The 57,671-nt window shown below is 38.2% G+C and carries 45 protein-coding genes and 2 tRNA genes (1 of these 47 running past the window's edge); 21 read left to right on the forward strand and 26 right to left on the reverse strand.

Annotated elements, in window-relative coordinates; all coding sequences use genetic code 11:
• Positions 1 to 225: 225 nt before the first annotated feature.
• The 8 genes from T429_RS0106550 to T429_RS0106600 form a co-directional block, all read right to left on the reverse strand.
• Positions 226 to 1,590, reverse strand: a complete 1,365-nt coding sequence (locus tag T429_RS0106550; RefSeq protein WP_005773081.1) for an MFS transporter — start codon at positions 1,588 to 1,590, stop codon at positions 226 to 228.
• A 434-nt stretch (positions 1,591 to 2,024) separates the two neighbouring features.
• Positions 2,025 to 2,717 carry an abortive infection family protein gene (locus tag T429_RS0106555; RefSeq protein WP_244925509.1) on the reverse strand — a complete coding sequence of 231 codons (693 nt, stop codon included), beginning with the start codon at positions 2,715 to 2,717 and terminating at the stop codon, positions 2,025 to 2,027.
• Between the two features lie 428 nt (positions 2,718 to 3,145).
• Positions 3,146 to 4,315, reverse strand: coding sequence for an MFS transporter (locus tag T429_RS0106560; RefSeq protein WP_005773083.1), 1,170 nt, complete (start codon positions 4,313 to 4,315; stop codon positions 3,146 to 3,148).
• Between the two features lie 468 nt (positions 4,316 to 4,783).
• On the reverse strand, positions 4,784 to 5,137 hold the full coding sequence (locus tag T429_RS0106565; protein ID WP_005775160.1) for a hypothetical protein: 354 nt from the start codon (positions 5,135 to 5,137) through the stop codon (positions 4,784 to 4,786).
• The gene (locus T429_RS0106570; protein ID WP_005775161.1) at positions 5,125 to 6,303 is read right to left on the reverse strand and encodes an MFS transporter; all 1,179 of its coding nucleotides are present in this window, start codon (positions 6,301 to 6,303) and stop codon (positions 5,125 to 5,127) included. The genes T429_RS0106565 and T429_RS0106570 overlap by 13 nt, the downstream gene beginning before the upstream one ends.
• A 799-nt stretch (positions 6,304 to 7,102) precedes the next feature.
• Positions 7,103 to 8,344 carry a DUF2087 domain-containing protein gene (locus T429_RS0106585; RefSeq protein ID WP_005775162.1) on the reverse strand — a complete coding sequence of 414 codons (1,242 nt, stop codon included), beginning with the start codon at positions 8,342 to 8,344 and terminating at the stop codon, positions 7,103 to 7,105.
• 278 nt (positions 8,345 to 8,622) lie between these two features.
• On the reverse strand, positions 8,623 to 9,816 hold the full coding sequence (locus T429_RS0106595) for an MFS transporter (protein WP_005775165.1): 1,194 nt from the start codon (positions 9,814 to 9,816) through the stop codon (positions 8,623 to 8,625).
• A 221-nt stretch (positions 9,817 to 10,037) separates the two neighbouring features.
• Complete coding sequence (locus T429_RS0106600; RefSeq protein WP_005773094.1) at positions 10,038 to 11,126, reverse strand: TIGR04086 family membrane protein; 1,089 nt, start codon at positions 11,124 to 11,126, stop codon at positions 10,038 to 10,040.
• Positions 11,127 to 12,044: 918 nt separating this feature from the next.
• Between T429_RS0106600 and T429_RS0106610 the strand changes: the two genes are divergently transcribed.
• From T429_RS0106610 to T429_RS0106630, 4 genes are all read left to right on the forward strand, one after another.
• Positions 12,045 to 13,241: a multidrug effflux MFS transporter gene (locus tag T429_RS0106610; RefSeq protein ID WP_005773097.1), complete on the forward strand. Its 1,197-nt coding sequence runs from the start codon at positions 12,045 to 12,047 to the stop codon at positions 13,239 to 13,241.
• A 267-nt stretch (positions 13,242 to 13,508) separates the two neighbouring features.
• Positions 13,509 to 14,240 (forward strand): alpha/beta hydrolase family protein, encoded by a 732-nt coding sequence (locus T429_RS0106620; protein WP_005773098.1) that lies wholly within the window; start codon positions 13,509 to 13,511, stop codon positions 14,238 to 14,240.
• Positions 14,241 to 14,358: 118 nt separating this feature from the next.
• Positions 14,359 to 14,526 (forward strand): hypothetical protein, encoded by a 168-nt coding sequence (locus T429_RS10630; protein WP_154645786.1) that lies wholly within the window; start codon positions 14,359 to 14,361, stop codon positions 14,524 to 14,526.
• Between the two features lie 948 nt (positions 14,527 to 15,474).
• Complete coding sequence (locus tag T429_RS0106630) at positions 15,475 to 16,278, forward strand: N-acetylmuramoyl-L-alanine amidase (protein ID WP_005773099.1); 804 nt, start codon at positions 15,475 to 15,477, stop codon at positions 16,276 to 16,278.
• Between the two features lie 1,307 nt (positions 16,279 to 17,585).
• Here T429_RS0106630 and T429_RS0106645 read toward each other — a convergent pair.
• Positions 17,586 to 18,800 carry a porin gene (locus T429_RS0106645; RefSeq protein WP_005775166.1) on the reverse strand — a complete coding sequence of 405 codons (1,215 nt, stop codon included), beginning with the start codon at positions 18,798 to 18,800 and terminating at the stop codon, positions 17,586 to 17,588.
• A 316-nt stretch (positions 18,801 to 19,116) separates the two neighbouring features.
• Between T429_RS0106645 and T429_RS0106650 the strand changes: the two genes are divergently transcribed.
• Positions 19,117 to 19,207 (forward strand) — tRNA-Ser (locus T429_RS0106650).
• A gap of 348 nt (positions 19,208 to 19,555) precedes the next feature.
• On the opposite strand, the gene T429_RS0106655 is transcribed toward T429_RS0106650, so the two are convergent.
• The gene (locus tag T429_RS0106655) at positions 19,556 to 20,776 is read right to left on the reverse strand and encodes an MFS transporter (RefSeq protein ID WP_005773101.1); all 1,221 of its coding nucleotides are present in this window, start codon (positions 20,774 to 20,776) and stop codon (positions 19,556 to 19,558) included.
• 979 nt (positions 20,777 to 21,755) lie between these two features.
• Here T429_RS0106655 and T429_RS0106660 point away from each other — a divergent pair.
• Complete coding sequence (locus T429_RS0106660; protein ID WP_005775167.1) at positions 21,756 to 22,346, forward strand: hypothetical protein; 591 nt, start codon at positions 21,756 to 21,758, stop codon at positions 22,344 to 22,346.
• A gap of 729 nt (positions 22,347 to 23,075) precedes the next feature.
• On the opposite strand, the gene T429_RS0106670 is transcribed toward T429_RS0106660, so the two are convergent.
• The 8 genes from T429_RS0106670 to rpmH form a co-directional block, all read right to left on the reverse strand.
• Positions 23,076 to 23,160: transfer RNA gene (locus T429_RS0106670), tRNA-Leu, on the reverse strand.
• Between the two features lie 114 nt (positions 23,161 to 23,274).
• Positions 23,275 to 23,895: a 2,3-bisphosphoglycerate-dependent phosphoglycerate mutase gene (locus T429_RS0106675; RefSeq protein WP_005773103.1), complete on the reverse strand. Its 621-nt coding sequence runs from the start codon at positions 23,893 to 23,895 to the stop codon at positions 23,275 to 23,277.
• 28 nt (positions 23,896 to 23,923) lie between these two features.
• Complete coding sequence (gene dapB / locus T429_RS0106680; RefSeq protein WP_005773104.1) at positions 23,924 to 24,736, reverse strand: 4-hydroxy-tetrahydrodipicolinate reductase; 813 nt, start codon at positions 24,734 to 24,736, stop codon at positions 23,924 to 23,926.
• Positions 24,737 to 25,826: 1,090 nt separating this feature from the next.
• Positions 25,827 to 26,519: a glutathione S-transferase family protein gene (locus T429_RS0106685; protein ID WP_005773105.1), complete on the reverse strand. Its 693-nt coding sequence runs from the start codon at positions 26,517 to 26,519 to the stop codon at positions 25,827 to 25,829.
• A gap of 140 nt (positions 26,520 to 26,659) precedes the next feature.
• The gene (gene yihA, locus T429_RS0106690) at positions 26,660 to 27,304 is read right to left on the reverse strand and encodes a ribosome biogenesis GTP-binding protein YihA/YsxC (protein WP_005773106.1); all 645 of its coding nucleotides are present in this window, start codon (positions 27,302 to 27,304) and stop codon (positions 26,660 to 26,662) included.
• Positions 27,301 to 29,145 carry a membrane protein insertase YidC gene (gene yidC / locus T429_RS0106695; RefSeq protein ID WP_005775169.1) on the reverse strand — a complete coding sequence of 615 codons (1,845 nt, stop codon included), beginning with the start codon at positions 29,143 to 29,145 and terminating at the stop codon, positions 27,301 to 27,303. Before yidC ends, yihA begins: the two co-directional genes overlap by 4 nt.
• Positions 29,135 to 29,527, reverse strand: a complete 393-nt coding sequence (rnpA, locus tag T429_RS0106700; RefSeq protein ID WP_005773109.1) for a ribonuclease P protein component — start codon at positions 29,525 to 29,527, stop codon at positions 29,135 to 29,137. Before rnpA ends, yidC begins: the two co-directional genes overlap by 11 nt.
• Positions 29,528 to 29,646: 119 nt before the next feature.
• Positions 29,647 to 29,781, reverse strand: a complete 135-nt coding sequence (gene rpmH / locus T429_RS0106705) for a 50S ribosomal protein L34 (RefSeq protein WP_005864709.1) — start codon at positions 29,779 to 29,781, stop codon at positions 29,647 to 29,649.
• Between the two features lie 592 nt (positions 29,782 to 30,373).
• Between rpmH and T429_RS0106710 the strand changes: the two genes are divergently transcribed.
• Positions 30,374 to 31,435, forward strand: a complete 1,062-nt coding sequence (locus T429_RS0106710) for an Mrp/NBP35 family ATP-binding protein (RefSeq protein WP_005773110.1) — start codon at positions 30,374 to 30,376, stop codon at positions 31,433 to 31,435.
• A gap of 364 nt (positions 31,436 to 31,799) precedes the next feature.
• Here T429_RS0106710 and T429_RS0106720 read toward each other — a convergent pair whose 3' ends face one another.
• The 5 genes from T429_RS0106720 to T429_RS0106740 all read right to left on the reverse strand — a co-directional run bounded on the left by T429_RS0106720 (position 31,800) and on the right by T429_RS0106740 (position 36,229).
• On the reverse strand, positions 31,800 to 32,591 hold the full coding sequence (locus T429_RS0106720; RefSeq protein ID WP_005773111.1) for a pyrroline-5-carboxylate reductase: 792 nt from the start codon (positions 32,589 to 32,591) through the stop codon (positions 31,800 to 31,802).
• Positions 32,592 to 32,646: 55 nt separating this feature from the next.
• A complete protein-coding gene (locus tag T429_RS0106725) occupies positions 32,647 to 32,892 on the reverse strand; it encodes a hypothetical protein (RefSeq protein WP_005773112.1) in 246 nt (81 codons plus the stop codon).
• 103 nt (positions 32,893 to 32,995) lie between these two features.
• Positions 32,996 to 33,364, reverse strand: a complete 369-nt coding sequence (locus tag T429_RS0106730) for a YraN family protein (RefSeq protein ID WP_195890865.1) — start codon at positions 33,362 to 33,364, stop codon at positions 32,996 to 32,998.
• Positions 33,365 to 33,380: 16 nt separating this feature from the next.
• Positions 33,381 to 34,271 carry a 16S rRNA (cytidine(1402)-2'-O)-methyltransferase gene (gene rsmI, locus T429_RS0106735; RefSeq protein WP_005773114.1) on the reverse strand — a complete coding sequence of 297 codons (891 nt, stop codon included), beginning with the start codon at positions 34,269 to 34,271 and terminating at the stop codon, positions 33,381 to 33,383.
• 296 nt (positions 34,272 to 34,567) lie between these two features.
• Positions 34,568 to 36,229 (reverse strand): electron transfer flavoprotein-ubiquinone oxidoreductase, encoded by a 1,662-nt coding sequence (locus T429_RS0106740; RefSeq protein WP_005773115.1) that lies wholly within the window; start codon positions 36,227 to 36,229, stop codon positions 34,568 to 34,570.
• On the opposite strand from T429_RS0106740, the gene T429_RS10635 reads away from it, so the two are divergent.
• Positions 36,228 to 36,398: a hypothetical protein gene (locus tag T429_RS10635; protein ID WP_154645787.1), complete on the forward strand. Its 171-nt coding sequence runs from the start codon at positions 36,228 to 36,230 to the stop codon at positions 36,396 to 36,398. The genes T429_RS0106740 and T429_RS10635 overlap by 2 nt on opposite strands.
• 1 nt (position 36,399) lies before the next feature.
• On the opposite strand, the gene T429_RS0106750 is transcribed toward T429_RS10635, so the two are convergent.
• Both T429_RS0106750 and T429_RS0106755 read right to left on the reverse strand, forming a co-directional pair.
• Positions 36,400 to 37,320 (reverse strand): electron transfer flavoprotein subunit alpha/FixB family protein, encoded by a 921-nt coding sequence (locus T429_RS0106750; RefSeq protein ID WP_005773116.1) that lies wholly within the window; start codon positions 37,318 to 37,320, stop codon positions 36,400 to 36,402.
• Positions 37,321 to 37,367: 47 nt separating this feature from the next.
• Positions 37,368 to 38,114 (reverse strand): electron transfer flavoprotein subunit beta/FixA family protein, encoded by a 747-nt coding sequence (locus T429_RS0106755; RefSeq protein ID WP_005773117.1) that lies wholly within the window; start codon positions 38,112 to 38,114, stop codon positions 37,368 to 37,370.
• A gap of 533 nt (positions 38,115 to 38,647) precedes the next feature.
• Between T429_RS0106755 and T429_RS0106760 the strand changes: the two genes are divergently transcribed.
• From T429_RS0106760 to T429_RS0106770, 3 genes are all read left to right on the forward strand, one after another.
• Positions 38,648 to 39,532: a hypothetical protein gene (locus tag T429_RS0106760; protein WP_005773118.1), complete on the forward strand. Its 885-nt coding sequence runs from the start codon at positions 38,648 to 38,650 to the stop codon at positions 39,530 to 39,532.
• Positions 39,533 to 39,711: 179 nt separating this feature from the next.
• Positions 39,712 to 40,638, forward strand: a complete 927-nt coding sequence (locus T429_RS0106765) for a sulfite exporter TauE/SafE family protein (RefSeq protein WP_026500922.1) — start codon at positions 39,712 to 39,714, stop codon at positions 40,636 to 40,638.
• Between the two features lie 2 nt (positions 40,639 to 40,640).
• Entirely contained in the window at positions 40,641 to 41,453 is an 813-nt protein-coding gene (locus T429_RS0106770) for a TIGR02186 family protein (protein ID WP_005773120.1), read from the forward strand.
• A gap of 25 nt (positions 41,454 to 41,478) precedes the next feature.
• On the opposite strand, the gene T429_RS11080 is transcribed toward T429_RS0106770, so the two are convergent.
• Positions 41,479 to 41,760 carry a DUF6460 domain-containing protein gene (locus T429_RS11080; protein WP_026500923.1) on the reverse strand — a complete coding sequence of 94 codons (282 nt, stop codon included), beginning with the start codon at positions 41,758 to 41,760 and terminating at the stop codon, positions 41,479 to 41,481.
• Between the two features lie 1,066 nt (positions 41,761 to 42,826).
• Between T429_RS11080 and T429_RS0106785 the strand changes: the two genes are divergently transcribed.
• From T429_RS0106785 to T429_RS0106850, 10 genes are all read left to right on the forward strand, one after another.
• Positions 42,827 to 44,452 carry an ABC transporter substrate-binding protein gene (locus T429_RS0106785; protein WP_026500925.1) on the forward strand — a complete coding sequence of 542 codons (1,626 nt, stop codon included), beginning with the start codon at positions 42,827 to 42,829 and terminating at the stop codon, positions 44,450 to 44,452.
• A 409-nt stretch (positions 44,453 to 44,861) separates the two neighbouring features.
• Positions 44,862 to 44,993: a hypothetical protein gene (locus T429_RS11180; RefSeq protein ID WP_280173541.1), complete on the forward strand. Its 132-nt coding sequence runs from the start codon at positions 44,862 to 44,864 to the stop codon at positions 44,991 to 44,993.
• 163 nt (positions 44,994 to 45,156) lie between these two features.
• Positions 45,157 to 46,788 (forward strand): ABC transporter substrate-binding protein, encoded by a 1,632-nt coding sequence (locus T429_RS0106800; RefSeq protein WP_005775172.1) that lies wholly within the window; start codon positions 45,157 to 45,159, stop codon positions 46,786 to 46,788.
• Between the two features lie 646 nt (positions 46,789 to 47,434).
• Positions 47,435 to 47,560 (forward strand): hypothetical protein, encoded by a 126-nt coding sequence (locus tag T429_RS11185; protein ID WP_280173542.1) that lies wholly within the window; start codon positions 47,435 to 47,437, stop codon positions 47,558 to 47,560.
• Positions 47,561 to 47,694: 134 nt separating this feature from the next.
• Entirely contained in the window at positions 47,695 to 49,326 is a 1,632-nt protein-coding gene (locus T429_RS0106820) for an ABC transporter substrate-binding protein (protein WP_005773124.1), read from the forward strand.
• A 399-nt stretch (positions 49,327 to 49,725) separates the two neighbouring features.
• Positions 49,726 to 51,156 carry an exodeoxyribonuclease VII large subunit gene (gene xseA / locus T429_RS0106830; RefSeq protein ID WP_005773125.1) on the forward strand — a complete coding sequence of 477 codons (1,431 nt, stop codon included), beginning with the start codon at positions 49,726 to 49,728 and terminating at the stop codon, positions 51,154 to 51,156.
• Positions 51,134 to 51,760 carry a DNA-3-methyladenine glycosylase I gene (locus T429_RS0106835; protein ID WP_005773126.1) on the forward strand — a complete coding sequence of 209 codons (627 nt, stop codon included), beginning with the start codon at positions 51,134 to 51,136 and terminating at the stop codon, positions 51,758 to 51,760. The genes xseA and T429_RS0106835 overlap by 23 nt, the downstream gene beginning before the upstream one ends.
• A gap of 1,263 nt (positions 51,761 to 53,023) precedes the next feature.
• Complete coding sequence (locus T429_RS0106840; RefSeq protein WP_005773127.1) at positions 53,024 to 54,649, forward strand: ABC transporter substrate-binding protein; 1,626 nt, start codon at positions 53,024 to 53,026, stop codon at positions 54,647 to 54,649.
• Between the two features lie 386 nt (positions 54,650 to 55,035).
• A complete protein-coding gene (locus tag T429_RS0106845) occupies positions 55,036 to 56,637 on the forward strand; it encodes an ABC transporter substrate-binding protein (RefSeq protein WP_005775174.1) in 1,602 nt (533 codons plus the stop codon).
• Positions 56,638 to 56,748: 111 nt separating this feature from the next.
• Positions 56,749 to 57,671 carry the 5' portion of an ABC transporter permease gene (locus T429_RS0106850; RefSeq protein WP_026500927.1) on the forward strand. 151 nt of this gene lie beyond the right edge of the window, so only the first 923 of its 1,074 coding nucleotides appear in the window; it begins with the start codon at positions 56,749 to 56,751; the stop codon falls past the right edge of the window.

The raw sequence follows: 57,671 nt of genomic DNA on the forward strand, positions 1-57,671 counted from the left end.
TTTAAAACCTTCTTCCTATCCTTTAGTAAAAAAATATAAGGATCAAGGGAGAACAAGTGACTGGGTATGACCAATGTTAGAACTTAAGGAGTTTCGCGGGTTAGTACTGCTTATAAAGATGAAGGCTGGAGTTAAAGTTACAGCGTAGTGGTGTTTTTAAACCAAAGCACATGCTCTATATTCTTATTACAATTGCAAATGTTTATGAGGTTTCAACAAAGCATCTCATAAATCAGCGTTTTTTTCTTTACGCGATAAGAAGAGTGTGAGGCAAAACAGTAAAAATACAGCGATAGAGAAGAGGAAGAATATGAGATATGTTTGGTTGAGAGAAAGAACTCCTTTTGTTAGCGTATGGAGTAAATAGCCAGCGAACACTCCTCCTAAAGCACCACCTATTTGCTGTAATATACGTGTGATAACTGCCGTATCTTTGACGTATAAAGGATTGACATATTGGATGGGGGCAGACAGGCATACAATGGTGGTAATACCAAGCCCTATACCTCTTAGTAAGAAACCCAGACCATCCATGCTTGTCTGATAGCCAAAGCATAATAAGCCAAAACTTGAGATTAGCAAACCAATTCCTATCATGAAAAAGGGAGATTTTTCTTTCCATTTCTGGTAAATAAATTTTCTGCCAATCCATGCTCCCACCCCTTGTAGTGCAAGGAGGGCACCGATGATGAGAAGGCTTTTTTCATGGGGTTCTTCTGTGGTGCGTGCTAATGGAAAATAAACGAGAAAGCTATAAAAAAGAAAGGAAGCGATAAGCCCCATGATCATGAGCACTGTGTAGCGCACATTTGTAAATCCGCTAAAGACGATTAATTTGTTTTTTGCTTTCTGATTAGAAACAATGAAGAATATGAGAGAGATTACCGCTATCAATGCTATGGTATATATGGTTGTGTTATTATTGATGTTTCTGGCTTCTGTGAGGTAAAAAAACGAAATAAGCGATAGGGAAAAAGTTACAAATGCCAGTAGGTTAAATTTTGTTTTTGCTGTTTCATTGGTTTTTAAATGTTTTGCTCCAATGGCAAGTGCTAATAAAATAAGCGGAATATTGATAAAAAATAACAATCGCCAAGACATATACTGAGCAATGGAAGCCCCTACCAGCGGACCAAAGGCAGGAGCAAAAACCGTTGGTACAGCTATGGTACCCATGGCTTGGCGAACGCGGTCTTGTCCAAATTGTAAGGCGATAATGGTTTGACTTAGGGGCAGCAAAAGACCTGTTCCAAAACCTTGAACGATACGGGCAGAGATAATGCTTTGAAAATTATTGCTTAATCCCACTCCCAGTGATCCAAGCATAAAAATGCAGTTTGCAAGAAACCACGTTTTTTTGACGCCTATTCTTCCTTGTAGAAAAGCTGCCATCAACAGTCCTGGCACAGTGGCGAGGAAATAGGAAGTTACAACCCATTGTATATTCTTTTCTCCCGTTGAAAAATAATGCGCAAGATTAGGAAGGATGACATTCACAATGCTACCGTCTAGCAAAGGTAGTATACTGGAGATAATGACGGTATAAATGACAGACTTTTCTGATTTGCTATAGGAATCTCTTTTTTGCATTCTTATGCCCCCTGCTGATATTCTTGACAATATTGGTTCTGCCTCATAAATCACAGGCTTTGAGAATGAATACCTGTTTGCGAGGACTGTGCTATTGGGATAAATGTGATGGGGAGTGCTGATGGCTTCCCCCAATGCTTGTCTCCCCTGATATTCCCTTTGTGTAAGCCCTTTTTTTCCTAAATAAAGCTCTTGTTTAAACGGATTTTGGTGAGTTTATCGAGGAGTCTGTTTGCTGTCAATTCTCTTGGCATGAGAGCAAAACAGAGCCTACATATTTGTGTAGGCTCTGCTCCAAAGTTTAATGGTTTGTGGTTCTTATAAGATCCGGTCCGGTTTTACGGAGCCTGTTTGCGTTCTGGTATGAAATTCATGAGGAGAAAATATTAAGATCAATCTGTTTCGTTTATCGAGAATATTTTTTATGATGTTTTTTAACGTAATTCTAAAATATAAACTGAAAGGGTATGCGCGGCATTAACTGCTAAGCGCGCATGACGGGGCTTGAGGTTGATCTTGCGAAAATTCTCTTCCGAGCGACCATGGGCTGCGCCTTTTTTGTTTCTTAGATTCATGGTTCCTTTCACAACTTGGTACAGACCAGATGCGATCATTTGCAAATCATTTGGATCCAGATCATTCCAGTTTTTTTTCTTCATATCTTCGGGATGAATTTGAGCATTTTCAACGACTTTATCCCATAAAGAGCGTAGTGTCACAGCCGTTTCTTTATATGAGATAGCGTGATGGTCGAGATAAGCTTTACAAGATGCCTCCAAGAGATTTGCGGCACGGACAACTGCCCCCCTTGGATCTTTTTCTATTTGTTCTAATGCTCTTTTTATTTCAGTTTCTATTGCTGAAAGTCCGTTCTTTGCAATTTCTTTTTGCAATGTTTCTATAGAGATAAGGCCAGCTTTTTGCAGTCCTTGTGTGGAGGAGTTCTCCGCTTTGATGATATATCCTCCACGGTGGTATTGTAATCCATCTTTTTTCAAGGTTTCTAAAATCTTACTTTGATCTTCTGATCTGTTATCAAATGAGAAACTGTTGGATTTATGAGACTCGTTGTCCATAAAATCACCAAGTAGGTTACCAAGGATCTCAAGCGGTTCATCGCATTGCATGTTGATGGCTTGGAGTCGTTTCTTGGTTCTAAAGGCTTTGCTATCTCCTTCTGTTTCATTGGGAGCAGATAATTTAAAAAATAAGTGGTCTAATTCCTTAATCGTATAATAGTTTGCAAATATTTGAGGGAGTAGTCCAATGATTGCAGGAGGAATTTTGTTTTTTTGAGATATTTTTTGCGGGGATGATAATTGCATTGTATGCCTTTATAATATCAAAAATAATCTGTGGATTAGTTTTTAGAATATGATTTTGCTGCTTTCCCCTTGGTAAAAGGTCGCACGCATCATATAGTGTCTGATATAAGAATTTTGCATGAGAAATACTATATCATGTTTAAAAAAATGTTTTCTTTTTTACTGTTATCGTCGTAAGGCGGAATGCTTTTATTGCATGATGAGATAAATAGACGTGAGATAGCTTGAATTTACTTTTTTGCTTTTTTCATAAAAAGCAGGAGGGCAAGAAAAGCAGCGCTGATGGATGCAATGCTTAAGAGTTGCCAAACCGATAAGCCAAAAACAGCTTTGTTGTATAAGAGAGAACCGAAGTAACTGCCTGCCATTCCTCCAAAAGCACTCGACAAACTCATGATGCCAAATGCGCTCGCAATGAGGCGTTCATCTATATTTGTGGCCTCATAATCGAGGCGTATGCGCATAATGATTTCGGCAAAGGTAAAAAGTACGATCGCTAAAAAGAGACTAAAGTAAGAAGGATTAAGAGCGTGGAGAATAAAGAATGAGAGCCCAAAAAATACAAAGGATAACACTATAGGCGTTTTGGAATTTTCCCGACAAGACCATCTTGAGACAGGTATTTGGAAAAAGATAACAATGAGGGCATTGAGGAGAAAAATATATGAGGGGGTGCTTTTCCCAAAAGTTTCGTCACCAAACAGCGGTATTGTGATTTCAAGTTGTATGTAAAGAAAGAGAAATAAAAACGTGAAAAATGCTACACGCAGCATTGTCTTGTTGGTAAGCAGATTGCTAAAATCAGAAAAATTTATTTTACTGCCTGTGTTGGTAACCCGGCTTTCTTTTAATGTGCAGTTGATAAGCAATAATAAAATAAAGATGAAGCCAACAAGGCTAAATAAGAGTTGAGGATGAACTTTTAAAATAAGCATTCCAAGTAATGGGCCAATGGCAGTCCCTATGTTGGCAAAAATGGATCTGATGGCGAGAATATCAACTTTGTCAGCTTGAGAGACGTTTTTTACTAAAAAAGATTTTGCTGCGGGAAAATACATACTGCTTCCTAGTCCAATCAGGATACAGGAGAGAAGTAGGATGTAAAAATTATGCGTAAAACCAATGATAAAATAACCTGGAATCCGCAGCGCTAAACCCAAAAGCATGGTTTTTTTGATATGCACATAATCGGAAAGGATTCCTCCTAAAAGGGAGCCTGCTCTTTGGCACCAAAAAGCTATTCCAATGATGGTACCTACTTCTATCGCACTGAGCGAATTCAATTTGTTTAAGTAGATCGCCAGAAAAGGAACGACCATAAAGGCACCAATATTGCTCAAAAGTATGGTTATGAGAATAAGGTGTATGCTTGCCTTGAAACTGAGAATTTTCCGTAACATTGATTTTTCTATTACAATATTGACTTTATTCGCTTTGGAGAGTGCCTTTCATAGCGCTGTTTTTGCAGCTATACTAGTCGTAAAAAAATCTTGATACAGGTTTGGTTCATGAGGTTGAGAACTTTTTCTGTAAGCTGTAAGGCGAGAGGTATTTATTTGCGCACTGTATATTTTAAGTGCATATGCTTAAATGTTCCAGTTATTTTGGTGGTGAGAAATATTTGATCTGTGTGTTTTGGGGGAGTCAATTCTTTACCAAAACATTCAGGCTCTTTTCCTTTTGTAGGGGTGTACATATAAAATGATAAATGTTTTCATCAAGTTTAGAACATGGTAATCCTATGGGATCGATTTCTTGTGTGGTAAAGCTAAGGAGGGTAATACCTAAGTCAGGAATTATATCTCTTATTTTCAAAACAGATTCAGTTTGAAAGGATTCTCCAAGATAGAATAAGTTTTTTTGAGGTTTTAATTTTTGCTTCCAAAATACGATAATAAGTTTATCTGCAAAACTGGCAAGCAAATGATGGTATCAATAGAAAATTCTTCGATAGCTGAACTCAGAGTTTCAGGATCAACCATAGAGGCAAATGGATAATATGTTACTTTGAGAAGGCGACAAATTTCATGTGCAAATAAAAAACCACCCCACAATCCTCCAGCTGTGAGGCAATTGGCAACGGAGCTTACGGAGCAGTTTTTAAAAACAGTTTCGAGCTTCTTTGCCGCAGAGTGTGTTACAAACTCATAATTGAGCCATTTGTGGCGAAGTGTTCTAGGCACTCTTGTTGTGTCACCGGTTGCAAAAATTATATGCGACATTGAAGTTCCTTATTTTTTTTAGTTTGCATGAGGCAAAGGCAAGAGGCAAAGGCGGAGACACCAACAATCATGGCAAAAAGCAAAGCGATATGATTGTTGAAATGGCTGATGATCCATCCACTTGTCCATGAGCCTATAGCTTGGCCAATATTTGAAATAACAAGAATATAACTAAAAAGAACACTGGAAGAGACGGATGCGATTGTTTTCCCTGCTTGATAGTATATCTCTGGAATCATGACAGATTCATAGATACTGTAGGCAATTAACGCAGTTACAGCGGTAAAGATGTCACCCATGAGAAAGAATGAAGCGAAACTTCCCATAAGCCATAGTAGGTAAAAGGTTGATTTATCGGAAAGGCTAAGGTGTTTATTGATTATTCCTTGCCAGATACAAATACTGATTCCAACAATTGAAAAGAAAATTCCGCTATACGGGGCCAGATTGCTGTCAAATTTACTGAGAAGTGTTGTGGTGGTGATAAAAATTCCCATGATAAACGTGCAAAGAAAAGCTGTGACCAGTAAATAAACAATAGCATGATTATGTGTTATTTTTTTTAAAGAAGAAAGAAGAGAGGCGTTTGTTTTTTTATTCTTTTCAACGGATGCTTTTTTATGGGGGTAGTGATAAACAATTTTGATGGATACAAAACAAAGATACAAACCAATGATTGCAAAACAAGCCATTAAAAAAGCGGATGCATTATATTTTATGGCTATCATTGCAACGAGAGGGGCTATAACGACAGCAGCGTTTTGAAAAAAAGAATAGAGCGTTAATGCGCGTTTAAGAGCACTTCCATTGAGATGTTCTGATAAAATTTCTCTCAAAAATGGCTTTGAAATTGCTTTTGAAAAAGCTGTTAAGGTGAAAAAGACCAGCCATGCAGAAGCTGTGGTTGACAGGATAACGCATAGGAAAGCGCTACTCCTTAAAATAAAAGCGATAGCCATTAAAAGTTTACGTGAAAATCTCTCCAAGAAACCTGTTGTGGTTATCATGAGAATGCTTTCGAGGATTACTGATCCAGCGAGATAAAACGCAACATTTGTCGCAGTTATGAAAGAAGAGTTTCCAAGGAGTGGGAGTACAAAGAAATAGGAAAATTCAGAAAGAAAAAGCGCGCTATAGATGAAAAAAGTTATTTTATTTTTGCCCATGGAATTTCCATAGAAGTGTCGTTAAATGATCAAAGACATTTTGTTGTATCTTTTGGGGAAGTTTTGTTAGCTCTGTTTTTGCTGTACCCATATCGTTGAAAGAGTATCCTTCCTGATTTACTAGCCAGTTCACTGCAAGAATATTGTTTTTTGTTTTTTCTACGATGTTTTTAGAAATATTAAGCATTTCAGGATAGAATTTTTCCTTGCCCTATACGGTTATAAAAGCTGCTTCTGTTAGGATCTTTTTTGTGCCTCCACGTGCAGCATTTCTTATAGTGTTGTCTCCTCATATGAAGAAATATGACAGAATGGGAATCGAGAAAAATGGTATTTAATTTTAACGCAAGCTTATCAAATAATATATACGCGTTTGCGCAGCTGCATATTGCACACCAAATTTCTCTACAGAAGATTTCACGGCGTTATTTAGTGCTGGATGACGTTATAACTTCAGATAGGAAGATGATTATACAATCAAAAATTTTTCCTGATTGAGCAACAATCCTGCACCCTGATGTTCGCGCAACAATCGTGAGATCATTGAAGACCTTGATCCCATATCTTCTCCTGATGATTTTGACTGTTTCTAATTCTATTTGATAACCAATTGAATTCCCGCATTCTTGTTCCTCCCATGAAACTTTTACAAAGAGGGTGTACTCATTTCTATAGATTGTCAACATATGAATGATTTAATAAGTTTTTCATAAAACGAGATTTTTCGTGAACGGTTACCCATTCTTTTGAAGTGTAGAAGAAAAATGATTGCGTTCATTAATCATCATTTAATTCTTTTTTAGCGTATGCGTTGATATTTGCCGGCATGGCGTTGTAAAAATCCTCTCTCGATAAGGGTGCGTCTTAATCTGGCAAAATCTACCGTAAAGAGGCTGCATATCTTGGAGACTTCCGTTTCACTATAGATTTTTTCCCTTTGAAAGGCTTGGACAATTTTTGTAAGCATCTCTTCTGTTTCTAAATGGCGATCACTTAAATTTTCTCTCTCCCGTACATTTTTATCTTCTAGTGCTTTCCAAAGTGTTCCTTCTGCTTGAAATCCGGCTGTTGTGTTTTGAATAAGACCAAGGTTTAAAAGACGGTTGATGGATTTGTGAATGGTTTTCGCATCACAATCGACAGTTTTTAGGATCTCAGAAAGATTTTTTGCACCAAGGATAATGGCGGCATAAACAGTGCGCAGTGTTGGTGAGGTCATGGCAGAAATTAGTGAATTCACTTTACTGCGTTTGTGAAGTGTTTCTTGTCCCATGGGTAAAAGATCATTGCGAAGGGGCAGCTCATTGATCTCTATGAGTTCTGCTTGGAGCGATTGTATGCGGACAATTTGCTCAGTAGGGGTGCGTTTGCGAATAATCCCCAGACCACTTTGGCGATATTTATGGTTTTCAGGGAGGGTTAAAGCTTCATAGGATCCATCAAGACGGTAGAGAATTTCTTCCCACAAAGGGGTTCTCACACGTCGCACCCGTTGCTCTCCATTAAGAGCAACGGGTGTGGTCATGGTTGGTTCATGCAGACAGAGATAACCACCAGCGGTGATATGTTCCCAAAGTGTGATAACAAATCGCACATCATCTGCGGGCGTTCCAGCATCAAGCCAAGCAAAATCTATGGGGCCCCAAGATTTGAGCGTTGCATCATCAAGAGAGAAGAAATTCTCATGAATGAATGTTATGGTATCTTTTTCAATACGCTCGTCTTGGAGCAGTTTTTGCCATGCTTCTTTAGCGGACTGACTGTCTCCTGAAAAATCATCAATGGTGATCAATTGTGGCTGGTAATTTTCAAGAATCCCTGAAGGGTCAAGCAAAGCTGTGCGTTCTTCCCAAGTGGAGGATTCTAAAAGTTTTTTATCCTGTTGCCATGCTTGTTTTGCTTTTTGCAGTGCTTTAGCAATTAAGCGTGTGCTATCGCCTGCGCCGATTTCAAGGACTGTGTGCGGTCTTGCCATTTGAATGAGCGTATAAAGAAGCTGGGTAATGTTTTCTGTTCCCATATCCGGTCTTATCAAGGGCATCTGTTGATCCTTATCCTTTTACCAAGCGCAGCATTCCTGCTTTGATAAAAAATGTGGTTGTTTGTTCCATGGGGTATTGTTGCATGATGTTATCGTTTTTTGTTTTAAAATATCAAATTTTTGCAATGATTGTTTGCTGTTCCACACGGAGTGGCTTAGCAAAATCCCATTGGTTAGTAGGGGGGAGAGACAATGATGTTGGTTGGGATTTTATCCGGTGGTGATTGTTATCTCCTTTTTGTGCATGGTTTGCTTGCTGGAATAGATAGCAAAGTCTATTAGGTATTATCCCATTCCTTTTTTTGCAGAGTGCTGTTTACGATAAAGCCTAAGATGCCTGTGATCATGGTGGCAATGCCGATGATAAAGAGTGTGTGTTGGGTATGGTGCACTTTTACAAAACCTGCACTAATAAAACCAATACATACGGCTGTTTGTATGATGAAGATATAGGCGGGCATCTGATTGTTTCGTTGTTCTTTCCGAATAGCTTTCATCATAAAACTTGCCATTAGAGCATTTTGCACGCCGTTGGCACTTCCAAGAATAAAAAATGACAGCATCATCAGCCATGCGAAGCTCGTTAAAGAAAAGCAGAAAATGGCAAAACCAATGGTTGCGGCAGCTAATGATGCTCCAGCGGCATTGCCAAAGCGGTGGAAAAGGCTGGAAAAGCAGAGTGGGCCAACCACAAGACCGAGACTGATCATGCTGCTGATTATGCCATAGGTTTGTGCACTAAACGCTAGCTCAGTGCGGATGCGGACAATCGACAACACATTGAGAGCTGAAGTGAGGATGATGGTGATAATAAGGGGCATAAGAGCATAGACAACCTTTTTTTTACGCAAAAGCCCTGTTAAGTCTAGCCCCTTTTTGCTTTGCTGTGATGGGTTTATCGTTTTCTTATGCACTTTTAAACTTTTAAAACAGACTATGGTGATCAAGCCTGCACAGAGAACCATGATTGAGAGTGCAAAGAGCCCTTTTTGCCCGTTGGATAGACCATATAATACGCCCCCTAATAGTGGTCCGGCAATATAACCAAGATTACGAACCGTTTGGATAATGCGATTGATATAGTCTAATTGCTGTTCATTTTTTGCGAAGTCAGGTACAGCAACAAGGATTGAGGACCAAAAGAGAGAACCAGCACAGCCCAATGCAAAAGAAAGAGCAATATAAGCCCAAAACTGGTTAGCAATTGCAGCTGTAGCTATGAAAAGTGCTTCAAATAATAAAACAACAGTGACTGTGTGCACTGGCTGGAAATGATGCAAAAGGCGTGGGGCGATGGGGCCTGCGCAAATTCCTCCTATAAGCCCTGCAAACAGCAACATTGAAATAGAGGCTGTACTTTCTGCTAAGTGTAAAGCAAAAGTGACTTGAGCTGTTTCATCGGCAAAGCTACTTAAGCCCAAAATGAGAAAAAGTCCCATTTGGGCAAAAATCATGGACTTTTTCTTTGTCACAATGCTCCTCCCCAAGGTGCTAAAGTTATCATTTTCTCCTGTGTGTTGATGGTATATCACAGGTTTTTGCTCTGTCTATTTTTTTCCGGATGATTAAGTTTGAGAAAATAATCTTTCTCATTCTCATTGCTATATTATGCCAAAAGCTTTTCAAGCCAATTATAAAAAAAGCTGTACAAAACTGTACAGCTTTTTTTAGGTTCATTTTAGAGCTAGAAATTTTAAAGTTTAAAAAAGTCCTTGCGGCTTCTGTAACCATAATAACCACAAACACTGGAAATTATGGCGCCTATCAGACTCCCTAAAAAGCCCCACCATCCCATCTTGGAGGCTGTGTTTGTGACTTTTGTGGCGGTGTTTTTGGCACCTTTGATAGCTCCTTCAAGATTGTCAGAGAGGGTTTCAGCCCGTTCTTCAAGCACTTTTATCGCTTTTACAGTTTTTTCCTCTGCACTTTGATAAAGTTGAAGAGCACGGTTGGCTGCTCTTTGTGCATCCGCACGGCTCATGCCATCTTTTGTGAGGGCATTGATGATATCGCTTCGATTAAATTTTTCTGTCAGATCTTCTACACGATCAGAAAGGCGTTCCTCTAGATTTTTCAGAGTGGTGCGGTAATGAGAAGGATCCTTTTTAAAGGCTGTGATTGCCTCTCCAATATCACTGAGTGCTGCCTGATAGGATGTTTTTAAGCGCTCAGGATTGAGGGCAGGAATATCGCTTTTATGGAGAAGGGTACGCAACTCATTGCCAAGTTGGTCAAAATTGACGCCATCATCGCTGTTTTTTGTTAAAAACTTTGCAAAATCCTCGCTGTTTAATTTTGTAAGCAGGGGGGAAATATTTGTTTTGAAACTGTCGACAGTTTGTTGGACCATCGAGCTGTTTGCTAGAGCAGCTTTAGCCCCTATTTTTGCTGTGCTTGAAACGACATGGATGGCTTGGAGGGTCATAAGAAGTGTTATGAGAGCCCAGGTTAAGAAACCATGAAGAGCTCCAGCGGTTTCAGCAAAACGCCCAGCCACAAAACCTCCCAAAGCAAGACTTATCAGTATAACGATAAGAGAACTTGTGCCCATGGAGAGGAACGAGCCTTCAAAAGGGGAGGACGAAGTGAAATCCATTTGGCTCAATCCTAATGCTCCTACCAGAAAAGAGAGGCAGATTGAGGTGGCAAGAGCCGTTACCAGTCCAGCAAAAATGGCGGACCATGAAATGGGTGTTTGAAAAAAAGGATATTCTGTCTCTAGGGATGTTTCTCCTAGAAAATTCGTATCGAAAGGTGTTTTTTCAGGAATGCGGGTTTCCATGTTTTATCTCCTTGAATATTCTGGAGATACAATGCCTTATTGCCAATTATGTTCCAAAATAGATGGATGGACGCTAAAATGAAGAGAAAAAACACTTTAACGTTTATTATGAGAGGAAAAATGTGAAATACGCAACTCTAAAGATCTAATGTATGCTTGAGGAAAGGCGTGTTTCTCTCTATACTGTATAGTATCATTGAATCTCTTATGTGAGGAATATTTTATAAAATAGAGTTAAAAAGTCAGGCGTCAGGGAAAAAATAAATATCAACTCAGAATATTATAAGAGCTCACGGTTTAAGTTAAATAAAAGTGTGTTGATTTTTTATTCTATAATAATTTTCACTAAATGAGACGCTAATTTTTTTCTGCTTTTCATCAGTAAAAAACTTTATGAAATGAGTACGATATATTGATATATTGGTTTTTGGGTGTTTTGCAGAAGTAGCATTATACTCTATGAGCTGATAGACCAAAATTCTTTACAATAATGATTTGTGTTGATAGGCTCTTTAAGCTATTGCTCTGTTTATACTATATTGATTGGGGGGTAGAGGCGCTAGAGGTTGTTTTTCTGCTTTGTCTTTTATCGATCAACTTTGATGGATCTTGTAGAGAAAGTGGCATTGTTGCTGTGAAAAGAGATTGTGCTTTTGTTTATGATATAATGGAAAAAGCAGCGGAAGATTGTGGCAAAGTGTGTGTAAAGGAAAGATTCTTCATGGGTTGAATTTTTTCATGTGAAGCGTGGAGAATAGAATTTTATTGATTAAAAAATAATAGAAATTTTATTTCACAAAGTAAAATAATAACACTTTTCATTATGATTATTTATCTATATAAGAAAAAATATCATTATATTTTTTATTTTCAATTAAATACTATTTAATATATAACTTTAAAAGTGTGATTTTCTTTATGAATCGTAAATATACTTTTCCATTTATTATACTTATTGTATGTTTGTCGACAGGGGGATTAATCTCTACTGATATTTTTTTACCAGCACTGGGAGATATGCGTCAGTATTATCAAGTGACTCAATCTCAAATTCAAAGTGCCGTGGCTGTTTTTTTGTTTGCGTTGGCACTTGGACAGCTTATTTATGGACCGCTCAGTGATAATTTTGGGCGTAAAAAAACACTTCTATTAGGCTTATTCTTGTGGTTATTCACGACAATTGGTGTGATTTATACGGTTCATATTCATGCTTTTCTTGTATTACGTTTTTTGCAAGGTCTTGGAGCTTGTGCGGGACTTGTCTTAAGTCGCGCGATTATCAATGATTTGTTGGATAAAAAAGCAGCAGGAAGACTTTATTTGATCGTTTTCCCTTTTATTGGAATGTCGCCAGCACTTGCACCTTTCATCGGTGGACTGTTGATACAAGCTTTTCATTGGCAGGTGACTTTTATCTTTTTAGGCTTTTTTATATTTTTGACCATTTTACTGTGTTGTTTTGTGCTAACCGAAACTCTCCCTCTTCAAAAACGACAGCCTTTTTCGCCGGTAGGATTTATGAAGGGATATTTAGATGTTCTCAGAAATAAACAATTTATTTTTTATGCACTTATTCCGTGTTTTTCTTATGCAGCCTATTTTGCTTATATTGTGGAGTCGCCTTTTTTACTCACGACTTTGGGTTTATCGCCGATCCATATTAGTTATAGCTATATTGGTGTCTCATTTCCCTATATTTTGGGAAATTTTTTGGCGCGATGGTTTTTTGAACGCGAGTCTATGGAAAAAACTGTGGGGAGAGGGTACATTATTTTTGTTATAGGAGGTGTGCTTTTTGCTGTGCAAATGTATCTAAGCCCATGGCCCCTTGTGACAAGTTTTATGGCAATTGCTGTTCTTACTTTCGGCAATGGTTTTTTATTGCCGTTAGGCACAGCGTTGGCTATTTCATCCCATCCGCAAGCGGCGGGAGCGGCTTCTGGGGTTATGGGCTCTTTGCAATTAGGGAGCGCTGCACTCAGTGCCGCGGTTATCGGAGAGATCTCTGGTCATAGCCCACGGGCTATGGCAACTTTGTTAGCCGCCTGTTGCATGATTGGTTTTATCATTTATATCCAAAAAGCGCGTCATTTTATGACCTCAGAAATAAGCTGAGTGAAATGATCAAAAGAGAGCATTATGCAGAAATATTTTTGATGTTTTACATGTTTTTGGACTCTGTTGTTGAATGATTTTTTTTAATTAGTGGTTTGATTGAGGGGCTTTAAAATTGGTCATAAGCTTCGTTTAAATTTAACAAATTTGGTGTTATGGGGGGGAGCTTGTGGGCGTAGAGTTTCAACATATCTGTATTTTTATGACATTTGGGAGAAAGAGTTTGGCTTCTGATGCGTGTGTTGAAGCAAGAGGAGCGACCGATCAATGAGTCTTCCTGTTGTTATTCTTTCTCCTGTGATGCCCATTTGGGATGAGGGGGCTTTTTGCGCTCCATTGACAAAGCTCTGCGCGACAAAAGGATTCCAAGTAACGCTACTGGATACACTCTCGCTTTTTCCTAAGAGTGCTTATTTTCTCAATTATTCTGCTATTGAAACGTTATCTTTTATGATAAAAAAACTCGAAAAGTATTTTAAAGAGCCTGCGGTGCTTGTGGGATTTTCTATGGCTGGAATGTTGGTACAAATATTGGCACCACAGCTTCCTAATGTTCGCGCTGTACTTGCTGTCAATGCACCTGGCTATCCAGATAAGCCTTTGCAGCGGCGCCTTGGAGATATTTTGTTTTACTTAGAAAATAATGATTTGGCAGGAGCTTTGGAAACACTTAATGTTTTTATGCATTCTCGTGGCATCATTAAAAAAAGAGTTGCCTTGGAAATTCCGCAAGATCAAAAAAGCATGGCCATTGAACGGATGACAAGAGGATTTAAACTCTTATTGGCATTGGATGCTAGAGATGAGATTGTTAAGTATACGGGTAAGTTTTTAGCGTTAGTGGGTGAAAAATCGCAACTTGCAACGGTTGATAATCAAACAAAAAGCAAATGTTTCAATCATGAATATCGAATAGTTTCTGGGGCGGGTACGCGTTTGTGGGATGATAATCCTGTTATGACAAATGCAATTGTTAGCGAATGGATGGAGAGATTATGAAAAAAAGTTCTTGTGCTATTGGGTAGTGGGTTGGGATTAGAAATCAGCGAGGGGCGTTGAAAGGGCTTAGAGTCATGACTATTGCTATTCATTTCACTTATGGTGATATGGGGTGGGAATGTTGGAAAAGGGAAGGGGATTGTCTTCCTCAAGCAACTTGGTAAAAATTACAGAATGCGATGCTCTTTTGCTTGCTGCTGTTGCTGATCTAGGAGATGCAGCAAAAGAATTTGTCCTTCATTTAAGAGAGTATCGATTTCTATATCTTTTTCCTGTTCTTCTTTAGTGCCAAAAGTTAGGTCTGTTTACTGATAGATGTTTCGTAAGATACATCATTGGTTCTCAGCAGTCTTTTCATTTTTATGTTATCAGAAAAAATATTAAAGATTTGTAAGCTGGATTGGATTTTCGGAGTATTACTTTTCTAACGTCCAATTGTGTAATGGATTTTACTCTTGAGATTAAGGGGATAAGATACATGCATCATACAATGTTTTTTTTAGCTCTTATAAGAAGTATTTTTACTCGTTTCTTCAGTGTCTTTTATCTAACCATTAATTTCTGCTCTTGATGTGCAAATGAAAGGCTTTAATGAACTTCAATAGCAGAGGACTTATCCGGTTCTTTCATCCAAGATGCAAAAAAAAGATTAATGATCATTATAAACTAATCCGTTATCTTGCCTTAGGAGAAATATGCAGGAAATCTAGAGACTTTGTGTGCCTCAAAAGCGTTGTTAATAATCGATATTCTTTGTAAATCAGAAAGAGATGTTGTGAAAAGATAAGATACAGTATCATTAGACAGAACAGCTTTGCAAGTTTTATTGACAAATAGGTCCGTGAAGCGTTGATGGTGAATATGGGCTGTTCAGTTGGCAGTCAATAAATTGCTGTAAAGATCTCATAAAGTGTTTCCTTTATGCTTTTATGTAGATTGCACGATGGTTAGGTGTTCGCTTCGGGGGATATTTCCCAATTTGATAACAAGAACAGCTCTTTTTTCTGTAAGACGGTGAAGATGTAATAAGTGATCATTTTATGCTTTTATTTCCTTTTTAATTGATCATTGTGTGGAAATTTGTACGGAAAATATTTGATGTGGTGTGTTTGTGCATGAACAAATTTTTGACGTAATTCGCCTAGATAGAAAGCCCACTGCAATTTTTTCAACAACTCGTGTCCCCTCTGTTGTGATGCGCGGTCGTTTTTAAAGCAAAAAAGAAAGGGCTTTTATGTATCGGATTGATTACAACAGTTATCGTTCTGTCAAGAGTTTTAGTCGTCGCGTTCGTTTTCTTGTCATGCATTATACGGCTATTGATTTTAAAGCCTCAGTCATGGCGCTTACGGGAGAAAAGGTTAGTGCACACTATCTCGTTCCTGATCCTTCAGAGCAGACATATCGTGAAGCTGGATTTAAAGATATGCGTATTTTTAATCTGGTTGATGAGAATGAGCGTGCGTGGCATGCAGGTGTTAGCGCGTGGGCTGGGTATAGTCATCTCAATGATTCATCTATTGGGATTGAAATCGTTAATTTAGCAACGAGTCATTCTAAGTCTTCAGAAGATACTGTTGAAATGAATCATCATAATGAGGAGTTTAGCTTTCCTCCTTATAATCCGATACAAATTGATGCCGTCAAAGAGCTTGCATTGAATATTCTTCAACGCTATCCCGGTATTACGCCAACGGATGTTGTGGGGCATAGTGATATTGCCATTGGAAGAAAAAGTGATCCAGGAGCAGCTTTTCCGTGGAAAGAGCTTTATGAGGCAGGGATAGGGGCGTGGTATGATGATGAGCCTAAAAATCGCTATCAGGAACAATTTTCTAAGAGTTTTCCGTCCAAGGAAGAGGCTTTGGAAAAGCTGAAATGTTATGGGTATGATATTTCAGCAGCATCTACTGAAATAGGATATAAAAATTTGATCCGAGCTTTTCAACTTCATTTTCGTCAAGAAAAGTATGACGGAATTCTTGATGTTGAAACAGCAGCCATTCTTTACGCATTAGTTGATAAATATTTTTCGTGAATTCAATTCTTTTGAATTAAAAGGTATTTTATGATGATGGGTGAGCGCTTTTTGTTTCTTAAAAGCGCTTATTTTTTGCTGATTGGTTTCATATAAAAAAGAGCATTTATTGTTTTTAAAAATCGTATAGATGGTATAAGGCATTTTATGGAAACATAACTTTATAGCAAACTTTATGGTTTGCAGAGATGAAGTTTTGTTGTTTCTTTTTCTTATATTCTGTTTCGTTTAAAAGTATCCAAAGTTAAGATGTTGTGTATAATGGGATTATGCAAGATAGAATGCCTCAAACAAAATGGACTTTTATGGCATGTTTAGCTGTTTGTTTTAGAAAATATTTTTTTGGTGTGTATCACACACATATTTTGCAATGGCATTTGTAAAGAGTATAAAATCTTTTGTGAAGTCTATTGTCTGTTGTGCATCATCATTCTTATGTTTCATAAAAAAACAAGCCGGCACCATTCTACATTTTTCTCGCTCTCGATGTTGTGCGACAGTCTTTGACATTTGAAACGATTCATAGGTATTTGTCTTTCTTTTTTATTCAGCTTTTATTTATACGCTAATCCTCCTTGTGATGCGTAAGGGGATGATTTTGATTGCTTCAACAGGGAGGAATTTGAAATGAGAGAATCTGACAATATTCAGTTTTCTCATTCAAGTTGAATAAAGATAAATTATCATTATAAATCAATGTATTATTTTGCTTCTATTCTATTATGCTGTAAAACACCATCATTAAAGGTGTGATGCAGGAGCATAAAGTATATACACTTAATTGAAGTATTTTAAAAATAGAGAGGGGAAAATATTAAGGGTGGAATTTGTCTGTAGAGCCTTATGCAAATGAATCATAAAGAATCCAATAAAGCGTCTCCCCAAAGCAATTTAATTATTTACAAACTGGTGCTGGTAGGAATTTTCGTACTTTGAGAGGAGATAAGAGTTCTTGTTCAGTGCAGTTGACTGAATATTCTGGGTGAGACTTACTTGAGAAGATCATGTCTTAAATTACAAGGATTAGGTGTAAAAAAACAAAGAAAGACCAATTTGAGGATAAAGCAATGGGGCACGCTTTAAAGAGCAAGAAAGGGATTGTTTGAATTGATGGCTAACATCCTATGAAGTCTTTTTATCAAACTCATAAGGTTAATTTTCTAAGAATATTTTTGTGAAACTAAGCTGTTTTGTCAGAAGGATTAAGAAAATAAGTATCCGGAAAGATTGTTCATGATATTTGATTGCAAAAAATAAAAAACTGGCAACATGAGTTGCCAGTTTTTGAAAGCTCTAGCTTAATAGAATTAGAATGAACGCTGTAAACGGATCATACCTTGGAAAGCACTTTTTCCATGAAAGAGGCGTTTTTCATTCTCATGTGCATCCTTTACAATCCGATCATCGTTCCAAGAAACGTAGGTTAATTCAGGTGTAATCACAAACCCTGGAACCAGCGTGTAGGCAATATTGACAGATGTTGCAAAGGTTTTTACAGCACTATAAGAAACTTGCGCATTCAAATCTGCTTTTGGCGTGAGTTTGTAAGTAGCACCTGCCCAAGCAGCCCATTTACCGCCCCAGTTTGCATAGATCGTTGTGCTGCGTCGTGATAACTCACCATCTGCATTTTCTGTGTAGTAATCAACACCATTTTTATAGCCAGCCATCACCCATAGGTTGAAACGGTCGTTAACATTGAAATCTGCACGAACTTTCCCAGCCCACTTTTTGTAGTAAGCATCATATGCAGCAACAGCTGAAAAACCACCCCATTTTTGCATAAACTTTATACCCAAAACCACATTGGGGGTGTAATTTTTAATTCCTTTACTTGGAAGCGTATCGTCTGTGACAGGAATAAGTTTCCCATCTTTCTCAATATAGTTGTCTCCTATTACTTTTGTTTCTTTTACCCCAGGAAGAGAATCTGCATTATTGCCTACTTCAACTCCGATAATAGCAGAAAAGCCGGAATCACCGTTAAAGGTGTAGGAAATAAAATTAGTGCGTGTTGTACCGGCAGGCGCTACACTGTCATCATTGAGCACATTCCCATATCCACCAGTCCAGCTGTTGAAAATGGTATCGTCAAGACCTACACGAAAGCCACCCAGTTCAATATAAGCGGCTGAAAGTCTTGCACCAGCGCCATTTTTACCATCACCCCAGCTTGAGAAAATTTTCGCATATGAACGAAGGGTTCCCATTTCTGTTTCAGAAGCGGCTTGAAAAACAAGGGTGAGCCGTGATGATGAGCCATAGGTTTTTCTTTTGTTGTTTAGTTCAGCTTCGGTGGTTGCATCGATATTACCACCGCCAACAAAATCAGCACGAACACTTCCTGACAAACGCATGCAGGTTTCTGTTCCAGGGATATAGAAATATCCTTTTCCGTAGGCATCACAAACGCGAACATATTCTACGGGTTCAGGTTCGGCAACAACTGTTGAAGCAGCATGTGCTCCAGAAATCGCGAAAAAAGCTGCTGTAGAGCTTAAAAAAAGGGATTTAATATTCATTATAGGATCTCCGAGGTCCGTTTAATTTTCTTCTAAAGAATATCACTTGCCTAATGCATTAAAGACAAAGGCATAAGTAAAATATACGCGGTACTTATCATTTTAGCTATACTAATCTTTTTAGAGTTTCAAATATGAAATGAACTTTTTGTAATCTATCTATGTACTATTCGAGAAGATGTGGTAAAAAAGACACAATTTTTGTTTTGTTAACTTTGGGCCTTATGGAGTGAATAAAGAAAAAAACTTCAGATATTTGCGAAAAAAAATCGAAAATGTCTTGAACTTTCTATTGATACCATTTATGCAACTCCTTGGAGAGGTGGCCGAGTGGTCGAAGGCGCTCCCCTGCTAAGGGAGTAGGGCTCAAAAGGCTCTCGAGAGTTCGAATCTCTTCCTCTCCGCCACTCTTCTATAAAATCAGTGATAGTGAAGTGTAGGAATTTTAAGCGCGTATGGCAATAGTCCTTGATACTGAGCGTTTATTAAGAATTCTCTTTCCTTTTAACATCGTTTTTACCTATACGCCTGCCTCGCTTTTGATGTGCAAGCAAATGATTTTGATTGATTCAAGATAAATCAGATTTGAAAAAATCTTATGATATTTGAGTTCGGTCTATGATTATTATAACTTATTGTTTTATCAATATGGTGTCTGTTGAAAGCTCGATATGGCAAGGATCTAAAGAAGTCTCGATCTCTTTTAGAAGGAAATCTTGTAGAAAAAACTTTATCAGGGTTGGTTTTCTTCTTACTTAAGACTTTTGAGAGTGTTTTATCCATCTCATGATGATCAAACCACATAGGAAAAAAGTAAGGGTCGGTAAGATGAGGTAATAAGAGGGAGAAATTTTTGCAGGAAGAAAAGAAATAATACTTAATACGATAATTGAAAATAGTCTGCCGCTAAAAGATACAGCACCGATAACACCAGAAATATGCTGCGTTTGTGTTTGATTCAGTTCTGAGAAAAATAAGCTTTTTGCTCCTATTGGGACAGTGCAAATAAATCCATGAATTAAAGAGAACGCAATGACGGATGCAGCTGTTTGATTGTTATGAACGAAAAAATAGAGTGCAATGCACATCAGAGAAGAAAAGAAAGAAAAATATTTGATAGAATTCTTATAATTTTTATCAAGGACATGATACTTAGACATCAGTAAATTTGAAAAATACTGCGCTGAAAAGGCTCCAATATGACAGCACATGAGGACCAACATTTGCAAACCATTGAGGTGATCAATTTTCCCCCCTTTGCCAAGGATAATGGGTTGCCAGAAATGATAAATAATCTGAATTCCAGCACTAAAAAGACACATGAGGAAAATAAACCATGCGCCTCCCAAGGTGTTTTGAAAGATCCACAGTGTTTCCTTGGCATTATGCAAGATTGTTTTTGTTGTGTGTGTTTCAATCACTGATTTCTTTTCTTCAGGAACAATAAGAAAGACCAAAAAAATAGCCCCCATCATGAGGCATGAGATAATATATCCCATAAAATATTGTCCAGAATAATAGATCGTTCCAATGCCTACGATCCCACTGAAAATACTTCCGAAGGAGTTCACTTGGTGATAAAGATGCGCATAATGCGAAAAGAGATCCTGTTTATCATCAAGAGAATGGTAAATCCATCCATCAATGGCGCTGACAATAATGCAAATGCCTGCTGCATAGAGAATTTGTGCAATAATAAGCACCGGCATATTAGGGGCTTGAAGGCATAGAAGATAAAATACTCCCGTCAGAAAAACACCAGTCATTACGGAATATTTACGTCGATATCTATCCGCTAAAACAGCACAAGGAAAATCAAGCAGGAGAATAGTTGTGGAAAAGACAACTTGAAGCAGCGCCAATTGCGCGAGACTAACCCCCATCGACATTAAAAAAATCGCATGGTAAACACCAATGAGCATGCGTACGGCATTATAAGAGCCATAGGTGAGAGCAAGGGTACGTGGTCTGTTCATTGTGTTGTTCCATAGATGATTGTACAGTGGGAACTCTGACTGAAGAGAATGTTTTTCTGTATATTTCGAAATGACGATCCTCTTGTGGAAAACGGTATCCTAAATAGAAAATCGATAACCATTACTTTTATCATGAAAACAACAACCTAAAAGAGCGCTTAATTGAAGATAGTCTTTAGAGATTACAGACAGAAAAAACAAAGAAGCCAAACGTGAGATGAAAGCTTTCATCTCATGACGAATAATGGTGAATTTTAAATTTCATCTACCATTTTTTGATCTACTGCGCTGTAAGAAAAACCCAATTCCCCCAATTCATACTTCTCATTTATCATTGATTATAAACACTTTTTAGCACACTCCAAAACGGCATCTTTTTACGAATAACAATATATCCTGTCTCTCAAATTATAGCTTTGCTCATTGCTTATCCCCATTGATTAAATCAATTTTCCCCTGAAAAATGCTATTTGAGAAAAATGCATCCTATCAGTTTATATTCTACGATCTTTAATTAACTTAAGAAATGTAGCAATAAAAGATACTATAGCAAATGAATAAATTTGAATTTTTGTAAAAAACGCAATTTTTTATGGCTGCGGATAAAAAAACAAATCTACATTAAAAGTAGTCTTTATACCATTCAAGATCGTTGATTATTTTTATCCATTTTATGGGACAAGTATAATTATTAATTAAAATATTAATTTTGAGCTATTTATAATATTATATTATAATTCTTTGTTAATTCACGTATAAAGTGATTAACTTTCTCCCATGGACATATAGAAATAAACAGAAAAGTTTATAACTAATCTGTTGAATAAATTACTTTTTATAGCTTTATTTTTTTGTATAATTTATCCTTTTTTATTTTTATCGTAGATTATTTTAAAGAGATTGAATAAATTTTACTCCGAATCTTTTGATGAGAATTTAGGTATTTATTTTAAGGTATTTTGTACGAGAAAATGGAAAAATGTTTACAAAAAAAATTCTGTTGAGAGAAGGCTTATTGCTGATCATATTTTTGCTGACATATCTTGTGTCCGCCTCGCGTGGCTATACGGGCGTGGATAGATTATTTTGTTCCCAAGTTGTTAAGGAGCGGGATGATGCTGTCCAGAGGCTGGATTCAGCCACGTTTGAAAAAGAAAATGCGCAACGGGGATGGAATGATACAAGGAAGTTAGTAGGGATAGCGGTAGAGGATTTGAAGAGAATAGCTCTTGAACAGCAGGAACTTTATTTGGCATTGCTGAAGACTATGCCAAACAACAAACAACTTACTTATAAATATGAGATAACGCAAAAACGAAACACTGCAATTTTGGAGCGGATTGAGAAGTTTTTTACGCTATTTGAACATGTTGAGAAAAGAACAGAAGCCTTTCGAGGGTTAAACAAAGTCGATCAACTTAAGGATCAGTCTCAGTCATTACATACTTTAGAAGTGATTTCTAAACATTATGGACATGTTGATGAACTCAACAAAGAACTTGAAAGGCTTAATGACGAAGTTGGTCGTTTAAACAACAAACTTCAAAGCCTGAAGAAAATATCGCGATAAAGAAACAGAAAGTTGTTCATTAATGCAATGGGGAAGAATGCGTGAGATGATTAACAACAATTTTATTGAAAAAGGAATAATCGGTGGGATTTGCAATAGTACTCATCATATCCGTTATGGTTATTATAGGAACCCTTTGTTTTTTGTGTAATAGGAACTGTGAAAGAGCAGAAAAAGATCGATGGAAAAGATATAGAGAAGCACGAGAAACAGGCTCTGAAAATGAAGAATAAAATGAAACGAGTATGACAATACAAAAAACACAACTACAGCATGAGAGACTTCAAAATCTAAGCGTAAAAAATATTTTCTTGCATGGATTATGATATTGGTTGTCAATATAATACATGAGAACAGTTAAGGAGAGGCTCTTTATTAAGGAGGAAGATAAGGGGACTTTATGATTGAGAGGCTTCTGTCTTGATTAAACAGGCTTTGTAGAGAAATTTCCCCTTATGATTTTAAAAGAGTATCGTTTTTTGAACATTCAAAGTTCATCCTATTTTGAGGCTGAATGTTGTCATAAGAGAGCTCTTTAAAGATTTTGACTTTTTAAAAGTGGAAACCATGTGGGTGTTAAGTATGACAAAAAAACACCTTGAAAAGAAGTTCTGATTCATAATCATTGAGGGACGTGTTGAAAAATCCTATTCTCTTACTTTTATTCGGGCTTCCCTAACGTCTTAAAACATACATGAAATCAGTAAATTATAGGATAAAAAAAGAGCATGGTGCCCGGAAGAGGACTCGAACCTCCACGCCTTGCGGCACAGGTACCTGAAACCTGCGCGTCTACCAATTCCGCCATCTGGGCTTATAAAAATCATCTAAGCGTGTGAAGCAATTCTGTCAATAAAATTATAGAATTTATTTTCTCTGTTTAAAACGATTGAATTAAACTTTTGGAGGGCATCATGGTTTTGAAAGTTTAAGGTGTGATGATTGTCTTTGATGCAATGGTTGAATCAGGATTAAAGGTGTAAAGAATAGGAATGCCGGTTGCTAATTCTTGAGATATAATTTCCTCACTGCTCAGACCTTCAAGCGCCATAATAAGAGCACGAAGAGAATTCCCATGTGCAGCCATCAAAACAGTTTGAGAGCGCAAAATGTGAGGCTGAATATGGTAAAGATAATAAGGCCAAATGCGCGCACCGGTATCGCGTAGACTTTCTCCATTCGGAGGGGCAATCGTATAGGAGCGGCGCCACATTTGCACTTGCTCTTGCCCCCATTGTTGGCGCACTTCATCTTTATTTAAACCAGAAAGATCTCCATAATTACGTTCATTCAATGCGGAGGTTTTGATCACTTCTAAATCTGATTGTCCCATTTGCTCTAAAATGTGCTGAGCTGTTTTTTGGGCGCGCTGTAGAGCAGATGTATACGCGATATCAAACTTCAAACCAGATTCTTTCAGTTTTTTTCCTGCTGCTATCGCTTCGGCATGACCTTTTTCCGTTAAATCAGGGTCTTTCCAACCCGTAAAAAGGTTTTTGAGATTCCATTCGCTTTGTCCGTGACGGATGAGTACAAGTGTGCGTCCCATTCTGAATTGCCTCTATTTTATTGATTGTTTAAAATTCATCGTTTAATCCCAAGACATCGAGCATTGAATAAAGACCATTTTCATGGTTTTTTGCCCATAAAGCTGCTTTTAATGCACCATTAGCAAAGATGGAGCGTTCTTGCGCTGTATGGGAGAGAACAATGCGCTCATGGGAACCGGCAAAAATGACACTGTGTTCGCCAACAACTGTTCCGCCCCGTGAACAAGAAAAGCCAATGGAACCTTTTTTGCGTTTCCCTGTATGGCCATTGCGTTCGTTGACACGGACATCTTGCAGCATAACATGACGTCCTTCAGCTGCTGCTTGCCCAAGAAGAAGAGCTGTTCCAGAAGGGGCGTCAACTTTGTTCGCGTGATGCATTTCATAAATTTCGATATCAAAATCATTGGCTTCTAATGCTTTGGCTGCTTTCTTTACAAGGTTGGCTAAAAGATTTATTCCAAGGCTCATATTTCCAGATTTGACGATTGTTGTATGTTTTGCAAACTCTGCAATTTTTTTTTCTTCTGTTTTGCTAAATCCTGTGGTGCCAATAATATGGACAAGTTTTCTTTGAGCAGCATAGTGAGCATAAAGAATACTCGCTTGGGGTTGTGAAAAATCTACAATCCCTTCTGTGTTTGAAAAAGCCTTTTCGAGATCATCTGTGATGCACACCCCAAGAGAATCTGAACCGATTAAGGTACTGGCATCTTTTCCTACAAAAGATGAGCCTTTGCGTACAAGAACAGTATAAAGCTCTACATCCTTCCTCTGCCGGATTGCTGTAATGAGTTCACGTCCCATTCTTCCATTTGCACCAACAACTGTAAGGCGCATTTTTATCTCCTTATGATGCTTTACTGCCCCGTAGTATAGGCAAATTCTTGCCTTCTTTCCAACCGTTCTTTTTCTTTATAGGGAAAAATTTTTTCTTGCTTTAATTTATCCTTTTGTACTGTAAAATTCTATCGTTTAAGCTAAGTGGATAAGATGTACAAATTATAAAGAGGTGTTTTTTGTTCAAGTGTGTGATGGAGGGGGTGAGGTTTTCTTGTAAAGCCTAATAGGGATTGTTCATTACTTGACGTTTTTATTTCTCTCGTTCTTTAATGGGGCACAGCCCTCATGTAAAATAAAACACTTCAAATAAAATACATTTCACTTATGCGCTCGTCTTAAAAAAAATATATCTCAATGCTTTTAAGCTCGTTTTGTGATGGCGTGCGTGAAGGGGATAACGAGAAATCTCCATGAATAATATAAAATCTATTCTGTACGGCTACCTTTCATAAAAGCGCAAATTGGCACCCTCATACGCTTTGCTCACTCTTGGACCTTGAAATGATTTATAGGTATTTTATACAATTTTTATACACCAAATGTTATCTGTGAATAAAACACATAAAAGGGGGAAGAAACAGGAAGATGTCTGAGAAGTTGGATTGTTCACACACGGGCGTTGGTCGGATTCTGTATCTTTTGGGTCAGTCAGTTGAAAAAGTTATTATTTTATAAAAACGCATCATGATGGCACTTTTTTATTAAGAGCAAATGGTGTGCATATTATCCCCTGCGTTTTTTATAGATTGGGAAGAATAGAGGGGAACCATGCGTTAAGTATTGTTATTTTATTGGCCTCGCTTTCTAATGGTGCTGCAGCTCTTGTCTTTAAAGAAAGAGTTTAAAACCTTTTGTTAAATATCTTTATTTCTATAATTAGTCTTTTTGTGGATAGAGCAAAAATTGATTTTGGGGGTTCAGGATAAGAAGGCTTGAAATAAGAGATTATGATGGGTTTTTATTTTCTGTTCAATAGGATTATGAATTAATCTATTCTTGTATTATTTATATGCAGGCATAAAGATTTATAAACGGGGAAGTCTTCTTTAGGTAAAATTTCATTTTTACTTGTTTTGGTGAGAGGAGACTAGAAATCAAGATCAGCATAGTGAGTACTTGCAACAATTCCACGGACACGATCTGTTAAAAGAGAACGAAAAGAAGGTCGTGATTTTATCCGCATATACCAGTCTTTAGCAGCAGGGGATTGTTCCCAGTCAATTTCCCCTAAAAAGTCAAGGACAGAAACAGCAGCGGCGGCTGCTAGGTCAGCATAGGATAAGGTAGAACCCACTAAACTATCGCGAGAGGCACAGAGCCAATTAAGATAGTTCATATGGGGTGGGATATTGGCGCGTGCATTGCGTAAAATTTGTGAATTGGGAGCGCCACCGCCAATGGAAAGGGGCATTTCACGTTTATGAATCCGTTCTCGTACAATATGACGTGTTGCTTCATTTTCAAATTTATTTAAAAACCAGTCATTAAGGCGGCGGACTTCCGCACGATCTAAAGGATTTTCTGGAAAAAGTTTATTGTCTTGTCGCAAACTTCCATGCGTTTCATCTAAATATTCACAAATAACAAAAGGACCTGATAATGGAACCTCGTGTTCATCGAGAAAAACAGGAACATGACCGGCGGGATTGAGAGCGAGAAATTCGTGTCTTCTTGCCCATTCATATTCTTCAATCAGTTGAGTGGCTACACCATATTCTCCAAGAATGAGGCGTATGAAGCGCGAAGCGGTGGAGAGGGGAGAGTGAAAAAGTGTCAGCATAATTTACACAACTAAATAGAGTGGATAAGAATTCTTTCAAGTCATCCTTTTTTATAAAGGTGCTTGATGAGAAGTACAAGATCATTAGCAGCTGCTGGCAATTATGCTTAATAAATTGTTAATAATATGAATGCCTTCTCTTATGCAATGGTTTGCAAAATGGCAGTACGTAATTCTTCCAAACCGTATGCTTTTTCTGAAGAGGTTGCAAGGATCTCAGGATACGCTGCTGGACGTTTGAGAAGTTTTGTTTGTGTGGTCATCATTAATTTTTCCAAAGCATTTGATTTTATTTTATCGCTTTTTGTCAAAACAATTTGGTAAGAAACGGCCGCCTTGTCAAGGAGTGCAAGAACATCTTCATCATTATTTTTGATTCCGTGTCGTGAATCAATCAAGAGATATACACGCTTTAGTGTTGTGCGTCCCCGTAAATAGCTAAAAATCAAATTTGTCCAAGCATCAACCAGATTTTTAGGTGCAGCAGCAAAACCATAACCTGGCATATCTACCAATGCAAAAGGGGGAAGGTCTCCTTGTTGTCCACTGAAGCCATCGGGGACAAAATAATTTAGCTCTTGAGTGCGTCCTGGTGTATTTGAGGTTCGTGCTAAGCCTTTTTGCTGGACAAGTGCGTTGATTAAAGAGGATTTTCCAACATTGGAACGTCCCGCAAATGCGATTTCTGGTGGTCCTTCAGGGGGAAGAAAGCGTATTGCGGGAACACCACGAATAAAAACCCAATTGCGCGAAAAAATTCCAGAAAGGGAAGAATCTCTTGTCATTCTTGCACTTCTTTTTTGGGTGATTTTCTCCACATGGCTTTCAAATTGTCAAAAAGCTCAATTTTAACTCCTTGGCGCTTCATCATGATACCTTGCTGAACGATTGACAATATATTGTTCCATGCCCAATAAATGACAAGACCAACAGGAAAAGAGGCGAGCATATAAGTAAAGACAACAGGCATCCATGTGAAAATCATCGCTTGGGTTTGATCTTGAGGAGCGGGATTCATACGCATTTGTAAAAACATTGTTATTCCCATAATCAAAGGCCACGCACCAATCATAAGAAATGCTGGCGTTGTGTAGGGCAAGAGACCAAACAAGTTGAAAAGAGACGTTGGATCAGGGGCTGCTAAATCTTGAATCCAGCCAAAGAAAGGGGCATGGCGCATTTCAATGGTGATATAGAGAACTTTATAAAGAGCAAAGAATATTGGAAATTGAACCAACATTGGCCAACAACCGGCAAGGGGATTAATTTTTTCGGTTTTATACAGTTCTATGATTGCTTGCTGTTGTTTAGGCCGGTCATCAGGATATTTTTCTTTTATTTCTAGCAACCGCGGTTGTATAAGCTTCATGCGCGCCATAGATTTATAAGATTTATTGGCGAGAGGGAAAAGAAGTGTTTTCAAGAGCACTGTAACTAGAAGAATGGCAATACCAAAATTTCCTGTTTGCTTATAAAGAATGTCAATGAGGGCAAACATGGGTTTTGTGATGAAATCAAACCAGCCCCAATCAATTAAGAGAGCAAACTTGTTGATTTTTAGGTCATTTTGATAGTGATTAATGATTTCAACTTGTTTTGCACCAGCAAAAAGACGATTTGTAACGGTTTTTGTTTCATTGGGAGCAATCGTTAAAGGCGATCCTAGCAAGTCAGATTGATAATGTGTTTGCAAACGATCAAAATAAATAAAACGACTTGTATATTCTTTATCTTGCGGGGGAATAACCGCTACAGCCCAATACTTATCGGTAATACCAATCCAGCCTCCTGTTACTTTGGAAAAAGTCATACTCTTTTGTCCATTATCAGGATTTGGATCAAGCTCTGCTAAGGTTTTATATTTTTCAGTTTTGAGCGAATCTCCAGCAATACCGATCATCCCCTCATGAAGCAAATAGGTGGCATTGGTATGTTCTGGTGGTGCTGCACGTGCAACGCGCGCATAGGAGGAGAGATAAACCGGTTGATCACTTTCATTGCTGATAGAATCCTCAATGGTAAACATGTAATGATCATCAACAGAAAGGGTACGGCGGAAGATTTGTCCCTGTCCGTTATTATAGATTAAAGTGATGGGTGTTGAAGGGGTCAGGGTTGTATTGTTTCCCTCTATTTGCCACTGTGTATCAGATTGAGGTAAAGCTTTTGCTGGCAAGGACGCACTTGCAAAACCAAATTCAGCAAGATAGGTTGTTTTGAACCCTTTAGGATTCAACAAATCGATTTCCGGTGATTTCTTATCGACGGTTACACGATATCTCTTGAGGTGAAGATCATCAAATTGTGCACCAACAAGATTAATAGAGCCTTCCAATTCATCTGTTTTGATCGCAACACGCTCTGTTTTGGCTAATACAGCTTTCCGGATTTCAGGAGTCATTGGCTGTTCGATGATTGATGTTGCTTGATGTGTTGAGGGATCGTCAGAAGAATTCGTCGTGGTAATAGAAAGGGATGAATGTTGTTTTGACGATTGCTGTTGTTGCGCAATGACTCGTTGTTTTTGTAACTTTGCTTGTTTGGGAGCAACATGAAGAAATTGCCATGCGATGAGCACTACGAAAGATAAGCCAATAGCGATAAAGAAATTGCGGTTATATTCCATTCGTATTCCCTTGTTGTCGTTGCTGATGTTTTGTTTTTGGTTTTATTCGCCGATTCAATTCACTAATTAAAGATGTGAAAGGCGCATGTAATGCGTCACGATACGCTACAATGACATAGTCAGTCCCTGCTTCCATGTGGTTTGTTACACCAACCCTTACAGCTTCACGCAAGCGCCTTTTTATACGATTCCGTTTCACAGCATTCCCGTTTTTACGGGTAACAGTGAAACCTACACGCGCAACAAGAGAAGATTTTCTTTCTGTTGTTTGTTCACGAGATTTAACTTCGAGTAAAAATAAAGGACCACGTCGTTTTTCTCCTGTACGGACAGACAAAAAGTCTGCTCTTTTGCGAATGCGGCAGGGATGTTTTTTCTTCATAAAAGAACATTTCGCAATTTCACTAAATCCTTGGCTGACCAAGCATTAGAGGTTCATAACAAAAGTTTCACAACGAAGAAATAATGAGCAGTCGTCAACGGTTGTGAAAATTTAAGTGGTTAAGCAGAGAGCCGCTTACGTCCACGAGCACGTCTTGCAGCAATAACTTTACGTCCTCCAGCTGTAGCCATGCGTGCACGAAATCCATGGCGGCGTTTACGGACAAGTTTAGAGGGTTGGTACGTACGTTTCATTTATTTAAATACCGCGGAGTGCGGCCCTTCTTAATCTTCGTTTTATGAGCAGTTCTGCGCGTGATGAACAATTTTATCCTATCAGACAGCTGTTAACCCATAAGAAAAAATATGAAAAAAGTCAATCTCAGATTGTTTTTTCTTACGTTTGAAAAAATACAAAACACCTTATAACTGTTTGTGACACTTTTTTATGATACTTTGAAAGTTTCAGAAAATAGCGGTTGAGTCTGCAGAAAATGAACGGCAAGAATGTTAAAGACTTAAAGAAAGCATGACAGATTATTGTATGCTCAATTAAAAAAATATTTTGATATTAAGAGTTTTTCTCAAGTTTTGTGTTTTATAAAATCCTTATCAAAATATTCATTAAAGTGTTAGTGCACAAACGTGATTGATAGGCTTTTAATAGCGGATTTTGTGCATGAGTTTTTTTATTCAAGAGTGGTTTCGTGTTTTATAAAGAGATAAAATGTAAGGCATTTATATTTTGTAACTCTTAAACTAAAGTAGAAAATATTAGGTGATGAACCTGTCAGTATTTTTCGTTCGTATGCTTGTATTTGTTGGTATTTTATAGAGAGGAAAGAGCGTGGATCCTATCACAAGTGAGGCTGTCCGCAACGTGCTATGTAAAGTCAAAGGACCAGGTCTTGAAAGCGATATTGTATCGTTGGGGCTTCTTTCAGAAATATTCATTGCTGATGGCAAGGTTTTCTTTTCCATTACAGTTCCTGATGGACGCGTGCAAGAATGGGAATCATTGCGCCGTTCTGCTGAGGAGCTGGTATGCGCTTTGGAGGGGGTCCAATCTGTTGTTGTTACGCTTACAGCAGAAAAAACAACAAAGGGAGTACCTCGACGCAGAGCGAATCTCTTGCCTGTGAAAATGCCCATAGAAGGGGTACGTCATGTTATGGCTGTTGCTTCTGGAAAAGGAGGGGTGGGAAAATCGACGATGGCAATCAATATCGCTTTAGCTTTACAAGATTCAGGTTTCAAAACAGGGGTGATGGATGCAGATATCTATGGTCCATCTTTGCCACGTTTGACGGGACTTGTTAACCAAAAACCACAGTTCATGGGAGGAAAAAAGATTCAACCTCTTGAAAAATTTGGTCTTAAATTAATGTCAATGGGTTTTTTGGTTGAGGAAGAAAAGCCGGTGGTCTGGCGTGGTCCTATGGTTATGGCTGCTGTAACGCAATTGTTACGAGATGTTGTATGGGGACCTTTGGACGTTTTAGTCGTCGATATGCCGCCGGGTACAGGGGATGCACAACTAACACTTGCACAGCAGGTACAATTAACGGGGGCGTTGGTTGTTTCTACGCCGCAGGATCTTGCTTTAGTTGATGCACGTAAAGCGATAGAAATGTTCATGAAAGTTAATGTTCCTATTTTAGGACTGATTGAGAATATGAGTTATTTTATCGCTCCTGATACAGGAAAACGCTACGATATTTTTGGCCATGGTGGTGCACGGGGAGAAGCGGAACGTCGAGAGGTCCCTTTCTTAGCAGAAATACCGCTTGATGCAGCTTTACGATTTTCTTCAGATGAGGGGATCCCTATTTTTGTTGCTCAGCCTGATGGTGAGCATGCTCAACTATATCGTACAATTGTTGATCAGATAAAAAATAAACTCTTTTGAATGTATGTTTGTTTAAGAGAGTTTACTAAAACACAACGATGAAAGACGTAAAAATCGTTGCTTCTTATGAAAGAAAGAAAAATGGGAAAAGACTTTGTCAGTCTTTTCATTCAAATGTTAAAGAATGAATGATCTTCCTATAAGCAATTTGGTGCTATAAAAATATCTTGAAGATTAACCAAAAGATTTATTGCTATTCATGTCAATTAAAAGAATGGGTAAATTAAAGGAATAGGCACTTAAAAAGCCCATTTGTTCTGCTCTTGAAAGATCTATAGCAGAAAATTTTATCAATTCATGTTCACAAAAAGCTCTATTAATCACCCAATAATTCTCTCTTAATTGAGATGAGAAAAAATGTTGCTCAAGTCTTGTTAGAAGCATTTATTTTTTGTAAAGTCACCTCAAGAGCCATTGTTAAAGCTCTTCTTCCCCCTTGATGAGAAAAATAATTTGACAAAAATTCATTTGTTCCCCCCTTTGTTGAAAATTCTTTTTCAAGCAGTGAAAAATTAAGATTGGTAGAACGATCCGTTGCTATAATTTTACGCATTTCATCCGTAAGATTTACAAACATCATGGTAAGGAACTCTGCTGATTGCTGTTTTTTCAACCCCTGTGTTATAAACCATTGATGGGCTGTTTCTATAAAATTAAAGTATACGCCCATAAGAGAACCCGCTGTCATAAAAAGATTAAACTGCTCTTCTTCCTCTAGCACCAAGGTGCCGCCCAATGCATCAAATAAGGTACGTAAAAAGGGATGATCGGGATAAATGGGGGTTAAATTTTTGCACTCTGCGACAAAAGGTAACGGAACAGCACGATAAACTTTATGGTTGATCCACGCTTCCACTTGTGCTGCTGTTGCCATAGCGAGAACGGAAACAACCAAATGTTCTGGACGAAAACGAAGAGAGCGCAAAACACTTTCTGCAATTTGGTTGGGCAAACAAAGAAAAATACACTCACTCACATCGAGCAACGCTTGGTTATTTTCAGCAATCACAACCTTATCATAAGTGCGTGAAAGACGCTCTGCTATTTCAGCATTGCGCGGTGAAACAATAATGGAAGAAACATTAAAGGCGCTTGTCATGAGGCCATCGATTATGCAAGCGCTGATTGTACCTGTTCCCAAAAAGCCTAGTTTCATTTTTATTTCTCAGTTTTATCTTTTAAAAGGAATCTCAATCAATATTTCAGGTGTTTTAACTAACATAAATGCTAATTGAAGAAGCAACACAGAGCATTGCAAGAATAATCAACCCCAAATAGATTTTGGGCTTGTCAAACAGAACGGCAAAAGCAGAAAACCAACCAACAATAGCTGCGGCTAATGCAAATAAAAAACCTGGTTTATTCATCAGTACAATATGCATTGCCATTAAACCACCAATAATCAGCGCTCCAAAAACAATGAGCAAACCTGTTGCAAACTTTTCATAATCATCCATATTTCGCTCCTTATAGCGCTCAAACGATTATAGACTTTTTAACGTATATATACATAAAGGAGAAATGTTTTTTATGGAGTATGGTTAAAACATGGGGCGCCTCTTATTGGTCAGAGGTAAAAAATGCGGGGATATGCTGTGGCAAACGCCAAGGTAAAATTGCAATCAAATCAAAGCGTACAGACAAAAGCGCATAATCTTTTTGTCGTGCAAGCCAAATATCGGCTGCTGCCTCAATTCGCTTTTCATTCATTCGGGAAACCGCTTCCATTGCTTCCGCCAACGTTGAACGTGCTTTAACTTCAACAATTAACACAAGGTTTCCACGTCGTGCAATTAAATCAATTTCCCCACACTTTGTTTTAAAACGCATTTCGGCTATGTGAAATCCTTTGAAACGCAACCACCAAGCGGCCAATTTTTCTGCACGAATCCCTCGATAAAAAGACTTTTGTCTCTGTTTTTTTTGTATCGTTTTACGCATTATTTTACATATTTTTTAGAAAAATTAGCCGTTGGAAAAGTTCTTGCTTTTTAAACCCAGTCTTTTTTGCAACCAAAGCTGCGGCTTGAGCCGCGGAATGTGTTTGTGCGTGTTCTAATAACACTTCATCAACTTCTTGATCACTTAGCACATTTAAGCAAGAAGATGATGACTCTCCAACAAGCACAACAATTTCCCCACGAATCTGTGTCTGTTTTTTATAACTTTCCAACAAACTTCCCAAATTAGAAACGTCTACGGTTTCAAATTTTTTGGTTAATTCACGACAAATGGCGGCAGGTCTATCCGCTGAGAAAAGAGTGACCATATCTTGTAAAGTTTCAATAAGACGATGTGGTGATTCATAAAAAATCAAAGTTGCTGGAATCTCTTTTAATTGTTCCAATCGTTTTTGACGCTGTGCTTTGCGGGAACTCAAAAAACCTGCGAAGAAAAAGCTATCGGTCGGAAGCCCTGTCGGTATCAGGGCAGCTAAAAGAGCTGAGGCTCCAGGGATCGGAATAATTTTATGACCTTTCTTACGGGCTTCTTCAACTAATCGAAATCCAGGGTCAGAGATAAGCGGTGTTCCCGCATCTGAAACAAGCGCTACCGTTTTGTTTTCTGCTAAAGCCGCTAAGAGCTTTGGACCTGCTTTTTGCGCATTATATTCATGATAGAGAAAAGCTTTTTTTTGAATACCGTAACGTTCCAACAAAACACGTGTTATCCGCGTATCCTCACACGCTAAAATATCAACACCTGCCAGCACTTGCAAAGCACGAAGCGTAATATCTGCAAGATTTCCAATAGGCGTTGCTACAAGATAAAGCCCTGGCTCTATGATGGGGGCCGAATAAGCATGTGTACCTATAAAATATACTTTCTCACACATGCTCTTTTCTCTTCATCAAATTCTCCTTACCACAATAAGATTTTTATCCGTACTCATAAGTTATTTTTTCTCACTTTTTACCAGCAGATTTTTATCATTACAACGGCTTATTTGCTCGAGACTCCTTGCTGAAATCGTTGATCACTTCACAATAGGATAATTTTTTGTATCGTGAAAGAGCTTAATGCATGAAGGTGATTGATAGATTTCTGATTTGAAGGAAAATATTTTGATTCATTGCGTTTTGTCTATTTCAATTTTAGGAGAACGAACAATGATGATATTGGAAGGAGAGATTACATATTGGGGTAGAAGGGACCCTCGCTGCCTTGTGGACAGGTCCAGGTGATGTTTTGATTTGGATCTTTGAGGTCGCACGTTTTACAATGTATGCAATTTGAAGCGTTGATCCTATACGTTAGATGATCATGAGACTCTAGCCATTCGTAGACAGCGGCGGGGCAATAGCGTGTAGAAGGTCCTCCATAGATTGCATATTCGGAGTCCTTTTGTTTTTCTAAAGAGGCTATTTTTAAATGACAAGGTTGATTTTCTTCATGGTGCGTATTGGAAAGGGCAACACTTGTAAGGCGGTCAAAAGTTATAATACCATCGGGTTTTGGGTAAGCAATGGGGTGAAATTTTTCTGCTGGTTCAAGACAGGCATAATCTTCCTTGCCATGGGAGAGTGTTTTAAATAAGGAAAATCCGAATAGTTGTTGCCACCACATATCAAAACCGGCAAGTTTAATTCCATATTTTGTCCCATATTTTGCCCATAGCGGTTTGGCATTTCGCACTTTATAAAGATCTTTACCGATGGGCCCTTTTCGCCATTGTTCTTCGATTTCTTTAACTTCATCGTGGGCACGACCTTGTGCGAGAGCGGTAGCAATTTTATCGGCGGCTAATATCCCCGATAAGATGGCATTGTGTGATCCTTTGATACGAGGAACATTGACAAGGCCAGCCGAGCAGCCAATAAGCACTCCACCAGGAAAGGTGAGTTTTGGTACAGATTGCCATCCTCCTTCACTGATCACACGCGCCCCATAGGAAAGACGTTTTGCTCCTTTGAAGATTTCATAGAGTTTTGGATGGGTTTTAAAACGTTGAAATTCTTCAAAGGGAGAAAGATAAGGATTTTTGTAATCTAAGTGCACAACAAAACCGATAGAAATGATATTGTTTTCTTGGTGATAAAGAAAACCACCCCCACCGGTATAATTGTCTAAGGGCCAACCGGTGAAATGTTGCACTAAACCGCGTTGGTGTTTTTCGGGATCAATTTCCCAGAGCTCTTTGAGACCGAGACCAAATTTCTGGGGTTCACGATTCTTGCTAAGGTTAAAATGCTGTATCAGTTGTTTTGCAATAGAGCCGCGTGCGCCTTCCGCAATTAGTGTATATTTTGCCAATAATGCCATACCAGGCATATAATTTTTTCCAAGCGTTCCATCTTTGTTAAGTCCCATATCCCCTGTGAGAACACCAATGATGGCTCCGTTCTCATTCTGGATGGTTTCTGTTGCAGCAAAACCTGGATAAATTTCTACACCCAGTGCTTCGGCTTTTTTGCTGAGCCAGCGGCAAACATTCCCAAGTGAAACGATATAACACCCGTCATTGGATAAGATTTTGGGGTGCAAGATATTGGGCAATCGTGTCGCTTTTTGAGGCTTTAGAAAAAAAAACTGATCACGGGTGACAGGGGTTGTGAAGGGATGGTCGTGATCACTTCTCCATTCCGGTAAAAGTGTATCAATACCGATGGGGTCAACAACGGCGCCAGAAAGAATATGGGCTCCAACTTCAGTCCCTTTTTCAACAATTGTGACAGAAAGCTCAGGATTAATTTGTTTCAGACGAATTGCTGCAGAAAGCCCTGCAGGACCTGCTCCGACAATGACGATGTCAAACTCCATACTTTCACGCTGGTCATGCAGAGGTGCTTTCATGGCTTATAAAGCTTTCTCCAATTCTGGAACAGTTTGGCGTGGATTGCCCACAAGAGGTAAAACAACGATTTGCATGGCGAAAAGTTCTATTAGTGTCGATTTTCTGTTTGAACAATCATTTTGTGAAAATTCATCTCTTCCTGTTGAAGAAGCTGAGAGGCATTCATAGCTTATAAAGCTTTCTCCAATTCTGGAATAATTTGGTGGAGATCACCGACAAGGGCGTAATCGGCAATTTGCATGATGGGCGCTTCTTCATCTTTATTAATGGCAACAATAATTTGTGCATCCATTATACCGGCTAAATGCTGGATTGCACCGGAAATGCCAACAGCGATATAGAGTTTTGGGGCAACGACTTTTCCTGTTTGTCCAATTTGCCAATCATTGGGAGCATAGCCTGCGTCAACGGCTGCGCGGCTGGCACCTAAAGCAGCATTTAATTTGTTTGCAAGGGGAAGAAGAAGGTCCATAAATTGTTCTTGTGAACCAAGACCACGCCCGCCTGAGATAATAACACGTGCCGAGGTAAGATCAGGACGATCACTTTTGTTGGTTTCTGCTTTTACAAAAGAAGAAAGATTGGGATTAGGTGCTGGTGTTATTGTTTTAATGGGGGCAGCATTATTTTGAGAAGGCGTTGGTGGGAAAGAGGCTGTGCGAACGGTGATAATCTTTTTGTGATCATTGCTGCGGACAGTTTCAATTGCATTGCCTGCATAAATGGGACGTTTGAAGGTATCGGGTGAAAGAACGGCGGTAATATCTGAAATTTGCATAAGATCAAGAAGAGCAGCTACGCGGGGCAACACATTTTTTCCAGTACTACTGGATGGCGCCATGATCACATCATAATCATTGGCTAATGCGATAATCGTATCGGCCATAGGCTCGGCAAGTTGATGAGCTAAATAGTCAGCCTCAGCAATAAGAATTTGCCGCACACCATTAAGTTTAGCACTCCTTTCCGCTGTCGTTTGAATGTTTTCTCCGCAAACCAAAATATCGACATCGCTTTTGAGAGCATGCGCTGCAGTGAGAACTTTTGCGGTTTCTTCTGGATTATGATCGGCTAATAAAAGAATTGCCATAAATTTTTACCCTTTTATGTTGAGTATTGCTTTTACTCTAGAGAATATTAAATGCAGCTTTTTTGTTTGAGTGCACTGACAAGCTCTGCGACATTCGCCACTTTAATCCCAGACTGACGGGGTTTGGGCTCTTCAACACTTAAAATTGCCAAGCGCGCTTTCGTATCGATGCCAAGATCAGCAAGAGTTTTTTGTTCAATGTTTTTCTTTTTTGCTTTCATGATATTGGGGAGAGAGGTGTAACGCGGTTCATTGAGCCGTAAATCGGCAGTCATAACCATGGGAAAAGGAAGACAAAGGGTTTGTGTTCCATTATCAACCTCACGCGTAACGGTAGCATATCCATTTTCTATGTTAAGATGTGAGGCAAAAGTTGCCTGTCCCCAACCAAGAAGAGCGGCGAGCATTTGTCCAGTTTGGTTGTTATCGTCATCAATTGCTTGTTTTCCTAAAAAGACCATGTCGGGTTTTTCTTCATGAACAATGGCTTTGAGAACCTTAGCGATGCTTAAGGGTTCAAGTGTTTGATCTGTTGTGACAAGAAGGGCGCGATCTGCCCCCATGGCAAGTCCTGTTCGTAAAGTTTCTTGGGCTTCTTCTTGTCCAATTGAAACAAGAACAATTTCTGAAACTTTACCAGATTCTTTTTGGCGAATTGCCTCTTCCACGGCTATCTCGTCAAAAGGATTCATAGACATTTTTACATGAGATAGATCAACACCTGTATTATCGGGCTTGACGCGTATCTTGATATTATAATCAACAACACGTTTGACAGCGACAATTATCTTCATGATGATCCTCTTTGTTTGTCTGATCACAAGTTTATAGCAATCTTCATAAGAAACCAAATTGTTTAGAATGAAATCTCATTGATAACTTGTGTTTTCTTTCATATAAGCTTTTTTATGTTTACTTGTACTTTCTTGTCGTCATTTTCAATCGTCATCTCTTTTGCCTTTTTATAATTGCCTTATTTGCTTGAATAAAAAGTAAAAAAATAATCTGTCTTGTGAGAATATTCTTTGTTTCGTTTTATAGGCTTTGTTTATGATGAGGAATAGAGATTTTATGCAATGAAAAATAAGTGAAAAAAATAAAAATGGGGAATGGTTTTACACTTCAAATTTTGAGGGTAGAAAAATTAAAGATCTTTCTTTCAAATAGTTGGGGTGAATATTAAGCAAATATTTTAGATAAAGATTGGGAAAAAATATTGCTAACAAAAAAATTGGGAGTTCTTAAAGCTCTATTTACTAAAATAGCGCATACTTTCTCATCATTTCTTGTGATTCTTTTCAAAAAGGTTAATGAGGGGTAAGCATTTGTGAATACGAAGGGTCATACGATCGATCAGGCAGCCAATCAAGTTCGGAGTGATCAATTCTCTTCTTTTATTGAGCAGAAGGGGAGATCGGATACAAGAGTGGATACGTCTGTGGAAGTAACAATGTCCGATATTGCTCAAAAATTACGCACTGTTTATGCACAAATGCAAATGAAACATTCACCTCATCCTTTGAATCAGCAGGGGGCTGTCGAAGAACATTTTAAATCTTACTTAGATGATATTAGTCGGGCTATTTTGGCTGAATATTATATTCGTCGCCAAAGGGAAAAAAGACTTTTTGAGTCTTTAGAGCAGATTAAAACACTTATTCAAAGTTTACAGAGTGAAAAAAAAAGCTTAGAAGAAGCTGCGATAACACGACAGGTGTCTCGTTTAAAATCATCTGATTCCGTTGTGCAGAAACTTGCTCATATGGAGTGTGAGAGAAATCAAGAACGCTTATTCCTTCAAAAGGTGCAAAATTTTTCAGGACAAAACAGTATAACACCATGCCAAACAAATGTTGAAAATGCCTTACCGCAAGAAAATGAAAGTTCTCTACCCAGTGATGCACTTTTGCCAAGCGAGGCCCTTTTGCCAAGGGATGCTCTGAAGTCTTCTTTTAAAAAGACAGAAGGAGCAGCGGAGCACACTGTGATAGAAGAAAAAAGTATGGGGGTTCCAGCATCTAACCATTGCTCAGTATCTCATCATTGCATGGAGAATGATTTTTCTCCTCCCTTAAAGGCGCGGTCTCGCAGACATGTCTCTTTTTTATCTGTTTTTATAAAAAAAAGTGTCCTTTGTTTTTTAACCGTTGCATTTATGGGGGCGATAACGTTATGTTTTTATAGCTTTTTAAAAGGAACTCGTTTTTTTTAATTTTTACGCTGTTGATGTTAATAGATATGAAATGGATTACGCATTCATAAATTGTGCAAAAGTTATAGAAATTCAAATTATCCTTTATAAACACGCAACAGAGATTATTGGAAAAGGGAGAGTTGGAGAAAGACTCTCCAATTGCTAAAAAGCCTCAAATTATCTTAAAGGTTCTGCCAGTGAGTATTTATTTACCGATTGCTGAAATGTCACTCAATATGCTGATCTTAATTGGTATGGGAGTCGTTGCTGGTTTTTTTTCAGGTCTTTTTGGCATTGGGGGTGGTTTTCTCATCACGCCTTTATTGATTTTTTATAATATTCCTCCTGCTATTGCTGTTGGAACAGGCGCTAATCAGATGATTGCATCATCTGTAACGGGGGCAATTACACATTTTAGACGACGGACTCTTGATATCAAACTTGGTATTATTTTAGCAATTGGAGGGGGGCTTGGTTCATTAATCGGGATTCAAATTTTTTCTGTTTTGAAAAAGTTAGGTCAATTAGACCTCATGATTTCCCTTCTTTATGTGATTCTTCTTGGAAGTATAGGAAGCTTGATGATTGTTGAAAGTTGGTATGATATGAGGCGTAAGCGTAAGGCTGGGAAAGCCAATGTTCGTCTTGCAAGTCGACATCGACATAACTGGATTCATCGTTTACCGTTAAAAATGCGTTTCCGAGCTTCTATGATCTATGTCAGCATTATTCCAGTGTTAGGGATTGGTCTCATTGTTGGGTTGTTGTCTTCTATTATGGGAATTGGTGGGGGATTCTTTATGATCCCTGCATTGATTTACCTTCTGCGTGTTCCAACCAGTGTTGTGATAGGGACTTCACTTTTTCAGATTACATTTGTGTCCTCTTTCACGACAGTTTTGCAAAGTATGACTCATCAGTCCGTTGATATTGTCTTGGCTTTTTTGTTAATGCTTGGAGGAAGTATTGGCGCACAATATGGAACACGGGCTGGACGGAAGTTAAAGGCTGAACAATTGCGTATGGCCCTTGCATGTTTGGTGTTGATTGTGTGTATGCGCCTTGCTTTTCAATTATTTGTACGCCCTGATAATCTTTTCTCTCTGGATATTCTTATGAGATAAAAATGGGTAGATTATTTTCTTTATACATCATTGCAAGTTGCTTTTGTTTTGTTTCTTTTTCTACATGGTCACATGTGGGGATGACAGAAAAAACATTCCTTGATCAAATTGATCACGAAACTGTCCAAATTATCGTTACAACGAATACGATTACGGTGGATACAAATTTTGCTGGTCGTGATCTTTATATTGCTGGTGTTTTGGAAAATATTGATCCTTTATATTCTCAACAGAACCGTTACGATGTTGTTGTAAGTTTGGAAGGACAAACTCGGCCAATGGTCATGCGGGAAAAAAAACGCAATGCCGGTGTATGGGTTAATACGGATTCCCTTATTTTTAAAAATGTGCCTCTTTTTTACTCTATGGTTACAACGCGTGAAATTGATGAGATTACTAGCATCGAAGATTATAAACGTTTGGGGGTAGGGGTATCCTATTTGCCATTACAGACAGATGAAAAGGATCAGAAAAAAGTACAAATCTTTCGTGATGAACTTATAAAACTGCAAAAAGCTAAAAATCTTTATTATGAAGAAGTCGGCGGTGTTCGTTTTGGTTCTGATAAACTTTTCACAGCACATTTTCGTTTACCTGCCAATATTCCTGTTGGGCATTATAAGGCTCGTGCTTATCTTTTTCGTGATGGGCAGTTTATTGATAGTGCAACAACGACTCTTGAAATTGTTAAAGCACATATCGCTTATACAATTTTCTATGCGGCGCACAAGTATCGTTTCCTTTATGGTGTGGTTGCGGTGATTATCGCTGTGAGCACAGGATTTTTATGTCGTTTTATTTTTCGAAAAGACTAACACCCAAGAAAAATATTTAAGGCGTCTATTTTTTATGAAAAATGCGTAAGATGAGAAAAATAGGCACAACAATAATAGCGCCCATCATGGTTATGTGGAAGAAGTTTTTAAGCGTTATAAATCCTGTTCCCCATAAAGAGTGAAGAAAATCTAATATTTTTTGTATGAGGTTGTGAGGTGTCCATCCAAAAAATTTCATTACAATACCCATGAAGAATGAAAGGATAAGTAATTTTAGACTGACACGACTGAATGTTTCTTTAAGAAATACATAAAAAGAATTTGACAATTTTTTCTTTCGGCTCATTTAAATATACTTTCGAATCTCTAGTGTTTTTGTTGTATTATCATCGTAGAGTGATTTTATTATCATAAAGGAAAAATATTTTCTTATTTTTTTACCACCTTTGTACTGGTGTAATATCGATACCGGTCGTTGAAATACACGCGCATTTTATTACATTTTCACGATATTTTCACGGAACTTCTTTTATTAGATGAAGAAATCTCCTTTTATTTCTGAGAATTTCTAAGGGAATTTTTTAACGTTTTGATATTTCGCATTAGGGGGAGCGTTCTCATCCGTTAAAGATTTCGTAACGGACTTATTATTATTCCGTGTATAGAAATAATATTTTAAGGCAATTTACTTAAAAAAAAGACTATCTATTCTGATAATGCTGTGCTTATATAGGTATTATATTTAGATATTTCAACCTTAGTGAATTGGAAAGATATTTTTTGCTGAAAAATACAAGCAATGAATTGAGTGTTGTTAAAGGAGCGGGGTATTAAGATAGGATGTTGAAAAAAGTTTTGTGCTGTACGAACACTTGAGTAAATATCAGGGGGTTGCGGTGCTCATGCGCTTTTTGTTTTGAAATAAGATATAATGAGGAGCTTGTTATTGAGCGGGGAATTCGAAATTCCTTTTGCAAAAGGCGGAGAGGTACTTGATATTGAAAAATAGGTGAATTTTCCTGTTTTGTTGAAAGATCAAATTTTTGTTAAGGTGCTGGCACTAACAGAGGGGTGTATTTTGATGACGGAAAAAACACTGGAAGAAAAAAGGAGAGATAAGTTTGCTCGACAAGAGAGAAAAAATCTCCGTTTTATAGTCTTCAAGGGTAGATGTTGTTATATCATCAGTAGATTTTATTATCGATTCTACCATTTATTGTATGTTAAATTGTTTTTCGGTGCATATGGGAAGGGATAGCTTATAAGGGTGGCAGGAGGAGTAGTTAGTCAAGGAGTGTTGTCTGAATTTTTAAACCTTTGTTTCTTAGAGCCTATGGTTCATCTAATCTTGTTATTTTGCACGTTCTTATTGCGTGGGGAATTTATACAGTAAACGTTAAAAGGAAAAGTCTATGAACTTGAAAAGAAAAATATTGAAAAGTAGTGGCTCTCTTATTTCTGTTCTTATGGCACTGGGGATGGTTTCACAACAGGCTTCGGCAAAAACGCCGGCGAATACCCTTGTGATGGCTTGGAATATGGATGCAATTAGTACATTTGATCCTGCGCAACTCACAGATGTTTATGGAAGTGAAATTATTCGCAATGTTTGTGATAATTTGGTGAGTGGTGCGACAGATGATCCTGCTAAAATGGTGCCATCTTTAGCAACACATTGGGATGTTTCTGGGGATGATCACAGTACGGTGATTACCTTTCATTTGCGTGATGGTTTAAAGTTTAATGATGGGAGAGCAGCAAACGCCAATGATCTTGTTTGGGGCATGAAGCGGGTTGTTAAATTGAAGATGGGGAATGCAGCAATTTTTAATGAATATGGCATTACAGAGCAAAATGTTGATGATGCTTTGCAAGCCCCCGATGAAAAAACAGTGGTGATGAAATTTGATAAGCCTTATCCAGCAGAGCTTATTCTTAATAATATTGTGGCAAGTCCTGCGACAGCTTTGCTTGATCGTAAAACCATTATGAAGCATGAAAAAGATGGTGATTTGGGCAATCAGTATTTAAAAACACATGCTGCTTGTGTTGGTCCTTATCAATTAAAAAGTTGGCGTCCTGGAGAAGCTCTTTTGTTGCGTGCAAGCTCCCATTATTGGGGAGAAGCACCAAAATTGAAGCAGATACTCATTCGTCATGTTGCAGAGCCTGGAACACAACGTTTATTATTACAAAAACATGATATCGACGTTGCTCGTAATTTGACTCCTGAAGATCTTGCAGATCTACAGAAAACAACAGATGTTAAAATCGAGGAAGTGTTAGAGCCATCCATGATGTATTGGGGCTTCAACATGACAAATCCCATTTTTGCGAAGGAAAAAGTACGCTTGGCGATGCGCTATCTCATAGACTATGAAGGTCTTGGTAAAAAGCTTCTCAAGGGGGTTGGTGTTCCACGGGCAAGTTTTATTCCTCTTGGCAACCTTGGGGCTTTGGATGAAAAAGAAGGGCAGCCCTTTAAACTTGATATTCAAAAAGCCAAGAAACTTTTAGCAGAGGCTGGTTATCCGAACGGATTTGAGGCCAATTTCCTCGTTTCAAATGATCCTTATAGGCTACTCCTTGCTCAGTCAATCCAAGATAGTGCAGAACAGGCAGGGGTGCATCTTAAAATTGAGCGTTTGGCAGGGACACAGTTGTTTTCCAAACTTTATGCACGTAGCTTTGATACGATTTTTGTCGGATGGAATAATGATTCTGCAGATCCCCATACAATGGCTTCACGTCTTATATATAATCCGGATAATCGGTTTGAGGCAAAAAATACTGCCTATCCTAGTTGGCAGCATGGGTATTTTGATACAAAGATGAATAAAAAAGTTGAAGAGGCTTTATTTCAAAAAGATCCACAAAAACGGGCAAAAATATATGCTGATTTACAACGTGAATTGATGCAAAAAGGACCTTATGCGTTTATCTTCCAGAAATATACTGTTATCGGGATGACACCTAATGTCAAAAAGTGGGTTTGGAATAGCGCGCCACAAATTTTTTATAATAAAATTGAAAAATAAGTGTGTCTTTAATGCTGTCAAATAGATAAAAAGCATAGCCATAATATATTCGGCGTTTTGCATAAGTTTTTGAACTTTAGAATACGTCGAATTTATGGGTGAGGGGTGAGTATGTTGTTGAATATCTGTTCAAGAAATTCTGTGAAGAGAGATTTTTTCTTCTTATTGAAGATGTGTTTGTGTGGATGTTAAGATTGAACATTTCAACTTCTCTGAATGGGAAAGAGGCAATTTCTTTGCTGAAAAAAACAGTACAACCAATGCCGCATAATTTATTATTTCTAAAAGGATAAAAGGCTTTGCAGTGTTGAAGAAAAAACTCTTTATGGAAGATATTGAGAGGGTGAGGAATATCCGTTTTTTATGGTTTTCGTGTTTTCTTTTTCTGTGAAAAATGATGAGATGCCAATTGGAAGGTATTGTTTTACGGGGAGTGAAGCAAAAACTTGAAGAAAGCATGAAAGTCGTTGCACTTGGCAAACTGACGAATTTTTCTATTTTATCGATATTTCAAATTCTTATGAAGGCTCTTTGTTATTAAGGTACTTGAGCCAATAGGGGGAGTGCTTTGATGATATTAAGAGGTTTTGGAGTGAAGGTTTTAAAACTTTATCTTTTAGAGCCTATGGTTCATCCCATTTTATTATTTTGTACATCTTTATAGCATGGAAAATTTATACAATAACCTTTAAAGGGAGAAATCTATGAATTTAAAAAGAAAAATATTAAAAGGGAGCAGTCCTTTTATTTCTGCTCTTATGGCTTTGGGGATGGTTGTGCAACCAGTTTTAGCCAAAACACCGGCTGATACTCTTGTAATGGCTTTGAATCTTGATTCAATTGAGACTTTTGATCCTGCACAGATCAATGAACGTTATGGCAATGAAATTATTGGCAATATTTGTGATAATTTGATCGATTCTGCGACAGATGATGCTGCTAAAGTTGTTCCTTCTTTGGCAAAAAGTTGGGATGTTTCGGATGATGGCAAAGGGACGGTACTTACTTTTCATTTACGTGATGGTCTGAAATTTAATGATGGTCGTCCTGCTGGTGCCAATGATCTTGTTTGGAGTATGAAGCGGATTGTTAAGTTAAAATTGTCTGCAGCGGCAATGTTCAATGAGTATGGAATTACAGAACAAAATGTTGATTCTACTCTTCAAGCCCCAGATGACAAGACCGTGGTGATGAAATTTGATAAGCTTTATCCAGCACAGCTCATCCTTAGCCATATGGTTACGCTTCGTCTTGCTGCTTTGCTTGATCGTGAGACAATTATGAAACACGAACAAGATGGAGATATGGGCAATCGCTATTTGGCAAGTCACGCTGCTTGTGTTGGTCCTTATCAGTTAGTGAACTGGCGTTCTGGAGATGCGATTTTGTTGCGGGCAAGTTCTCATTATTGGGGAGAGGCGCCCAAGTTGAAGCAAATTCTCATTCGTCATATTGCAGAGCCTAGTACACAACGTTTGTTGTTGGAAAAACATGATATTGATGTGGCCCGTAATGTAACGCCAGAGGATATAGCTGATCTTCAAGCAACAACAGATATTAAAGTCGAAAAAGTGTTGGCTCCGTCCATGATAATATGGGGCTTCAATGCAACAAACCCTATTTTTGCCAATGAAAAGGTACGCTTAGCGATGCGCTATCTTATCGATTATGACACTTTGGGAAAGACCCTCCTTAAAGATGTTGGTATTCCACGGGCAAGCTTTATTCCCATTGGAAATCTTGGGGCATTGGATGAAAAAGAAGGACAACCCTTTAAACTTGATCTTCAAAAAGCCAAGCAGCTTTTAACAGAAGCAGGGTATCCGAATGGTTTTGAGGCTAATATTTATGCAGGGACCTCTCCCTATCCTTTTGCTTTGCCTATTGCTCAGTCTATTCAAGACAATGCAAAAAAGATAGGTGTGCGCTTTAAGATTGAACATTTTGTGGGGACGCAGTTGTTTTCAAAACTTTATGCCCGCAGTTTTGATACAATTTTTGTTGGATGGAATAATGACTCTGCGGATCCTCATACAATGGCTTCACGTCTTATTTTTAATCCTGATAATCGGTTTGAAGCTAAAAATACGGGTTACCTTAGTTGGTGCCTTGGGTATTTTGATGAAGATATGAATAAAAAGGTAAGGGAAGCATTGTTTGAAAAAGATCCACAGAAACGGGCACAAATATATGCTGATTTACAGCGTGAATTTATGCAAAAAGGACCTTTTGCCTTTATCTATCAGACATATAGCATTATCGCTATGACACCTGATGTTAAAAAATGGGTGTGGAATAGTGCACCACGTATTTTTTATAATGCCATTGAAAAATAAACACGTTTTAAATGTTGTAACATACAACAATGAATGTGATGATGATATCTTCGGTGTTTTGCACAGGGCTTAAAGGCTTTGCAAAATATCGGAGTTTATCGGTAAAATGCATTACAGAATAATTCTCACATACTCTTCTTGAAAGAAGGGCTATGAATTTTTATTAAATACATATATATAGGTATTAGGATTGGAGATTTCAATCTTAAGTGAAGTAAAAAATAATAAATTTGTTTATTCAAGAAGTGGGCATACTGAATATAAGCAGAATTTAGTATTTTTTAGAAAAAGCGGGGACCTTAAAGTGTGCTGTTGAGAAAAAATTGGGTTATATGCAGGTGCGTTGGGGGAATATGAGGTTATTGTGGAGCGAATGCTTAAAATTTATCGTCTTTCCTTAAAAAATGATGAGATGCTGGGATTGTCCTTTGTATGGGGTCGTGAAAATACTCAAATTCCTTGTTAGGAAGGAGAGGGGTGGGCATTGTTGGAAACTATACTTGTGAGGATTGTCAAAGTATCAAAGAGTGATTGAGTTTTTTTAAAGCAACCAAAATTGGTGCTCTGAAGACTCTTTTGGAAAAATCACAAAAGGCTTTTAAAGCAGAAGTTCTTTTTGATGCGATAAAGAAGATCTTTGGCTTGTATGTTCAAAGTTACAGGTGTTGTGACATCATCACCAATAGATGCTGTTGTCATTTGTGGTGTCACTCATCAGTTTATCAGATCATTTTCCGTTATCTCTTTTGTTTTAGCTGCCAATATTGTCTAGGGGGCTGCTCCTGCTTGTTTCAAGGGTTTGATATTTTGTCTTTAGGAGGTGTGTTTTCTAAGTTTGATCTTTTTATTTATGCACGTTTTTATTGCGTGAAAAATTTATATAATAAACTCTAAGGGGAAAAATCTATGAACTTAAAAAGAAAAATATTCAAAGGAAGCAGTTCTTTTGCCTCTGCAATTATTGCGTTTGGGATGTTAGTGCAACAAGTTGCAGCCAAAACACCGGCCGATACCCTCGTGATGGCTTGGGATCTTGATGCGATTAGTAATTTTGATCCTGCGCAGCTCAATGACCGGTATGGCGCTGAAATTGTTGTCAATGTTTGTGACAATTTGGTCGATTCTGCTAAAAATGATGGAACTAAAATCGTTCCTTCTTTGGCAAAGAGTTGGGATGTTGCAAGCGATGACCAGAGTACAGTCATTACTTTTCATTTGCGCGATGATTTAAAGTTTAATGATGGTCGACCTGCTGGTGCTCGTGATCTTGTTTGGGGGATGAGGCGGGTTGTCAAATTGAAACTGTCTAATGCGGCAACTTTTAATGAATATGGTATCACAGAAAAAAATGTTGATGAGGCTTTTCAAGCACCCGATGAGAAGACTGTGGTGATGAAATTTGATAAACCCTATCCAGCAGAGCTTATTCTGAGCAATATTTCTACTAATCGTACTGTTGCTTTGCTTGATCGTGAGACACTTATGAAACACGAACAAGATGGTGATATGGGAAATCGCTATTTGGCAAGTCACGCTGCTTGTGTTGGTCCTTATCAGTTAGAAAGTTGGCGTCCTGGAGAAGGAATTTTGTTGCGGGCAAGTTCCCATTATTGGGGAGAGGCACCCAAATTGAAGAAGATTCTCATTCGGCATATTGCAGAGCCTGGTACACAACGTTTGTTGTTGGAAAAACATGATATTGATGTGGCTCGTAATTTAACACCAGAAAATATAGCCGATCTCCAAGCAACAACAGATATTAAGGTGGAAAAAATATTGGCTCCATCTCTGATCGTATGGGGTTTCAATACAACAAATCCTATTTTTGCCAATGAAAAGGTGCGTTTGGCAATGCGCTATCTTATCGATTATGACACTTTGGGAAAGACTCTTCTTAAAGATGTGGGTATTCCACGGGCAAGCTTTATTCCTCTTGGTAATTTTGGGGCTTTGGATGAAAAAGAAGGGCAACCCTTTAAACTTGATCTTCAAAAAGCCAAGCAGCTTTTAACAGAAGCTGGGTATCCAGATGGTTTTGAAGCTAATATTTTTGCAGGAAAATCTCCTTACCCTTTTGCTTTGCCTATTGCTCAGTCTATTCAGGACAATGCAAAAAAGGTGGGTGTACGCTTTAAGATTGAACATTTTATCGGGACGCAGTTGTTTTCAAAACTTTATGCCCGCAGTTTTGATACCATTTTTATAGGATGGAATAATTCTTCTTCCGATCCTCATACAATGGCTGCACGTTTTATTTTAAACCCTGACAATCGGTTTGAAGCTAAAAACACAGGCTATCCTAGTTGGTGCCATGGCTATTTGGATGAAGATATGAATAAAAAGGTAAAAGATGCTCTCTTTCAAAGAGATCCACAGAAACGGGCACAAATGTATGCTGATTTACAGCGTGAATTTATGCAAAAAGGACCCTATGCTTTTATCTATCAGACATATAATATTGTCGCTATGACACCTGATGTCAAAAAATGGGTGTGGAATGGTGCACCGCGTATTTTTTATGCTTCCATTGAAAAATAATTTTTATTGGAAAAATAGAAAAATACAATCATGATAGCTTCGACGTTTTGCGTGTGGTTTAAAAGCTTTGCAAAACGTTGAAGTTTATCGCTAACAAACCGATCTATTGTATAGGGAAGGCTTTCTAAAGAGATAGCTCTTTTAGAGAAGGGGTTCTTTTTCTCATTGAATTTTTATGGATGTTGAGATTGAATATTTAAACCTTCATTGATAAAATTCTAAATGCAACAATCAGCTGATCTCCATGTTTTTAGCCTTTATGGTTTTGATCATCGGCGTGAGATTAAGGGTAGACACTATTTGTTCATTGGTGTTACGGACATTGGGTAAAGCTATATTAAAAATTAAAGATGCGTTGTTTTAAAAAGATTCAAAGAAACGGGCGTAAAGAATTAAAAAATGGTAGGTTTGTTTGGTGAAAAGACAAGTGCGACGAATGTTGCGGAATTTACTGTTTCCGAAATAGCAGGTGCTTTAAAGCGTGTTGTGGAAGAAAAGTTTGGGTATGTACGGGTGCGTGGAGAGATCTCGGGTTATCGCGGTGCTCATGCTTCGGGTCATGCTTATTTTGCCTTAAAAGATGATAAGGCGCGGTTGGAAGCTGTTATTTGGCGCGGTTCCTTGGAAAAGCTCAAATTTCCTCCTGAAGAAGGGATGGAAGTTGTTGCTGTGGGCAAGCTTACAACTTATCTAGGGTCATCGAAATATCAAATTGTCATTGAGGCTCTTGAACCAACGGGGGTTGGTGCTTTGATGACTCTTCTTGAAAATCGTAAAAAAAAATTTGCAGAAGAAGGCTTATTTGATGAAGCAAAGAAAAAGCCTTTGCCTTATATGCCTCGGATTATAGGGGTTGTAACATCACCAACAGGGGCTGTTATTCGCGATATTATTCATCGTATCTCTGATCGTTTTCCGCTGCATGTTTTAGTTTGGCCTGTTCGTGTGCAGGGAGAAACAAGCGGGAGTGAAGTGGCTGCTGCTGTTGAAGGTTTTAATGCACTTGCTTCAGGAGGGCTTATTCCAAAGCCTGATCTGCTTATTGTTGCACGAGGAGGGGGAAGTTTAGAAGATTTATGGGGGTTTAATGATGAAGCTGTTGTTCGTGCTGTTTATGCTTCTGACCTCCCTGTTATTTCTGCTGTTGGGCATGAAACAGACTGGACTTTGATTGATTATGTCGCTGATTGGCGTGCTCCAACCCCTACAGGAGCCGCAGAAAAGGCTGTTCCTGTTAAGCTTGATCTTGAAGTAAGTGTTGCATCACTTGGAGCACGTTTGCGTAAAGGGCTTGCACGTTCTTTTGATTTTCATCAACAAAAGTTGCGTGCAGCCAGACGAGGTCTTCCCACTGTCGACCAACTTTTTGCTCTACCGCGGCGTGGTTTTGATGAAATTTCAAGTCGATTACAGCGTGCTCTTTGTGCGAGCTACGATAAAAAACGTTTTTCTTTTCATGCTCTTCACCTCCGTCTTTCACCCCGTTTGTTAAAGAGTGAAAAAGCACAACGTCACACAAAGGAATATACAGCGCGTCTTCATCGTGCTTTTATGCGCAGTGTAGAAAAAAAACGTGCGGCGTTAGAGTTGGCATGTAGGCTTTTAAAAAGCACTTCTTATCAGAATATTTTAGAGCGTGGTTTTGTTTTGGCTTTGGGGCAAGATCATAAACCTATTAAACGGTTGGCACAGTTTCCGGAAAGTGGACAAATAAATTTACGCTTTTTTGATGGAGATATCTGTGTTGCAACACAAGAGCCTGTTTCTCCGACACGTTCAAAACATAGGAAGATAAAGTCTCCAATTGATGACCAAGGAACACTCTTTTAATACGGTAAATATAGTGCTTGATGAAGGACTTCTTAAGGGAGTGGATGGAAAAGTTCGTTGCGCATGGGCAGGAACGGATCCACTTTATTGCGCTTATCATGATAACGAATGGGGAAAACCTATTTTTGAGGATATTCCTCTGTTTGAAAAAATTTGTCTTGAAGGTTTTCAAGCGGGGCTTTCTTGGTTTACAATTTTAAAAAAACGCTCTTCTTTTCGCATTGCATTTGATGATTTTGACTTTGAAAAGATTGCTCATTACGATGCGCTAAAGGTGCAAATGTTGATGCAGAATAAAGGCATTGTTCGTCATCAAGGAAAAATTCGTTCGGTGCTTAATAATGCCTTGAGAGCGCAGGAAATTATCACAGAGTGGGGGAGTTTGTCCCACTATTTCTGGTCTTTTCAGCCACCACAATCGGAGCGTTATGAAAAGATAGATTTTCAAACATTGTTAGCAAATCCCATCACTCCAGCTTCTCTTCGTCTTTCTCAAGACTTAAAGAAGCGCGGCTGGACATTTGTTGGTCCCACGATTTGTTATGCTTTTATGCAGTCTGTAGGGATTGTCAATGATCATCTTGAAGGGTGTTTTTGTCGATAAATTGGTAAAATTTCTGTCATAAGGGCCACTGATCGACTAGGATAACCATCGAATTGTTTCATAAATGTGCAATTATAAAACTCTATCGTATAAGATAATTGAAGCATACAAACGATACAATAGTGATGATTTTTTTAATTGTTGTTAGCCTTCAAAATGACAAAAGTATACTTTTTGGAATGAAAAAAAATGCAAGAAAGCGTAATATCTTAACACTCCTGTATCTGGAGTTCGATAAGGACGATATTTTATATATAAAGCAGAATACCATTAGGTTGCTAATTTACGTGCTTTCTTTAAAAAATATTTCGCCCCTTAGCTCATTTTCGACGGTGCTGGTGAATGGTATAACAGCCAAGCTATTGAGCATCACTATCTTACGCTTATGAAGGAATGAGCTGGTACCATCCTTTGCCAGTCCTAAAATATTATGACAGTGCTCGTCATTTGAAAGGGTTTAGAAGAGGTGTTTTATCTCGGTTAATGCCCATGGACGTTATCATAAATAATGAATATTTTATTCATGTTTATTGATGAATGCAAAATGGCTTTTAGATGGAGCTGGTGTTGCATTGTTATATTTTGCTTGGGTTGTATGATCGTTGGTTTATATGTGGTGGTCGATCATTCAAGATCTTTCTAGGTCATACAAAATAAAATGCTGCGATGAAAAATTGACGTTAAATAGCTCAAGCTGCTTGTATTAGTTTTTTTTATCTGATAACTTTCTTCTATTAAGGAGGGGTTTTGCTGCGTGTGAGCTCCAGTTTTGGGGAGGATACTTAAGCTCAGACAGGCTGGTATTCACAACATTGCTCATTGAATCTCTGTATGTGGCTGTTGAAACCAAACGTTTTATTACAGCATGTTGTTGGCTATTCTATTTTTATAGCGGCAAAGCAATGATGCATACTAAAGTTTAGAAGGATTTATATTCGTTATGTCTTTGGGGAAAATTGTATCATGAATTTTGTTTTGATACTTAATTGGGGGCTGATAAAGCGCATTGTCGTGTGCAAAGAACTATTATGAAAACAGTGTGATATTGGTTGGTAAGACATACATTCCATGTTCACTATGGTTTGATTGAGACTGTCAATCAATGAATTTATAAAGTGTATGGAATTTAAAAGGAGATGACACTGTATAAGTGATGAGAACGTATTTTCTCAATCTTTATAATTATAAATAGTGCCCTTTATGATTATAAATTTGCATGTCATTTCAGTGTTATTAATTAATAAAAAATAAAGGGGAAATTTTATGAACTTGAAGAAAAAAATATTAAAAGGGAGCAGCTCTCTTATTTCTGTTCTTATGGTACTGGGCGTGGTTGCACAACAGGCTTCAGCTAAAACACCCGCTGATACCCTTGTGATGGCTTGGAATATGGATGCAATCAGTACGTTTGATCCAGCTCAAAGCAATGATGTTTATGCAAGTGAAATTATTGAAAACGTTTGTGATAATTTGGTCAGTACTGCGACAGATGATCCAACGAAAATAGTTCCGGCATTAGCAACACATTGGGATGTTTCTGGGGATGATCACAGTACGGTAATCACCTTTCATTTGCGTGATGGTTTAAAGTTTAATGATGGAAGAGCAGCCAACGCTAATGATCTTGTTTGGGGAATGAAGCGGGTTGTCAAATTAAAAATGGCCGATGCAGCAACTTTTAATGAATACGGAATTACAGAGCAAAATATTGATGATGCTTTGCAAGCGCCTGATGAGAAAACAGTGGTAATAAAATTTGATAAGCCTTATCCAGCGGAGCTTATTCTTAATAATGTTATTGCAAATCAAGTAACGGCTTTGCTTGATCGTGAAACCATTATGAAGCATGAAAAAGATGGTGATTTGGGCAATCAGTATTTAAAAACACATGCTGCTTGTGTTGGTCCTTATCAATTAAAAAGTTGGCGCCCTGGAGAAGCTCTTTTGTTGCGTGCAAGCGCCCATTATTGGGGAGAAGCACCAAAATTGAAGCAGATACTCATTCGTCATGTTGCAGAGCCTGGAACACAACGTTTATTATTGCAAAAACATGATATCGACGTTGCCCGTAATTTGACTCCTGAAGATCTTGCAGATCTACAGAAAACAACAGATGTTAAAATCGAGGAAGTGTTAGAGCCATCCATGATGTATTGGGGCTTCAACATGACAAATCCCATTTTTGCGAAGGAAAAAGTACGCTTGGCGATGCGTTATCTCATAGACTATGAGGGTTTTGGCAAAAAGCTTCTCAAGGGGGTTGGTATTCCACGAGCAAGTTTTGTTCCTCTTGGCAATTTTGGGGCTTTGGATGAAAAAGAAGGGCAACCCTTTAAACTTGATATTCAAAAAGCTAAGAAGCTTTTAGCAGAGGCTGGTTATCCGAATGGGTTTGAGGCAAACTTTCTTGTTTCAAATACTCCTTATACTTTAGCTCTTGCTCAGTCAATCCAGGATAGTGCAGCACAGGCAGGGGTCCGTCTTAAAATTGAACGTGTGGCAGGGACACAGTTGTTTTCCAAGGTGGATGCCCGAGCTTTTGATACGACTTTTATCGGATGGAATAGCGGGTCTACGGATCCTCATACAATGGCTTCACGTCTTGTTTATAATCCGGATAATCGGTTTGAGGCAAAAAATACAGCCTATCCTAGTTGGAAGCATGGGTATTTTGATACAGAGATGAATCAAAAAGTTGAAGAGGCTCTGTTTCAAAAAGATCCACAAAAGCGGGCGCAACTCTATGCTGATTTACAACGTGAGTTAATGCAAAAAGGCCCTTATGCATTTATCTTCCAGAAATATAATGTTATCGCGATGACACCTGATGTCAAAAAATGGGCTTGGAATAGTGCGCCGCGTGTTTTTTATAATGAAATTGAAAAATAAGCGTGTCTTTTTGTGTTCTCAAAGGTAAAGAGAGCTTGATCATAATTGTATGATGAAAATATTCTTCCATATGGAAGCTCTTCAGTCTTTTAAAGGAGAATGGAATTGTGGGGGATTGTGCCGTATAAGTTTGAGGTTACTTATAGGGAGAGGTAAATATGGAAAGTTATAATGGGGAGGCTTTGTTTATGGTTACAGATTCTCTTTATCTCGAATATAGATTGATATATGAGAGAATTAATTTATAGATACCTCGTTTGATTAAATGAAGTTGATGTTTGATACCATGCTGTTTAAAAGGTGAAAGACTAAAATCACAATCACTGTGTGTGAAAAGCTACAGAAATACAAAAGCAAGAGACAAGAGATAAAATGGGGAAAAAGGAATGTTGAAAAGAATTTGTGTTTTATTAAGCACAATGGGATTTTTAAATGGGGCTATAGTCTCAGCATTTAGTGCTTCATCGAAAGATATATTGGTGATGGCATGGAATATTGATTCAATTAGTGGTTTTGATCCAGCGCAAACCGTTGAGGTTGTGACAAGTGAATTATTGACGAATATTTGTAGCGCGCTCGTACAATATGATGAGCATGATCCTACAAAAGTTCGTCCTGCTATGGCAAAATCTTGGGACGTTTTAGATCATGGCAAAAGAATAGTTTTTCATCTTCGTGATGACTTAAAGTTTGATGATGGAAGAGTAGCGACGGCACAAGATCTCGTATGGTCGATGCGACGGATTATTAAATTAGGCTTAAGCTATGCTCAATCTTTAATGGATTATGGGTTTACCAAAGATAATGTTGAAACAAATATTCAGGCTCTTGATGATAAGACTTTACAATTAAAATTAGATAAACCCTATCCTATTCAACTCATATTGACTGTTATTGGACAATCCTATGCTTCTGCTCTGCTTGATCGCAAAACAATTGAAGCGCAGAGTATTAACGGTGATATGGGGAATAAATACTTAGCAACACATTCGGCTTGTGTTGGACCTTATAAATTGGCAAATTGGTCTCCAGGGGATAAAGTTGTGTTAGAGGCTACACAGCACTATTGGGGTAATGTGCCTAAAATTAAGCAGATTGTTGTACGACATGTAGCGGATTCAGCTAGTCAAAGATTTCTTTTGGAAAAAGGCGATGTGGATATAGCGCGTGATCTTTCTTCAGAGGATATTTTAGATCTTGAAAAAAAGGGGGGAGCAGTCAAAATTAGTCGTGTTTTGCGTCCGCAGATTATTTATCTATCATTAAACAATAAGAATACCATTTTTGCAAACGAAAAGGTCAGATTAGCACTTCGTTATTTGGTTGATTATGAAGGTCTTGGAAAAACTGTTTTAAAGGGGATTGCTATTCCGCGGGCAACTTATATGTCTTTAGGGGTTCCGGGTGCTTTGGATGAAAAAGAAGGTCTTCCCTTTAAGTTAGATTTGGAAAAAGCCAAACAGTTAATTACGGAAGCTGGTTATCCTAACGGTTTTAAAGCTAATCTTCTCGTTGGAAGTCTTAGCTATATGTCGTCTGTTGCGCAGTCTATTCAAGCCAATGCACGCAAAATTGGTGTGGAGCTTACAATTGAAAAAATGGCACAAAATCAATTGTTAAGTCGTGTACGGGGCGGAAATTATGATACTGCACTTATGGGGTGGGGGAGCGCTGATCCTGATGGACATCCTGCTTCATTGAATCACGTGTTTAATCCTGACCCAACATTTACAAAAAAACATAATATGTATTTGGCTTGGCGCGCTGGATATTATGATGAAAATATTAATAAAATGGTGATGGATGCTTTGTTTGAGCAAGACCCTCATAAGCGTATTATGCAATATCGTACTTTACAGCATTATGTGCTAGAGCATGGTCCGATGGTTTATTTATTTCAGACATATTATACCGTTGGTATGGGACCTGCAGTCAAAAAATGGGTTTGGAATAGTTACAGACTTTATTACAATGAAGCAGAAAAATAAAAAGAAGCATGTTATGGAAAAGGCTTGCAGGACATGCTTCATAAGAAGTTGTTTCATTCTATAAAAAAGGTATTCGCTTTATGTTTTATCGCTACAGAGGGGATTTTTATAATGGTTTTGTCACTTTCAGAGACTGAAAGAGTTGTATTAGAAAAGCAGAAAAAATTATTTTTGTGGGATTTTTTGTTCAAGGGATCAAAACTTCTTATTTCAGTTTTTATCACACTGCTTGGATTGGTGACGATTACTTTTTTTCTTGGTCATCTTCTTCCTCTCGATCCTGTTCTCTCTATTCTTGGTGATAATATCAGTCAGGAAGCTTATGATGCCATGTACTATAAGCTGGGTCTTGATAAGCCGTTGATTGTTCAATATTGGAAGTATCTCCATAATGTATTTTTATTCGACTTTGGAGATGCTTTAACGTCTGGACGTCCTGTTTTAACTGATATTATGCGCGTATTTCCTGCTACATTAGAGCTTGCAACTGTTGCTATTGTTATTGGCACAACTCTTGGAATTCCCTTTGGTGTTTTTGCAGCAATGTATCGCGATTCATTTATTGATTATGTTGTCCGTATTTTTACACTTTTGAGTTATTCTACACCGACATTTTGGCTTGGGCTTATGGCGTTGTTGATATTTTATGCCAAGCTTGGCTGGGTTGGTGGTCCAGGGCGCCTCGATTTTCTTTATGAATATTCTTTTGAACCCAAAACAGGATTTTTTCTTTGGGATACCGCGAGCCAAGGACAATGGGAGGCTTTTGGGAATGTCTTTAGTCACATTATTATGCCTGCTTTGATCTTGGCTTTTGGTGCTATGGCTTATATTAGTCGTATGACCCGTGGTTTTATGATTGAGCAACTCAATCAAGAATATATCATTACAGCACGTGTAAAGGGATTATCGTGGGCGCGGACGGTTTGGGGGCATGCCTTTCGGAATGCTGCTGTTCAGATTATTACCGTTGTTGCACTTTCTTATGCTTTTTTATTAGAAGGGGCTGTTTTGACAGAGACAGTTTTTGCTTG

It is taken from the genome of Bartonella elizabethae F9251 = ATCC 49927 (assembly GCF_000518165.1).
GTDB classification, from domain to species: Bacteria; Pseudomonadota; Alphaproteobacteria; order Rhizobiales; family Rhizobiaceae; genus Bartonella; species Bartonella elizabethae.

Bases quoted from the DNA above. Each gene is read 5' to 3' on its own strand.
- T429_RS0106785 (WP_026500925.1), top strand. From the start codon at position 42,827: ATGAACTTGAAAAGAAAAATATTGAAAAGTAGTGGCTCTCTTATTTCT.
- yidC (WP_005775169.1), bottom strand. From the start codon at position 29,145: ATGGAATATAACCGCAATTTCTTTATCGCTATTGGCTTATCTTTCGTA.
- T429_RS0106620 (WP_005773098.1), top strand. From the start codon at position 13,509: ATGAGTCTTCCTGTTGTTATTCTTTCTCCTGTGATGCCCATTTGGGAT.
- T429_RS0106675 (WP_005773103.1), bottom strand. From the start codon at position 23,895: ATGGGACGCACACTTGTACTCATCCGTCACGGACAAAGCGAATGGAAT.
- T429_RS0106800 (WP_005775172.1), top strand. From the start codon at position 45,157: ATGAATTTAAAAAGAAAAATATTAAAAGGGAGCAGTCCTTTTATTTCT.
- T429_RS0106740 (WP_005773115.1), bottom strand. From the start codon at position 36,229: ATGAAAGCACCTCTGCATGACCAGCGTGAAAGTATGGAGTTTGACATC.
- xseA (WP_005773125.1), top strand. From the start codon at position 49,726: ATGGTAGGTTTGTTTGGTGAAAAGACAAGTGCGACGAATGTTGCGGAA.
- T429_RS0106585 (WP_005775162.1), bottom strand. From the start codon at position 8,344: ATGCCCTTGATAAGACCGGATATGGGAACAGAAAACATTACCCAGCTT.
- T429_RS0106600 (WP_005773094.1), bottom strand. From the start codon at position 11,126: ATGGAAACCCGCATTCCTGAAAAAACACCTTTCGATACGAATTTTCTA.
- T429_RS11185 (WP_280173542.1), top strand. From the start codon at position 47,435: ATGTTCAAAGTTACAGGTGTTGTGACATCATCACCAATAGATGCTGTT.
- T429_RS0106835 (WP_005773126.1), top strand. From the start codon at position 51,134: ATGACCAAGGAACACTCTTTTAATACGGTAAATATAGTGCTTGATGAA.
- T429_RS0106645 (WP_005775166.1), bottom strand. From the start codon at position 18,800: ATGAATATTAAATCCCTTTTTTTAAGCTCTACAGCAGCTTTTTTCGCG.
- T429_RS0106555 (WP_244925509.1), bottom strand. From the start codon at position 2,717: ATGCAATGCGATGAACCGCTTGAGATCCTTGGTAACCTACTTGGTGAT.
- rsmI (WP_005773114.1), bottom strand. From the start codon at position 34,271: ATGTGTGAGAAAGTATATTTTATAGGTACACATGCTTATTCGGCCCCC.
- T429_RS10635 (WP_154645787.1), top strand. From the start codon at position 36,228: ATGGCTTATAAAGCTTTCTCCAATTCTGGAACAGTTTGGCGTGGATTG.
- T429_RS0106820 (WP_005773124.1), top strand. From the start codon at position 47,695: ATGAACTTAAAAAGAAAAATATTCAAAGGAAGCAGTTCTTTTGCCTCT.
- T429_RS0106840 (WP_005773127.1), top strand. From the start codon at position 53,024: ATGAACTTGAAGAAAAAAATATTAAAAGGGAGCAGCTCTCTTATTTCT.
- T429_RS0106560 (WP_005773083.1), bottom strand. From the start codon at position 4,315: ATGTTACGGAAAATTCTCAGTTTCAAGGCAAGCATACACCTTATTCTC.
- T429_RS0106610 (WP_005773097.1), top strand. From the start codon at position 12,045: ATGAATCGTAAATATACTTTTCCATTTATTATACTTATTGTATGTTTG.
- T429_RS0106755 (WP_005773117.1), bottom strand. From the start codon at position 38,114: ATGAAGATAATTGTCGCTGTCAAACGTGTTGTTGATTATAATATCAAG.
- T429_RS0106685 (WP_005773105.1), bottom strand. From the start codon at position 26,519: ATGCTGACACTTTTTCACTCTCCCCTCTCCACCGCTTCGCGCTTCATA.
- rpmH (WP_005864709.1), bottom strand. From the start codon at position 29,781: ATGAAACGTACGTACCAACCCTCTAAACTTGTCCGTAAACGCCGCCAT.
- T429_RS0106725 (WP_005773112.1), bottom strand. From the start codon at position 32,892: ATGGATGATTATGAAAAGTTTGCAACAGGTTTGCTCATTGTTTTTGGA.
- rnpA (WP_005773109.1), bottom strand. From the start codon at position 29,527: ATGAAGAAAAAACATCCCTGCCGCATTCGCAAAAGAGCAGACTTTTTG.
- yihA (WP_005773106.1), bottom strand. From the start codon at position 27,304: ATGACAAGAGATTCTTCCCTTTCTGGAATTTTTTCGCGCAATTGGGTT.
- T429_RS0106630 (WP_005773099.1), top strand. From the start codon at position 15,475: ATGTATCGGATTGATTACAACAGTTATCGTTCTGTCAAGAGTTTTAGT.
- T429_RS0106770 (WP_005773120.1), top strand. From the start codon at position 40,641: ATGGGTAGATTATTTTCTTTATACATCATTGCAAGTTGCTTTTGTTTT.
- T429_RS0106750 (WP_005773116.1), bottom strand. From the start codon at position 37,320: ATGGCAATTCTTTTATTAGCCGATCATAATCCAGAAGAAACCGCAAAA.
- T429_RS0106720 (WP_005773111.1), bottom strand. From the start codon at position 32,591: ATGAAACTAGGCTTTTTGGGAACAGGTACAATCAGCGCTTGCATAATC.
- T429_RS0106570 (WP_005775161.1), bottom strand. From the start codon at position 6,303: ATGGGCAAAAATAAAATAACTTTTTTCATCTATAGCGCGCTTTTTCTT.
- T429_RS0106660 (WP_005775167.1), top strand. From the start codon at position 21,756: ATGTTTACAAAAAAAATTCTGTTGAGAGAAGGCTTATTGCTGATCATA.
- T429_RS11080 (WP_026500923.1), bottom strand. From the start codon at position 41,760: ATGAGCCGAAAGAAAAAATTGTCAAATTCTTTTTATGTATTTCTTAAA.
- dapB (WP_005773104.1), bottom strand. From the start codon at position 24,736: ATGCGCCTTACAGTTGTTGGTGCAAATGGAAGAATGGGACGTGAACTC.
- T429_RS0106550 (WP_005773081.1), bottom strand. From the start codon at position 1,590: ATGCAAAAAAGAGATTCCTATAGCAAATCAGAAAAGTCTGTCATTTAT.
- T429_RS10630 (WP_154645786.1), top strand. From the start codon at position 14,359: ATGTTGGAAAAGGGAAGGGGATTGTCTTCCTCAAGCAACTTGGTAAAA.
- T429_RS0106565 (WP_005775160.1), bottom strand. From the start codon at position 5,137: ATGTCGCATATAATTTTTGCAACCGGTGACACAACAAGAGTGCCTAGA.
- T429_RS0106845 (WP_005775174.1), top strand. From the start codon at position 55,036: ATGTTGAAAAGAATTTGTGTTTTATTAAGCACAATGGGATTTTTAAAT.
- T429_RS0106655 (WP_005773101.1), bottom strand. From the start codon at position 20,776: ATGAACAGACCACGTACCCTTGCTCTCACCTATGGCTCTTATAATGCC.